Source organism: Polyangium jinanense (genome assembly GCF_028435365.1).
The window spans coordinates 170,858-228,528 of record NZ_JAGTJJ010000008.1; the positions used below are offsets into that span (position 1 = coordinate 170,858).

Consider the following 57,671-nt stretch of genomic DNA (forward strand, 5'->3'; position numbering starts at 1 on the left):
GGATGACGCCGATGACCTCGCCTTTGCGCGAGAGCAGTGGCATGCACAACATCGACTTCGTGCGATAGCCGATCTTCGCGTCGAACGATCGATCGAAGCCGTACGGCGATACCGCGGGCAGGTCGTAGACGTCGGCGATGTTGAGCGGTCGTTTGTGGAGCGCGACGTAACCCGACATCGATCGGGGGCTCACGGGCAGGGTGAACTCGCGCGCGTCGAAGGGCACGGAGTCGTTTTGCGAGAGCTTGAAGCGCAGGGTGCGGCGGAGCGGATCGGGGTCGTCGCCTTCGACGACGTAGATGCTGCCGGCGTCCGCGCCCGTGATGAAGCGGCTCTTCTCCAGGATGAGCGAGAGCAGCTTGTCGAGCTCGCGCTCGGTGGTGATGGCCTTGGCAATCTCGATGAGCTCGCCGAGCTCGTAACGATAGCGGTTCAGCCATTTGCCGCGCGCCTCGGCGCGGGCCTTCGACTCGAGCAGCTCGCAAACGTTGTGGATGGCGACGTAGAGCTCGTCGGAGCTCGGATCGGGGCTCACGAGCGCGCCGAGGCCGCGGTTCAAGGCGCCCGTGACGTCGCCGATGGCAGGGCTGCCGATGAGGACGAGCATGGCCTCGCCCGAAGCGAGCTTGTGCGCGAAGGGGCGGAGCACTTCGCGGCCGCGGTCCCAGAGCGAGCCCGGCGCGAGCACCGCGAAGAGCCGGTCGCTCCGCACCGTGACGAGCATAGGATGCGGTCGAACGACGGTGCGATCGGAGAGACGCGCATCCGACGTGAGGCGCGCCTCGATGATGTTCATCGTCGTGAGCGCGTCTCTGCCGTATCGCGCCGAGCTTCGGGCGACGTCACTTGCCCCGTCGATGAAAAAGCTCACGAGGCGGTCCCTTTTTCGCGCGGCTCGTCCGCGGGCTCCAGGTTCGTCGGGGTCGATTGCGCCGCGGCGGGTCCGTCGCGGCGATCTCGATCTCGATCACGGTCACGCTCTTTTTCCGCGCGCCTCGCAGCCACTTCCTGATCACGCTTCTCGTACGCGACGATGATGCGTTGTACGAGCGGATGGCGGACGACATCGACCTCGGTGAAGTGACAAATCGCGATGCCCTCGATCCCCGCGAGCAGCTCGCGCGCTTCTGCGAGGCCGCTTCGCGCGCCGTGCGGCAGATCGACCTGCGTGACGTCGCCCGTGACGACTGCGCGCGACGAGTAGCCGAGGCGGGTCAGGAACATGCGCATCTGATCACTCGTCGCGTTCTGCGCTTCGTCGAGGATGACGAAGGAATCGTTCAGCGTGCGGCCACGCATGAACGCGAGCGGCGCGACCTCGATCTGTCCGCGCGAGACGAGCCCCGAGGCTTTGTCGGCATCCATCATGTCGTGCAAAGCATCATAGAGCGGACGGAGGTACGGATTCACTTTCTCGGCGAGGTCGCCCGGCAGAAAGCCGAGCCGCTCGCCCGCTTCGACCGCCGGGCGCGTGAGGATGATGCGTTTCACGCGACGCTCGAGGAGCGCGTGCACGGCCATGGCCATGGCGAGGTACGTCTTGCCCGTGCCCGCCGGCCCGATGCCGAACGTCATGTCGTGCGTACGGATTGCCTGGATGTATCGCTTTTGCGCGATCGTCTTGGCGGTGACGGGCCTGCGCCGCGCGGTCACGAGCACGACGTCTTCGAAGAGCTCGCGCAGCGTGAGCGCGGGGTCCTCGCGGAGGGCTTGCACGGCGCGCACGTAATCCTGCGCGTCGAGCACGGCGCCGCTGCGCAGGAGCTGGGCTGCCTCGGCGAGGAATCGCTCGGCGAGCGCGACCGCGTCGGCGTCGCCGGCGAGGCGAATGATGTTGCCCCGCAGGCTCGCGTCGATGCCGAGTGTCCTCGCCACGGACTTCAGGTGTTCACTCGCCGGACCGGCGAGCGAGACGAGCGTCGTGTTGTCGAGCACCTCGACGTCTGCCGTGATCCGAATGGGCGTGCTGCTGGTCATGGTTCGTTCTGTCGCTTGCTCGTGTCGCCCTGGCCGCGCGTGGCTTGACCCTCTGCGCGTCGCATGCGAGCGTCGTGCCCGCCCGTCGGGCGCGAAGCCGGAAACATTCGCGAATGCTGCATACGAAAAGCGGGGACACGAAGCGCCTCGAAGGAGGCCTCCGCGGGAGCATAGCCAAGGCGGTGCTCTCCGGCGCGCTCGCGTGTGTTTTTTCTGTCCCGGCGGCGCTCGCGCAAGTGCCGCCTGCGCCTGGTCCCAAACCTGCGGCCACGGGGGAAGGAAAAACCCAGGCGAGACCGCCTGCGCCGAAGCCCATGGGGACCGTACCGCGGCCCTTCGAGCTGCGGAACGTGGTGATTCCGCCGCCCACGCCTGCCGGCCCGCCGCCGCCGCCGCCCGCCGGCAAAACGCCGCCGGTGGTCACGCCGCCGCCCGCGCCCGTGCAGCCGTTTCCGATCGAGGTCGACGTGCCTTCGCGCACGGAGCCGCGGATGGCGCTGGCCGGTTTTCAAGGCGGAATTTTTCTACGTGATCCCTCGGACGACATCCGTATGTATGTCCGGGGCCGTCTGCACCTCGATTTCCATTCCTTCCTCGGCGGCGGCGCGAGCGCGCTTCCAGCAAAGGACGGCGGCACGTTGCTCGCGCCCCGTTTTTTCGCTCGCCGCGCGCGTATCGAGCTCGCGGCCGATCTCTTCCGTCGATGGTTTGCCCTGGCCTCCGTGGATTTCGGCGGCCAGCCCATAACGAACCCGATGGGCGAGGCGCAGCCGGCGACGTTGCCGCCCGGACAAGCGCCACTCCAAGCGTGGACACGCTTCGCGCCGCCGCAGTCCGTAGGAGCGACGGCACAGCTCGCGAACGCGTACATCGACTACACGCTCCTGCGTCAGTTTCACGTGATGCTCGGGCAACACCAGGCGCCGTTTTCCCTGGAGAACCGCACGGGCAACGATCAGCACCCGTGGATGGAGCGCGTGCTGCCGATTCGATCGTTCGTCCAGCCGAACGGCAAGGAAATCGGCATGACGATCTGGGGCGATCTCAACGAAGCGCAAACCCTGAGCTACGAGCTCGGCGTCTTCGTCGGCGACGGACCGAATCGACCGCAGGTCGACCGTTACCCCGATTTCATCGGCCGCTTCGTTGTGCGCCCGTTCTCGCGGGGCACGCCGGCGACGAAGGAGGAGTTCGCGGAGAGGTCGAGCAGCCTGGCCGGACAACTCCTGCAACGCTTGCAGATCGGCGTGAGCATGCAGCGCGGCGCGCGTGATCCGGCGTTCGTCGCGTACGACTATCCCGCGATCACGACAGCGCAGGGGTTCGCATTGTGGGATCCGCGGTACCGCGATACACGTGGCAGGCTCGTGCGCGTCTTGCCGTCTGGCGCGCAAAACCGCATCGGCGGCGAGCTGCGCGCGCCGATCGGTCCGTTCGAGCTCCGCGCCGAAGCGTACTGGGTCGACAACGGGACCCGCGAGGCGATCGATGGTCTCGCGTTCGAACACACCGAGCGGCTCGGGAATGTCGAGGGCGTGGGCTGGTACGTGCATGCCTCGGCGTGGCCCGTCGGGGATGCGTACGTGAACGGCGAACCGGGTTTTTCCCGGCCACCCAGGCTCGATCTGTCGGCACCGGAGACCCAAAAGCGAAACGACGACCGGCGCGGGCTCGAGGTGATGGCGATCGCGGCGGGCGTGCAAGCGGCATACGACGGCGCCGCACGTGGAGGCGACTACGATACGGCGACGCCGGGCGCGCCGGGGCGGACGTCGAAGATCTCGGTCTTCCAGGTCGGGCTCGGCGCGACGTACTGGCACACGCGGTTCGTCCGGGTAACGGTGAACTGGCTCGCCTACCACACGCCGGGGAGCGGGACGGGGGAGAACCTCGCGCTCGTGCCGGGAAATTTACTCGAGGATGCGAAGAATCCCGCGCGATCCGCGACGTGGATGCACGAGCTCGGCGCGCGCGCGGCCGTGAACTTCTGAGCCGGCGACGTCACACAACATTTTTGGCCCAGCCACACGCCGCGCGTTAAGGCCCGAGGAGCCAATGCGTCAGTGGATCGCCATCGGTGCCGCCGTGGGGCTCGTGGCCGTCACGCTCCCCATGTTGCGCAAGCACGACGTGGAGCTCGCCGGTCTCCTCGCGAAAAGCAAAATCGAAACGAACGGAGGGCCCGTCGTCACGCGGGAGGTGACGCCACCCCCACTGACCGACATCGACCTGACCCGGATCGACGATCGCGGAAACGTCGCGATCGCGCCGGCCCACGGCAATCGCAAGGCCGAGCTTTCGGTGGTGCCGAAGTACCAGCGTGCGGCCGTGGCGCTTTTGCGCGGCGGGCACGTGCCCGAGGGCGCCGTCGTGATGACCGACATCAAGACGGGTCGGGTGCTCGCGTGGGCGAGCTACGTGGATCAAGGCGCGATGCACGACGTCGCGGCGGAGGCGACGGCGCCTTCGGCGAGCGTGTTCAAGATCGTGACGGCGACGGCGCTCGTGGAGCACGCCGGGCTCGGGCCCAACACGAAGCAGTGTTACTCGGGCGGCGAGCACGCGATCACCGCGAAAGACATGGTCGAGAACAAGAAGCGCGACAAGTGGTGCGCCACGCTCGCGCAGGCGATGGGCCGCAGCTTGAACACGGTGTTCGCGCGGCTCGCGGCCAAACACCTCGATCGCGGCGAGCTCGAAGGGACGGCGCAGAAGCTCGGCTGGGGGCAGGACATCCCGTTCGACGTGAAGCTCGCGCAAAGCACGATCACGCTGCCCGAGGACGACCTCGGCTTCGCCCGCACGGCCGCAGGCTTCTGGAACACGACGCTCTCGCCGTTCCAGGGCGTGAACCTGGCGACGACGATCGCGAACGGCGGCGAGATGGTGCGCCTGTCGATCGTGACGAGCGTGAAGGACGAGGAAGGCGAGATCTACAAGGGTCCGACCGCCCGCATGCCGCTGAAGCGCGTGATGAGCGAGCAGACGGCTCGAGCAATCACGTCGATGATGGAAGAGACGGTGGACTCGGGGACGAGTTACAAGTCGTTCCACGATCGCGCGGGTCGGTCCTATCTGCCGGACATCCGCATCGCGGGGAAGACGGGCACGCTGACGAAGCCGACGCCCGAGGGCCCGTTCTACACGTGGTGGGTGGGCTTCGCGCCCAGCGACAAACCCGAGGTCGCGCTGTCGGTGCTCGTGGCGAACGGCGCGAAGTGGCGCGTGAAAGCGACGCACGTGGCCTCCGACATGCTGCGCGTGTACTTCGCGGACAAGAACGCGCCGGGCGTGCGGAGCCCGTTCGATTCGGGGTCGGTGGCGCGGCGGGATTAGCCTCACCCCCAGCCCCTCTCCCTCGCGGGAGAGGGGAGAAGATCAGAATTCGGTGCGGGGGACGTCGCGCGGCTCGAAGCAGCCGCGGCAGCGCGCCTCGTAGCTCTCGGCGCCGCCGACGAGCACCGTCGTGGCCTTGGGGATGAGGCGCTGCGAGCGGCTCGCAGGGCCGCCGCAGACGGCGCAGACGGCGTGCACCTTCGTGACCTCCTCGGCGATGGCCATGAGTTCGGGCATCGGCGGGAAGGGGCGGCCGAGGTAGTCCTGGTCGAGGCCGGCCGCGATGACGCGCAGGCCGCGATTGGCGAGTTTGTCGCAGACCTCGATGATGCCTCGATCGAAGAACTGTGCCTCGTCGATAGCGACGACGTCGGTCTCGTCGAGCACGCGCTCCTCGATGCTCGCGCTCGTGCCGACGGCCACGGCCTCGACGCTCACGGCCTCGTGGCTGACGATGCGATGCGCGTCGTATCGATCGTCGATGCGAGGCTTGAACGCCTGGACACGCTGGCGAGCGAGGATCGCGCGCTTGATGCGCCGGATGAGCTCCTCGGTTTTTCCACTGAACATCGAGCCCGTGATGACCTCGACGGACCCTGTCGGACGAGCAGGTACCCCGCGCACGGGCGGAGACAGACCCCGGACGGCGGAAAGAGGCAAGGGGAAACGGCAGGCATCGAGTCGCGCCGCCCCCGGCCCGTTACGCAGGCGAGATCAGAAGGGCTCGGATCCCGGGGAATTTCGGAGGTTTGTAGGAGCCCGGTCGCTCGATGAAAACCCTCCGAACGAGGCGCATGCGTTGCGTCGATTCCGGATCTTTCATCGCGCGCGCTGGACGGACGCGTGGAAATCAGGCCCCGCCCTTGTGCAGCTTGTGCCCGTCTCGCGAGTGCATGCTAGGATGACTGCTGTGCAAGTTGTGCTCCGCAAGCTCGGCCGTGGCTCCCGCGCCGTCGTCGGTCGACTGGTACGTGCTCCGCGGAAAGGCTCCGTCGTCGTGATCGAGTTTTCCGACGGGATGCACGAATACGTGACGACGCCGGTCAAGCGGGTCCTCCGGCTCGCGGGGCGGGAAGTGTTCTACATCGAGACCGTGAACTCCCGGTATCGCCTCGAGGTCCGCGGCCGTGAGGTCGCCCTCGACGGAGCGGTCGGCGGGAGCTGACGAGCCCACCTCGATCCCTTCCCCAAATCCTTGCGGGCGGGCCCAGTCTTGGGCAGATTTGCCGCCCGTTTTTCGAACCGAACGACGAGGCTCACGCAGCACATGCTGTGAGAGGGCCCGACGAAGCATCCCCCGAGGAGTCACACGCGATGGGTTACCGTGATCGCCGCAACTCGATCAAGATGAGGCGCCGCAAGGCACAGGTGAAGAAGAAGGCGCGCGCCAAGGCACCGAAGGTCGAGCAGACCACGCAGGAGACCGCAGCGCCGAAGAAGTCGAAGAAGTCCGCGGCTGCGGCGCCGGCGGCTGCTAGCTGAACGACTCCCTCACCCCCATCCCCTCTCCCTTTCGGGAGAGGGGTGGATGAGCTTTACAAACCGTCCCTAGCGCTGCCGGTTTCGCCCTTGGGCGTGGCCGTGTCCGCGGGACGATCGAGGAGCGCCGTGTCGCCCGCGGCGCACTCCTCCGTGTCGACATGCCAGCCGCTCGCGTTGCGCCAGCGTTGGACGAGCTCGGTCGTGCGGAGCTCGGCCTCGTCGATGCGTTGCCACTCGACACGCACGCGCACCTCGGCTTCGTCGCGGTTTTTCATGCGCACGTCCGCAAGCTCGAGATCGACGACGCGCACGCGGTCGCCCCAGGAGGCGTGACGCTTCGCCCACGCGTCACGCGCCGAGAGCGCGACGTGTTCGCGCGCGATGTCCATGCGGCCGAAGCGCAGCGCCGTGTTGTGGTCGTACGCGGCGTCCATGAGCTTGTCCGTCGGCGTCTGCGGCATGACGCAGCCCGCAAAAGCGAGCGCGAGGAGGAGGGCGAGAGATCGGCGCACGTGCCGAAGAGACGCCTTGCACGAAGATCGGGGCAAGTTCTTGGCCTTTCTCGTCAGAACGCGCTCGAGGCGAGGAAGTACGCCTGGCCGCCGGGGATCGCCTTCGCGCTGAAGCCGTAGGCATAACCCACGCGAAGCTGCGTGTTGAGGTAGTAGCCGAGCGAGAGGCCAAGCCAGAGCTCGGCGCCGATCGACGTGTGGAGCTTGGGCGCGTCGATGAGCGCGCCGTTCGAGAGGAACGAGACGTCGTCCCGCGTGAGCTTGTCGAACGCGCCGCCGTAGTCGACGAAGAGGTTGCCGTCGAGGCGGCGGACGAAGAAGGGGAGCGTGGACAAACCCCAGTCGGGCTTGATGATCGGGAAGCGGTACTCGGCGTTCGTGAGGAGGTACGCGCGGCCCGCCGCGCTGCCGGGCGCGTAGCCGCGCAGGACGAAGGAGCCGTCGTAGATGCCCGTCGTGACCGTGTCGACGATGCTGACGTTGTCGAGGTCGTAGCCGCCGACGAAGAAGAAGCCGTCGCGCGGGTAGGTGCCCGCGGCGATGCCGCCCGCGACGCGCAAGGCGAGCGTGTGCAGGCCGCGCCAGGGCATGGGGATGTAGCCGGCCATGGAGGTCTCGGCCGTCTGGAGGGTGAAGTCGCTGCCGGTCGGCGGGCCCGCGTATTCGACGGCGAAGCGCATCGAGTAGCCGCGGATCGCGCCGGCCGCGTCGAGCGAGCCTTCGACGTTGGAGAAGGAGTAGGACGCGCGGACGGTGCCGATCGTGCCGCTGATGGGCAGGCGCGTGCGCGTGGCGTAAGGATCGGGCTGGGTTTGTCCGGGGAGCTCGGCGCGGAAGCCGGTGACCGAGTAGGCGAGGCTCAAGCTCTGATCGGTGAACTCGCCCGGCATGCGGTAGACGATGCTCGACGAGAGGCCGATGCCGCGCTCGTCGTAGGGGACGTCGCGGCCGTTGATGCGGTAGCCCTGGTAGCGCGGGGAGACGGCGTAGAAGAAGCGGAGATTGAGATCGACGGGGAGACGGCGGTAGGCGTAGTCGAGGTTCACGCGCGGCGCGGGCGCGGCGAAGTCGGCGATGAGCTCCGCCTGGAACTCGTGAAAGCCCGCGACGTCGGCGCCGAACGTGTTCAGCGTGAGCGCGTTCTGGCTGTAGTTGCCGGGGCCGAAGGAGACGCCGTAGTTGCGCGGCGCGAGCGTGGAGAGCGCCCGGTACGGGGTCTTCTGCATGAGGACGCGCTCGGGCTCGGGTGGAGGATCGGGGCGATCCGTGGGCGCCTGTGGCGCGTCGAGGAAACGCGCCGGGTCGAGCGGCATCGCGTAGAGGTCGTAGCCCTTCGAGGTGTAGCCGACGTAGACGAGTGTCTTGTCGTCGGGGCTTACCGCGGGCTGGAGCGCGCCTGTGCGGACGTTCGTGACTTGCTTGAGCGCGCGGCTTCCGACGTCGTAGGCGTAGATGTTCGGGATGCCGCTGCGATCCGAGGAGAAGTAGAGGGTCTTTCCGTCGCTCGACCAGGTGGGGTTCGCGTCGAGGGCGCGGTCGCGCGTGATGTTCTGGAACGAGCCGGTGGCGACGTCGACGATGCGGACGTCGCGGTAGCCGCCCGTGGTCCACGCGCTGTAGGCGATGGAGCGGCCGTCGGGCGAGAAGCGCGGCGTGTAGGCCTGCTCGAAGCGCGCGCTCGGGACGAGGTCGCGCCGGTTCTGGATGTGGCCCTCGGGGTCGAGGTCGGCGATCTCGAGGAACGTCGTGCCCTTCGTGTTGACGGTGAACGTGATGCGACGGCCGTCAGGACTGATGTCGGGCGCGCCGGCGCGTAGGCCGGTGGTGAGGCGATGGCGCGCGGCTTCGTCGCCACGTGGCGCCGTCTTGCCGTTCTCGACGCGGTAGAGGTCGTCGCGGCGGTAGACGATCTTGAAGGGGCCGTTGCTCTGGTGGAAGTGATCGCCGGCCGGCGAGAACGCCGAGGCCGAGGCGCCGCGGGTGCGGGCGACGAGCTTCGTGTCCTCCTCGAACGCGTCATGGCGGGCGTTGAAGCGCCCGCGGTAGATGCCCTCGCGGGCGTTGTAGTCGTCGCGGTAGTAGACGAGCTCGTCGGCGTCCGTGGCGCGAGCGTTTCGCGGGACGAACCTCGGGTAGAGGACGTTGCGGCCGTGGCGGGTGAGGCGCACGCCTTCGCGCAGGCCCCGCGCTTCGACGGCGCGTACCTGCGCGGCGTACTTGAGGCGGAGGTGATCCTTGAAGCCCTCGAAGAGCTCCTCGTACGTCCGGCCGGTGGCGCGGCGGATCGAGCGGTTGATGCCCCAGGGGATGACGTTCTGGCCGTAGTCCGCGGCGACGGCCGTCATCGTGTGGCCGCCGTAGACGTCGGTGACCCAGCCGAGGAAACGCGAGCCGTAGAGGTACCAGATGTTCCCCTGCGGCCAGCGCATCGAGGTCGACGACATCTGATCGAGCCGCGCGATGTTGTCGTCGAGCACGTCGGCGCGCAGGAACATGTCGAAGAGCGCGGAGCGCAGGCGGCCCGCGCTCGACTCGCGCGATTCGTACACCGTGGCGAGGCCCTCGATGATCCATCGCGGCTGCACCTGGTTCGGTGCGTACGACTTGCCGAGGATCGCGTTGGCGATCGCGGGCAGCCCCGAGATGTTGTCGAGGTGCAGGATGTGCGTGTGCTCGTGCGTGATGAGGTCGAGCAGCCAGTCGTCGTAGTCGCCGAGCGGCGAGAGGTCCTCGGGCGCGGTCGCGTAGAGGCGGACCGTGTTGAAGGGCAGCGCCGTGGCCGAGCCGTTCGCCGAGTCGACGTCGTCCGTCAGCACGATCTCGGTGATGCTGCGCGGGCGGTTTCCTAGCGCGACGGTGAGGCGCGCGTGGATGGCTTCCGAGACGCGCGCCACGCGCTCGGCGAGCGGCGTGAGCGTGGTCGGGTAGTGGACGCGGAAGTGCGCCGTCTCGATCGTTTGCCAATCGAGATCCGGGTCTCCGACGGCCTCGGCGGTGCGGGGCACGGCGAGGGCCAGCAAGAGCGCGGCGCCTACGAGGGCCGCGCGGCGTTTCGAAAAAGGCTTCACAGGTCGTCGTAGAACATCGGCTCGCGGTTCCGCGCGTAGCGGTAGACGAGCTGCCTGCCCTCGTTGCCGATCTGGGTGAGTCGCGCGCCGAAGCCGGGCTCGGAGGAGCCGCTCGCTTCGCGCGTCCATTGCACGACGCCCTTCGCGTAGAACTCGTAGTCGCCGGGGAGAAGAACGCGGAGCTGCACCTCGGCGCCGAGCTTCGGGATGCGGTAGGTCGAGACGAAGATGCCGCCGTGCTCGATGACGTCGTTGCCGGAGAGGCCCTTGTAGAAGTTCGAGGAGCTGTGCGTGCCGAGCTCGACGTCGACGGCGCGTGTGCCGGGCGGAGGCGCGTGCTCTTTGCTTCGCGCGGGCGCGGGCGCAGGCGTGGCCTTCGCGGGCGCGGGCGTGGGCTGCGGATCCCTGCGCGGCTCGGCCTTGGCAGGCGCGGGCGTGGGCGCGGGCTCCTTGGCCTTCGCGGGCGCGGGGGCCGGCGTGGGCGCGGGCGCGGGCTGCGGCGCAGGCGCGACGGGCTGCGGCGCGGGCGTGGCCTTCACCTCGACGACGGGCTGCGGCGCGAAGATCGGCGCGGGCGCAGGCTCGGGGGCGATCTGGAGGACCGGCGCGGGCTTGATGATCTCGACGGGCTCGGGCGCGGGAGCGGGTGCAGGCTTCGCTTGCGCCAACGGTTCGGGCGCGGGAACGGGTGCAAGTCTCGCCTCCGACACAACCGGTTGAAGCGCGGGAAGGGGTGCAGGCTTCGCTTGCGCCAACGGTTCGGGCGCGGGAACGGGTGCAGCCTTCGCTTGAGCGAACGGTTCGGGTGCGGGAAGGGGTGCAGCCTTCGCTTGAGCGAACGGTTCGGGCGCGGGAAGGGGTGCAGCCTTCGCTTGAGCGAACGGTTCGGGTGCGGGAACGGGTGCAGCCTTCGCTTCAGCGACCGGCTCGGGCGCGGGAGCGGGCGCGGGCTTCGGTTCCGCGACGGGTTGAGGCGCGGGCGCGCCCGTGCCCTTGTACTTCGCGAGCGCGTTCACCTTCGCGAGCGACGCGGCGACCGCTTCGAGCACCGTATCGACCGCGGGGTGATCGACGTCGAGCGCCTGCACGTCCGCGAGGACCTTGCGCACGTTCTTGAGGGCGACGTCGCGGCCGTCGAGTACAGCTCCGTTACTGCGCTCGATCTTGTGCAGGATGCCCATCGTCTTCGCGATGGGCTCGGCGGCTTCGAGGAGCTCGTCCGGCGCGTCGTCGGCACTCTGCAGGGCACCGAGCGCTTCGGCGAGGGATGCGCGCGCGGTCTTTGCGAGCTGAGCGGGTTCCACGGTCCTCCTCCAAGAAAGCGCGCCTGTCGCGGAGCGCGGCGTCAGCCTAGCAAAGGCTCCGGCGCAAGAAAGAGGCGGGCGAGGGCTTCCGCCGGGGCAGGCGCGCCGTCGATCTCACCGCGGACCAGGATCACCGCGCCGTCCCCCGTGCGAATCACGGCATGGCCCCCCTCGGCGTACCCCTCTCCAGGCTCCAGCGCTTCGGGAAAACGCGGCGCTTTGCGGGCCTCGAGCACGGTGACGAGCGTGCCCGCGATCTCGGTGAAGGCCCCGGGCGCAGGCGCGAGGGCGCGGATGTGCCGAAGGACGCGATCGGTGGGCCAGGTCCAGCGGATCGCGTGCTCGTCCTCGCCGAGGGCCGGCGCGTACGTGACGAGGTCTTCGTCTTGCGGGATCTCGGCGATCGTCTCGCCGCGGGAGAAGCGCATGCAGGTGCGGCGCAGGGCGCGGAGCGAGGGGCGATCGAGGGCGCGCGCGAGATCCCAGCCGGTCCAGCGCGGATCGATCGCGAGCTCTTCCTGTTCGAGGATCGCGCCCGTGTCGTACTCCTCGGCGATGCGATGCACGGACACGCCGGTCATCGCGTCGCCGCTCAAGATCGCCCACGTCGTCGGATCCGGGCCACGATGGCGCGGCAGGAGCGAGGGGTGCACGCCGATGCCGCCGAGCCGCGCGGCCTCGACGACGCGCATCGGCAGGCGCGTGGTCCAGAACCAGCTCACGACGAGATCGGGCGCGAGGCGCCTCACCCGATCAAGGAGCGCGGGATCGGTCACCTTGGGTCGGACGAGGACGCGCTCGCCGAACACGCGCCGCGCGCGACGCACGCCGAGCGCGTCCTTGCGGCAGACGGCGCAGAGCTCGATCGAGTGCCCGTCCTTCGCGAGCAGGAGCGCGGCGAGCGGCAGGCCAAAAAACGCGATGCGGAGCGGCATGGCCTCTCTCCCTTACCCCAAAAATTTTCCCGCTCCGTAGGGCCCTGGTAGCAATCGCGGCCATGGCGTCATCCCTGCGCCCTTCGTTTCACCCGGCCCTCAGACCCGGGCATCGGTTCGACCCGGCTGCAGCGAGGCGACCGATCCTGGTGTTCGAGGACGTGCACAAGGCCTACCGGGCCGACCAGCCCGTGCTGCGGGGGATGTCGCTCACGATCGAGCGGGGAGAGTTCGTCTTCATCACGGGGCCCTCGGGCTCGGGCAAGAGCACGCTCCTGCGCCTCGTGCATCGCACCGACCGCGTCGACGAGGGGCGGATCCTGTTCCTCGGCCGCGACGTGGGGCGCCTGCGCGAGGAGTCGATCCCGGCCTTGCGCCGGAACATCGGGTACGTGTTCCAGGACTTCAAGCTCGTGCCGAGCTGGACCGTGTTCGACAACGTCGCCGTGGCCCTCGAAGTCGTGGGCCTGCCGCCGCGGCTCGTGCGCAGCCGCGTGGGCGAGACGCTCGAACGCGTGGGGCTCGCGGGGCGCGGCGACGAGGAGGCCAAGCGGCTCTCGGGCGGCGAGCAGCAGAGGGTCGCGATCGCGCGGGCGATCGTGGGCGAGCCGGCGCTCATCCTCGCGGACGAGCCGACGGGCAACCTCGATCCGCAGCTCGCGATCGATATCCTCGGCCTGTTCGAGGACATCCACGAGACCGGGACCACGGTGCTCTTCGCGACGCACGATCGGACGCTGCTCGACGTGCGTCCGCGGCGCGTCGTGGTGCTCGACGCCGGCAAGGCGACGGACGCGCCGAACGGGCTCGACGTCGCCGGCGCGGACGCCCCGATGAATCTCGTGGCGTAGGGGGAGGAGTTTCGGATGGCGAGCGAACGGTACGGCGTGCGAGTGCCCATGAAGGCCTGGAGACCCGGGCGAGGGGACATGCGCGTGCACGTGCAGTCGATCTTCTCCCTCGCCGTCGCGTTCGTGTGCCTTGCGGCGTCGCTGCTCGTGGTGACGAACCTCTCGGCGGTGCGTGATCGCTGGTCGCGGGCCGGGCGCGCGACGGTGTACCTGCGCGACGGCGTGGCCGATCCCGAGGTGAACGAGCTCGTCCGCGCGCTCGAACGTACACCCGGCGTGAAGCGCGTGCGGCACGTGACGAGCGTGGAGGCGCGGCGCGAGATCGTGGTCGACGAGTCCGACGCGGCGCTCGCGTCGCTGCCGCCGGCCGCGTTTCCGGCCTCGCTCGAGCTCGGCTTCACGGACGACATCGGCGAGACCGATCTCCAGTCGATCGCGCTCAAGCTGCGGGCGCTGCCGGCGGTGGAGACGGTCGAGACGTATCAGCGCTGGACCGAGCGCCTCTCGTCGCTGCTCGGCGGCGGTGTGTCGGCGAGCGCGGCGCTCGCGGTGGTCGTGATGTGCGCGGTCTTCAGCGTGATCAGCTCGACCATGCGGCTCTTGCTGAGCCGAAGGCGCACCGAGGTCGAGGTCTTGAAGCTCGTCGGCGCGACGAACGAGTTCGTGCGGCGTCCCTTCGTGATCGAGGGCGCGATGCAAGGCGCGGCGGGCGCGGCGGCGGCGATCGCGCTGCTCGGCGGGTTGTTTTTCCTGGTGCGCGGGCGCTTCGATCACGAGCTCGCGAATCTGCTCGGGCTCTCGCCCTCGTTCTTGCCCTGGACCGTCTCGCTCGGGCTCGTGCTCCTCGGCGGCGCGCTCGGGGCGACGACGGCGCTCGTGAGCCTGCGCCGGATGGCTGCGATCTGACATGAGGCGCCGCACGTCGATCCTGCCGGTGTTGCTCCTCGCGCTCGTCTCGGGCGCGGCGCGAGGCGGCACGCCCGTGGAGTCGCTGCCCGTGCAGGCGCCGAGCGCGCTCTCGTCCGTCGCGGATTTCGAGCGACTCTTGAAGCGGATCGACGACGAGCAACGCGCCGTCGAGGTCGAGCTCGCGGGGATCGATCCGCACATCGAGACCTTGCGCAAGCGCATGCTGGCGCGCGGTCGGGCCTACTATCGCCACGTGCACGCGGGTCTCTTGCCCGTGGGGGAAGGGTTCGACGCGCTCGTCGATCACGCGGCGCGGGTCGAGCGGGTTCGTCGCGCCCTCGAGCGCGACATCGCCGATGAGAAGGCGCTACTCGAACGTCGCACCGAGCTCGAAGGTCGCATCCTGCGGCTCCGCGCCGAGCGCGCGCCGCTCGAGCTGCAGCGCGAGGCCATGATGCGGGCCAAGCGCGCGCTCGAAGCCGAAGACGAGCGCAGGGCGGCGTTCGCACGCGCCTTCGAATCGTCGTCACGCCCGGATTACGTGGCGATTTACGGCGCCGACAGCGGGCCTCGCGACGCGGACGCGCGCCTCGGGTTCGAGGCGCAGAAGGGTCGCCTGCTCTTCCCGGTCGCAGGGCGCGCCGAGGTGCGGCGCTCGTCGAAGCACGGCGTGAGCGGCGTCGAGCTCTTCACGCAGCCTGGCGCGGCCGTTCGCAGCGTCGCCGCGGGTCGCGTGGTGTTCGCGGATCGGTACGACAGTTACGCGCTCACGGTGATCGTCGATCACGGCGATCGTTACTACAGCGTGTACGCGAGCCTCGGCGGCACCGAGCTCCGCGCGGGTGATCCCGTGGCCGCGGGCGCGCGCGTCGGCACGGCGCCGACGGCAGGGCAGGGCGACACCGTGTACTTCGAGATCCGCCACGGCGCGACGCCGCTCGATCCCGGCCCCTGGCTCGGGCTCTAGCGCATCACGCGACCTCGGACGCGAGCGCGACGCCCCAGCGCGGCAGCGTCACCGTGAACGTCGAGCCCTCGCCCGGCTGGCTCTTCGCCGCGATCTTCCCGCCGTGCGCCTCCACGATCTGCTTCGCGATGAAGAGGCCGAGCCCGAGCCCTCCGTAGTGCTTGAGCGACACCGCGCGCTCGAACCGCTCGAAGATCCGCGCGCACGCCTCGGGCGCGATCCCCATCCCGTGATCCGTGACGGAGATCCGCGCCGCGTCACCGTCGTCCGTGATCACGACCTCGATGGGCCGGCCGCCCCCGTACTTCACCGCGTTCTCCAGCAGGTTCGAGAGAACCTGATCGATCCGCAACGGATCCCAGCGGCCGACGAGCGACGAACACGAACGCAGCTCGATCTTGGTGCCCGTCTCGTTCGACTCCGAAGCGAAGCGCTCGGTCACGTCGCGGGCGAGCGCGCAGAGGTCCACGGTTTCAGGCTCGATCGCGAGCTGACCGGCCGTGATGCGTGTGACGTCGAGCAGGCTCTCCACGAGCCGCGTGAGCCGGAAGATCTGCCGCGAGCAGCGCTCGACGCGTCCGGTGAGTTGATCGTTCAGGAGCCCCGCGCGCTTCAGTGTGCGTTCGAGCCCTTCGAGCTGGAGCTGCAGCGGCGTGAGCGGGGTTCGAAGCTCGTGCGAGGCGATCATGAAGAACTCGTCGCGCGCGCGGATCGCCTCCTGCGCCTCGCGGTAGAGGCGGGCGTTGTCGAGCGCGATGCCGAACCTGCGCCCGAGCTCCTGGGCCACGGCGAGGTCCGCCGGCGTGTACCGGCCTCGCGCCGCGCGACGCACGAGCTCGACCACGCCGAGCCTGCGTCCGCGCAGCTCGATCGGGACGCAGATGTACGAGATCGGCCCGAGCGAGCGCAAAAGCTCGGGGCTCGTCCCGAGCACGCGCGCCATGCAGGGGAGGTTCTCGATCACCTCGTGGAGGACCTTGCCGCCGCAGCGGAACGTGTAATCGGCGCCCTCGCGCCGCCCGATCGCGCGCGAGAGCTCCTTCGTGAGCTCTTCGTTCCCGATCTGGTTCGCGGCGGCGCAGACGACGAGGGCTCCCTGCTCGTTCGCGAGGTCCACCAAGCAGAGATCGCCGAGCAGCGGGATCGCGCGCTCGGTCGCCTTCTGCAGCGTGCCTTCGGTTTCGAGCGAGCTCGTGAGCAGGAGCGTTGTCTCGTCGAGGAACGCCTGGATCTCCTCGGCGCGCTTCTGCTCGGTGAGGTCTCGCATCACGGTGGCGAAGCCCCGCAGCTCGCCGTTCTCGTCGTGCACGGGCGAGAGCCGGAGCTCCGCGCGGAACTGCGAGCCGTCCTTGCGCACGAGAACGCCCTCGCCGAGGAAGTGGCCGTTGCGCTTGGCCCCGGCGAGCGCCTCCTCCGGGCTGCCCTGCTCGACGTCGCCCTCCGTGTAGAACGTCGACACGTGCGTGCCGAGGATCGCGCTCTGCTCGTGGCCCATGATCCGCGTCGCGCCGGCGTTCCAGCTCGCGACGCGCCCGTCGGGGTCGAGCATGAAGATCGCGTAGTCCTTCACGGACTCGACGAGCAGCCGGAAGCGCTTCTCGGCCTCCTCGGAGGCGCGCCGCCGCGCTTCCTCTTCGGCCAGCATCACCATCCGCGCGTGGAGCAGCCGATCCGTCTCGTGCTTGTAGAGCGCGATCTCGATCGCGCCGCGCAGCTCGCGCTCGTTGAACGGTTTGACCAGGTACCCGAAGGGACTCGTCGTCTTCGCGCGGACGATCGTCTCCTCGTCGGCGTACGCCGTGAGGTACACGATCGGGATGTCGAGCTCCGCGCGGATCCGTTCCGCGGCCTCTACCCCGTCCATCGACCCTTCGAGGCGGATGTCCATCAGGACGAGATCGGGTCTCCGCGCGAGCACTGTTTCGATCGCGCGCTCGCCGGACGCAGCCGTGCCCGAGACTTCGTATCCCAGGGATCGCAGCGTGTTTTCGAGGTCCGCGGCGACGATCCGCTGATCCTCGACGATGAAGATCTTCCGCTTCGCGTCGCTCATGATTGCGTCGGGCTCAGGGGGAAACGCACCACGAACTTCGTGCCGGAGTCTCGCTGGAGCTCGATCGTCCCGTGGATCTGCTCCGCCAGGATGCACACGAGCTTGAGGCCCAGCGTGCCGGCGTCGCGGAAGTCGACGTCGGGCGGAAAGCCGATTCCGTCGTCCTCGACCTCGAGGACCACCTCGTCCCCGCGCCGTTTGAGCCCGACCCGCACCGTTCCATTTCGACCGTCCGGGAACGCGTGCTTGATCGCGTTCGAAACGAGCTCGTTCACCACGAGCCCGCACGTGATCGCCGCGTCGACGCCGAGCGGTACGCCCTCGGCGTCGAGGGCGAGCGCGACGTGATCGGGGCTCACGCCGTACGTGTAGAGCAATCCCGCCGCGAGGCTCCGCAGGTACTCGGCGATCTCGACACGCGCGAGGTCCTTCGACTGGTAGAGCTTCTCGTGAAAAAGCGCGATCGATCGGACGCGCGTCTGGCTCTCCTTGAAGAGCTGCAGCGCGTGCGGGTCCGTGATCTGCCCCATCTGCAGGTTCAGCATGCTGGAGACGATCTGGAGGTTGTTCTTGACCCGATGGTGGATCTCCTTGAGCAAGACCTCCTTCTCCTGAAGCGAGGCGCGGAGCTTCTTCTCGACCATCTTGCGCTCGGTGATGTCGCGGATCGCGGCCGCGACGAGCAGGCCCTCTTCCGTTTCGATGGGGCTCAAACTAATTTCGACGGGGAACTCGGTGCCGTCCTTGCGACGGCCGTAGAGCTCGAGGCCGGAGCCCATGGGGCGTACGCGCGGGTCGGAGAAGAAGCTCGCGCGGTGCTGGATGTGCCGGTCGTGGATGCGATCGGGGACGAGGGCCTCGATGGGCTGGCCGAGGAGTTCGGCGCGCGGGAAGCCGAAGACACGCTCGGTTTGCGAGTTGCAGAGGAAGATCTTGCCCGCGGCGTTGACGATGACGATCGCGTCGGGCGCGGCTTCGAGGAAGCTCCGGAACTTCGCCTGCACGCGGTTGCGCTCGGTGACGTCGCGGATCGCCGCGGTGACGAGGATTCCGTCGCGCGTGCGGATCGGCGAGAGGCTGATCTCGACGGGGAACTCGGTGCCATCCTTGCGGCGCCCGTGCAGCTCGACGCCCGCGCCCATCGGTCTCGGGCGCGGCTCTTCGGCGTACTGCGTGCGGTGCTTGACGTGCTCGGACCGCAGGCGCTCGGGCACGAGGATGTCGATCGACTGACCGACGAGCTCGCCGCGCTCGTAGCCGAACATGCGTACGAGCTGGGTGTTGACGAGCATGATCGAGCCTGCGGCATCCACCATCACCATGGCGTCGGGCGCGGCCTCCAGGAGCTCGCGAAAGCCCTCCTGCGTGGCCGTCCTCGCCTCGTCTTCAGCCAATGCGCTGCCGTTCGCGCTCGGATGCACGAGTTGCACGGTTCCTGGTCTCCCCACCATGAACAGAAGGCCGTCGGGCTCGACCAGGGCACATCCGGCGGGCGAATACCGCTGGATTTCCGGCCCGGCCGTCGCTGATGTTTCGGCGCCGTACTACTTTGGATCCATAGCGTGACGAGCGCCAAACGCTACCGCGCAGCACGGAGGAGCCTGTCGGATTGCGGCTTTGGTGGCAGGCGATCGGAAATGTGAAAACGGGTCGTTCGCACGGCTCGTTCGCTCGCCCATGACGGACGCGAAGAGCTCCGCTAGAGAGCTTGGCTGATGGCCTTCACCCGCCGCCGCGCCCTCCTCGGCCTCGCCGCGTTCTCGATCGGCGCCTGTCGCAGCAAGCAGACGCCGCCGTCGCCGGTGGACGGACTTCGCTGGAAAGACCTCTCTTTCACGCCGGAAGAGGAGCGCGCCCTCGTCCTCGCCGCGCCGTCCACGCGGCCTCTGCCTGTGCTCGTCGCGCTGCATGGTCGTGGCGAATCGGGGCGTGGGCTCGAGGTCGGCGCGTTTGCGTGGCGGGATGATTACGGCCTCGATCGGATCGATCGAAGGCTTCTCGCGCCGCCGCTGACAGGTGTGGATCTCGAAGGGTTTGTCCGACCCGACCGGCTCGCGCAGATGAACGACTCGCTCGCAAAACACCCGTACGAGGGGCTCGTCGTCGCGTGCCCGTACACGCCCGTCGTCGCGGATCGATCCGAGAAAGGCGCCGCGCCCTTCGGCCGATTCGTGACCGACGTGCTCCTGCCGCGCGTGCGCGCCGAGGCGAAGGCGTCCTCGGATCGCGCGGCGACGGGCATCGACGGCGTCAGCATGGGCGGACGGCTTGCGCTCTTCGTCGGGTTCGCGCACCCGGAGATCTTCGGCGCGGTCGGTGCGCTCCAGCCGGCGTTGAAGCCCGAGGAGGCCCCGGTCTTCGCCAAGCTCGCGCGTGCGGCCATGGACCGGCAGCCGTTCGCGCTGAGGATCGTGTCGAGCGACGACGATCCGTTCCTGCCAGCCGTGCGGGCGCTCTCCGCGGCGCTCGCAGAGGAAAAGGTCCCGCATCAGCTCGTCGTGACGCCGGGGCCGCACGATTACGCCTGGAACCGAGGGCCCGGTGGGGCCGAGATGCTGCTCTGGCACGAGCGCGTCTTGCGCGGCTTGCCCGCCCCCTGAGCGCCGCCGCGCACAAAGCATGGTAAGGCGTCGGCGTGGTCGACCCTTCGGCGCGAGCAGCGAGAACGCCCGGCGGCACGGACACGCCGAGCGGCTACGAGAACACCCTCCGTCCGCTCGCGCTCGCCTTTGGCCGCAGGCGCGGCGACGCCCGGCGCTTCGGCGGCAAGGCCACGAGCCTCGGGCGCCTCGTCCGTGAAGGCCTGCCCGTTCCGCGCGGCTGGGTCCTTCCCGCCGATCACTTCGACGCACTCGCCGAGACCACGCTCCCGCGCGGCCACGACCTGCCCACGCTGATCAAGCTCGCCGGCAGCCGCACGGGCATCGATCGCGCCGCGCGCGCCCGCGATCGCATCCAGGCGGCCCCGCTCGCCGCGCCGCTGCAAGCTGCGATCGAAGCGCTCTGGGCGGACGTCGGCGAGAGCGCGCCGTGGGGTCTCGCCGTGCGTTCGAGCGCGACGTGCGAGGATGGCGAGGAGACGAGTTTTGCCGGGCTCGCGACCACGCTCCTCGGCGTGCGTGGGCCCGAGGGGCTCGCCGCGGCGATCAAGCAAGTGTGGGCGAGCGCGTTTTTGCCGCGCGCGATCGACTACCTCGCGCACCACGGCGTGCGTGACGTGGCCATGGCCGTGCTCGTGCAGGTGATGGCGCGCGCCGAGGCCGCGGGCGTCTTGTTCACCGCGCCGCCGCCGGGGCTCGCGGGCGAGCACTGGGGCGAGAACGAGCGGCTCGTCAACGTCACGCTGGGGCTCGGCGCGCCCGTCGTGGAGGGCGCGATGCCGACGGACTCGGTGCGCTTCGCGAAGGCGGGCGGCGTGGTCGCGACGGTCGTCGCCGAGAAGCGACGCGCGCTCGTCGTCGGCCCGCGTGGCATGGAGGAGGTCGCGATCCCCGAGGATCGCACGAGGCTACCCGCGCTCTCGCACGAGGCGATCGGGCAGCTCGGCGAGCTCGCGAGCCGGCTCGAACAAGGCGGCACCGGGCCCTTCGACGTGGAGTTCGCCGTCGAGCGGACGCCCGAGGGCAAGGATCAAGTGCTCCTCCTGCAGGTGCGTCCGATCGGCGGCGGAGGTTTTCCCGAGGGCGGCGATGCGCAGACGGTCTGGTCACGCGCGAACGTCGGCGAGGCTTTGCCCGGCGCGGCGACGCCGCTCACGTGGTCGATCGCGCGGAGCTTCAGCGAGAAGGGTTTCCGTGAAGCGTTCGCCGCGCTCGGCTGTCGTGTTCCGCGCGGCGCGCACCTCGTCACCAACGTGCACGGGCGCTTCTACCTGAACCTCACCGCGTTCATGCAAATCGCCGCGCAGGTTCCGCTGCTCTCGCCGCGTGCGCTTCTGCAAGCCTCCGGCGGCGCGGGCGAGGCCGCAATCGCGCTCCTCGAACGACAAACCGAGGACGTCTCGAAGCGCGGCTTCCTCGCGCGCCTGCCCGTCGTGGCCCCGCGCGTGCTCGCGAGCCAGGCGCGGCTCGAACGTGACGTCGCGAGTTACGAGGTCGAAGCCGAACGCGCGCGTCGCTCCCTCGCCGAGATGGACCTCGGCCTCCTGCCCGACGACGCGCTCGCCACCACGCTGCGCACCGCGAGCGCGCTGCTCGATCGCACGGGCACGTTGATGCTCTCGTGCGCCTCGGCCTCGCTCGCGAGCCACCTTGCGCTCGCGCGCCTGCTCGATCGTGTCGCCGCGCGCCGCTCGTCCGCGCGTGACGACGAAGACGCCGCGCTCGCGATGGATCCGCTCATGCCCCGGTCCCTCTCGACCGGCACGTCTCTCGCGCATGCCCTCGTCGGCGGTGTTCGCGAGCTCGAAAGCGCGGGCCCCGGCGTTGCCCTCGCCCGCATCGCCGTGCGCGCGCGCGAAGAACCCGAGGCCCGCGAATGCCTCCTCGCCGGAAAAGTTCGCGCCCTGAACGATCTTCCCGACGGTCCCACGCGCCGCGAGCTCGAATCGTTCCTCGACACCTTCGGCGACCGTGCCGTCCGCGAGGCCGAGCTCTCCACGCCGCGCTGGCGCGAGGATCCCACCGCGGTCCTCGCCATGCTCGTCGCTGCCCTCCGCGCGCCCGACAGCGACCCCGATCGCGCCCTCGCTCGTGCTCGCGCCCTCGCCGATCGCGAGATGGCCCAGCTCGAAACGCGCATCGGCCCGGCCGTGCTCTACGCCGTCCGCGCCCTCGTCACGCGCACGCAGCGCTTCACGCGTCTCCGCGAGCGCATGCGCATGTGGGTCACGCGTGTCCTCGGCATGCTCCGCACCATCGCGCTCGACGTCGATCGACGCCTCCGCCGCATCGACCCCACCTTGCCCACGGGCGCCGTCTTTTTCTGCACCTACGACGAGCTCATCCTCGCGCTCCGCAGCGGCCGCGCCGAGATCGGCCACGTCGCGCGCCTCCGCCGCGCCGAGCACCTGCGCGATGCCCAGCGCCCCGATCCTCCGCCCACCTTCATCGGCCGCCCGCCGCCCGTCCAGCTCCCGCCCGCGTTTGGCCGCCGCCTCGTCGGCCTGCCGGCGTCGAGCGGCGTCGTCGAGGGCCGCGCGCGTGTCCTCGCGCCCGGCACGAGCGGCCTCGACGCCGTCTGCGCCGGCGAGATCCTCGTCACGCGCACCACGGACGTTGGCCTCTCGCCGCTTTTCCTCGTCGCTGCTGCGGTCGTCACCGAGCTCGGCGGCCCGCTCTCGCATGCGGCGATCGTCGCGCGTGAGTACGGCGTTCCGGCCGTCGTCAACGTCCCGGGCGCCACCGTCGCGATTCGCACCGGCGATCGTGTCCGTGTCGACGGCGACCGCGGGACGATTGAAATCTTCGGCGACGATGTCAGGTCCAAGGACACGTGAAGAACCGCCGCCTCTTCCTCGCGCTCGGCCTCGGCGCTGCCCTCGGCGCTGCCGCTGCGCTTTCGCTCGCCGAGCCCTCCCGCGCGAAGGCGCCCGCCGCGCCCGAGCCTCCTCGGGGTGGTTTTCCCCCGGATCCGCCGGGCAATGCGTCGAAGAAGCAGTGGGTCTTCGACATCCAGGTCCAGGGCGGCAAGGCCTCGCTCCCGCGTGTTTCCTCGGTCCTCGTGAACACGCCGACGCCCACGGTGCGCATGATGGGCCGGTTCGCGGTCGAGTTCTGGGTCGGCAAGGAGCTGCTCGATCGGATCCGCTTCGACGTGCCGATGCTCGATCGCGACTCGAAGGATCGACGTCGCGGCCCCTTGCGCGGACCGGACTTCACGAACGTCTCCACGCGCCTCAAGGTGCGCATGGCCGATAGCCCCCGCGCTGCGTTCGTCGCGCTCGTCGACCGCGCCACGGGCGACGTGCAGCGCTTCGCCTGGCCGCCTGACGCCGAGGGCCGGCTCGCCCCGCTCGGCGCGTCGGCGGCGCCTGCGCAGGCCAAGGAGACGGCGTTCGACGCGGGTTCGCCGGGGGATTCCGGGGGTTTTGGGGATGCGGGACCGAGCGACGCGTCGGTGGACGGCCGGTAGGGTTTCTTTTCGGCAGAAGTTCCATGCCGTCCGGGGCTGAGGTAGGCTGCTCGGGCCATGGCAAGCCGTCTGCTCGTTGCCTCCCTCGTGATCTCTTCGCTCGCGCTCGCCGGAACGGCGCTCGGCCAGGGTGCGGCGCCTGCGAAACCCGACGCGGCCAAGCCTGCTGCCAAGCCCGCCGCGGGCGCGGCGGCTCCGACGGCCCCGACGGCGCCGGCAGGCCCGCTCAAGGATCCCCAGAACAAGATGGGGATCAGCCCCTACATGGAGGCGATCAAGAAGGGCGAGGACGCGTTCGTCGCGCGTGATTTCCCGAGCGCGGTGACGGCGTTCCAGGACGCGATCAAGGTCGACTCGACGAAGATGCTCGCCTTCTACCGGCTCGGCGAGGCGCAGCTCGCCTCGGGCAAACCCGAGGAGGCCGAGGCCGTGTGGAGCGCCGCGCTGAACAAGGACGGCCCTGCGGATCTCAAGTCGAAGGTGCTCTTCGTTCTGGCCGACCTGCGCGAGCGTCAACGCAAGCTCGACGTGGGCAAGGAGGCGTGGGCGAAGTACGCCCAGTTCCTCAAGGACCAGGCCGACGCGAAGGGATACGCGGGCACGCCCGAAGAGCGGCAGAAGGTCATCGACCGCCGCGTGAAGGACGAGAAGGACTACGCCGCCGTGAAGGAGCGCATCCAGAAGCGCCAGGCCGAGCGTGAAAAAGAGGCGGAAGAGAACGCCAAGAAGGACAAGCTCAACAAGTAACGACTCGTTGGAGCTCAAAACGAAAGGCCCGCCGGCGTGAAGCCAGCGGGCCTTCGTGTTTTGGTCCGCGTCGGGTCAGCGCTTGTGCGCGATCGGCACGGGGCCCGACTCGGTCCAGCGGTAAAACCCTTCGCCGGACTTCTTGCCGAGCCTGCCTGCGCGCACCATCTGCCGCAGGATCGCGGGCGGCCGGAACTGCTCGCCGATCTCGCGGTGCAGGTGCTCGAGGATCATGAGCCGCACGTCGAGGCCCACGAGATCCGTCAGCTTGAGCGGGCCCATCGGGTGCCGGTAGCCGAGCTCCATCGCCCGATCGATGTCCTCCGCCGAGGCCACGCCGCTCTCCAGCATGCGCATCGCCTCCGCGCCGATCACCACGCCGAGCCGGCTCGTCGCGAACCCGGGCATGTCGTTCACGACGATCGGCGTCTTGCCGATGCGCTTGGCGATCGCGAGGCTCGCCGCGACGACGGCCTCGTCCGTGCCGAGCCCCCGCACCACCTCGAGCAGCTCCATCACGGGCGGCGGGTTGAAGAAGTGCAGGCCGATCGTGCGCGCCGCGGCGGCCGTGCGCGTGCCGATCTCCGTGATCGACAGGCTCGACGTGTTCGTGCCGAGGATCGCGCGCTCCGGCGCGAGCGCCTTCACCTCGCGAAGAAGCCCGACCTTGAGGTCCATCTGCTCGGGCGCGGACTCGATCACGAGGTCCACGTCACGACACGCCTGCGCGAGATCCGACGTGGGCACGAGCGCGCCGATGAGCTCGCTGCGCGCCTCGTTCAGCATCTTGCCCTTCTGCACGAGCCGATCCGTCGCCTGCTTGATCGACTCGATCGCGCGCCCGATCCGCGCCGCATCCACGTCGTAGAGATGCGTCACGTACCCGGCCTGCGCCGTCACCTGCGCGATGCCCTGGCCCATCGTGCCCGCGCCGAGGACCACGACGCGACGCACGTCCGAAGCCTGGATCACCTCGCTCATCGCGGCACCGGCGGCGCGGGCTGCGGCTGCGGCGCGCCGCCCGGCTGCTGCTGCCGCGCGCGGAGCGCCTCGATCTGCTGCTGGATCTGCTTCGCCTGATCCGGCGTGAGCTGACGCAGGCCACCGGAGCCGAGCGGCGCCGGGGTCGGACGCGCCTGCGGGGCCGCAGGCGGCAAGCGCGCGGGCTGCGCTTGCGGCTGCAGCGCTTGCGGCTGCGGCGCGGCTTGCGGCGCGACCTGGGCGGGCGCGCTGTCGGTCTTCGGCTGGGCCTCGTCACCGCTGCCCGCGAGCAGCCACGCGGTGCCCGCGAAGAAGAAGAGCAAGAGCCCCACGATCGGGATCCACGTGGGCGTGCGCGGCTCGTCGGCCGGCAGCTCCTGCACCGGATCGTTGTCGAAGTGGTCGTGATCGTGGGAGGCGTGGTGGCCCGCGGCGTGATCTCCGTGGGCGTCGTGCGCTGCGCTCATGGTGGGGAGGGAATGCCCCACTTCCGGCCCGAAGTCCATGGGAAGCCCCCCGGCCGATGCGCGCTCCAGGGGGCCGGCCCTTTCACGGACCCCAGGGATTGAAGGGCACGTCCGTGACCGGGACCAGGCGAGAGGTGAAGAACACCCGCATCGTCCCGACCTCCGCGCGCGGACCCGTGAGCACGAACGGCACCTTCCGCGTCTCGCCCGCGAGCTTGAGCGTCAGCTCGCCGCGCACCGGGATGTTCTGATCCGCGCCCGACGCGCGGGCGATCTCGACCACGTAGCTGCCCGAAGGCGTGTTCACGAGCCCGAGCGCCTCGGTCCGTGTGCTCGTCACGTCCCGCGCGCTGAGGAGCGCCTTGCCAGGCGAGCCGAGCCACGAGGTGCGGCGGCCTTGCGCGTCGATGAGCCCGATGTCGAGGTCCACGCCACCCGTCCACTCGGCCGAGACCTGGATGTCGCCGGTGAGCACGGACGAGGGCGGGGGGCCGGGCAGCGCGAGGAGTTTGTCGATCGAGGCGCGCACCGACTCGCTCGCGTCGAGCTTGAGCAGGCTCGCGAGCTCCGTCATGCCGAGCGTGTTCGCGCAGCGCACCGCATCCGCGACGAGCTTCGCCTCGCCGGGTGCCATGTCCGCGAGCGCGATGCGGTGCTCGCAGGCGAGGGCGTGGTTGCCCGAGGCCTCGTGCATCTTCGCGAGCCGCGTCTGCGTGGCGCGATCGCCCGGACGAACGTCCGCGAGGCCGCCGAGGATCCGGATCGCGCGCTCCCGATCGCCCTGCCGCGCCGCGAGATCCGCGCGCGCCGTCAGCGCGTCCGGATCGAGCGCGTCGCGCCCGCTCCACTTCGCCGTGAGCTCTTGCGCCTCGCCGAGGCGCCCGGCCGTCGCGTAGAGCGCGAAGAGATCCACGGTCTTGTCGCGGCTGTCGGGCGTGCTCGCGAGCGCGCTCTCGGCAGCGAGGAGCTTCGAGGCGTTCTGCGAGGCGAGCGTGTTCAGCGCCTCGAACGATCCTTTGCGCTCAAAGATTCGACGCATCGGGACGAGGCGCTGCGTCCGGCCCAATCGCCCCCGGCCCGAGCCGAAGCCGTCGTCTCCCCGGCCGCTCCCGCCCCAGCCTTCGCCGCCGAGGGCCCTCGACGCGGGCTTCGGCGCCGGCGCCGCCGTTGCGGTCGCCGCGGGCGCGGCAGGCGGCGGGGGCGCCGCTGCGGCGTCGTCGTTGAACGCATCGAACGGGGCCTCGGCAGCAGGTGCGCTCGCCCCGCCCTTCTTCGACGTTTCAGCGCCCCGCGTGTCGAGCTCGCCAGAGCCCTCGGCCTCTTCCTTCGCCGGGTCGGCGGTCTTCTCCTCGCCCTCGGCGTCCGCGTTCGAGCTTTGCGCGAGCTCCTCGCCCGTGAACGTCGGCGCGACGCGCGTTCGTTCGAGGCCGAACGCGTTCATCATCGCCTCGCTCTCCAGCACGAGCAGCGAGGTGAAGCGGCTCGCGACTGCAAAGCGCTTCGACAGCTCGATCGCCGCGAGCTTGCTCGCCGCGCCGCCCGTGTTCTCGAGCTCCGCGATCTTCGCGGCGGCGTAGAGCCGCGGCACGAACGCGTTGCCCGCGCTCGACGTCGCGAGGATCTTGATCGGGTACGTCTGCTCGAACCGCTCGCTCGCGACGCGGCCGCGCAGCCGGATCGCCCCTTCGATCGCGTCGCCGCTCGACATGCGCGCCACGACGAACGTCTCGCCGCCGGCGCGGATCGGATCGAGCCGCCCGGGCGTGACCTGCGTGAGTCCCGACGGCAGCTCGATCTCCGGATCCCGCAGCGTCACGCCGTACGCCGCCGAGAGCACGTCGAGCGCCGCGGACGAGACCTTCTGCCCGGGCACGTACGGCACCACCACGCCGCCGCCGCCGCGCGCGAGCGCCGCGAGCGAGGTCAGATCCGCGTCGGCGCCCATGGCCACGGCCACGACCGAACCATCGCTGCCCGGCAGCGAGCTACGCACCGCGGCCTCGATGTGCGACGGACGCGTCGGGCCCACGGTCGGCGTGCCGTCGCCGAGGTAGACGATCCTGAGCTCCTTGCCGCCGAGCGCACCTGCCGCGCTCCGCGCCGCGCTCACGGCCGCGGCCATGTCGCTGCCGCCGTCCGGCTCGACGCTCCCGAGGAAGCGCTCCACCTCGCCTGCTGACGCTGCGCCCGGCGGGCTCGGCAAACCGCTGCGGCCGTCCTGCGTCATCGGCCGGCACACTGTGTCGCATGCGAGCAGCACGAACGAGTCGCGCCGATCCATCTCGCGCACGATCGTCGAGGCGAGCCGCGTCGCCCGCGCGAAACGCTCTCCCACCATCGACCGGCTCGTGTCCACGACGATCGCGTGCACGTGCTCCTTCGCCACCTGCCATCGCGGCAGCTTCGGCCGGAGCGCGATCGCCACGTACGGCGACGCATCGAACGCGATGGCGCGCGCCGCCGCGGCCGCGTCCTTCTCCTCCGTCGTCTTCGCCTTCGTCGCCGCCGGCCCGTCCTTCGGCTCCTCCGGCAGCGGTGCGCTCGCGGGCTCCATCCGGTACGCCCACGCCGTCGCCTCGCGATCCCGATCGGGGAGCGCGTACTCGACCGTCAGATCACCGGCCGGAATGAACCCCGTCGCGTTCATCGTGCGTCGCTCGGCCGACGCGTCGCCGCCCGAGGGCGAGAGCTCGTAGCCGCGCGTCTGCACGCCGAACTCCTTGTCGTGACCGAGCACCTGCAGGTCGAGGTCGAACGCGTCGATCTTCGTCGTCCCGCTCGGATCGTGCGCGAGCGGATAGGTGAAGCGCCGGACGCCAGCCGCCTGGTCCACGGTCTGCGTGTACGTCAGCACCACGCGACGCGAGCCACGCTTCGGGATCGGAAAAATTTTGAGCTCAAAACGACCGCCTCGCTGCCACTCGAGCAGCGCCGGATCGCGCCACGGCCCGGGCACCCAGATGATCTCCTCCCGCGGCTTCGGCGTCTTCGGCGCCGCGTTCTGGATGACGCCGCGCCAGATCGCCGCGCCCTTGTCGCGGTCGACGAACGCGCCCTCCATCATCTTGCCGTCCACCTCCAGCGCGAGTTTTTCGATCTGCGCGCCCGGTGGCAGCGGGAACCGGAAGATGCCTTCGAGCTCCTCGTCCGTGTCGTTCGTGAACGTCTCGTCGACCTCGGTCCGCGCCACGACGTCCACGATGCGCACCTTCACCGAGTGCTTCGCGAGCCGCACCGCGTGGTCCTTCTCCTTGGTTTGTCCCGGCTTACGCGCCCGGAGCTCCCCGAGACCGCGCAGCACCGGCGCGTCGAGCTCCTCCGGCGATCGATCGCTCCATTCGAGCGAGTCCGCGACGCTCGACGAGCTTGCCACGAGCGGCTCGCGGCCCTTCTCGATCGTTGCCTCCTCGCCCGCGCGCACGGCGACCGGCTTGCCCGACGCCGCCGAACGCACGAGGACCACGCCCCGCGCAACCTCGACGCTCGCGCGGCCCTTGCTGGCCGTCATGACGAGCTTCGTGCCGACCACCTCGACCTCGCCGTCATCGACGCTGATCTTCGCCGACGGCCCGTGCTTCAGGCTCGCCACGTCCGCGACGATCGTCCCAAAGGCGAGCTTCGCCTGACGCACCTTGCCGCCCTCGAGCGAGACCGACGAGCCTCGATCGATCGCGAGCTGCGAGCCATCCGCGAGCGACACGTACGCCCGCGTGCGCGCGTCCGTGCGCAGCGTCGTGTCGCTCTTCCACGCCCATCCCGGCTTGACCGGCTTGCACGCGCCGCTCGCATCACACGCTTCGAGCCCGCCTTCCTTGTCGGCGGACGCGCGCGAGATCGAGTCGATCTTCCCCGACCACGCGGCTTCGAACGTCAGCTCCTCCGGCCCTTGTTTTTGGCCTTTCAGGTAGAACCCGGCGGCGGCCGCCGCGGCCATCGCGCCGAGAAGCCCTGCGACGAACTTCGGGCGGCGAAAGAGCGAGACGACCTTGCCCCCCTCGCTCCCCTTCGTCGTCCGCGGCGGCGCCGTGCGCGCGGCTCCCATCGTCCCGCTTTTCGCCTCGGGCTCGCGCGAGCGCGACGTTTCACGCTCGGTGATCGCCTGCGCGGGCTGCGCCGCCTTGACCTCGTCGCTCACCGCCTCCGAAGGCTGCGTCGAACCGAGTCCGTTCTCCGAAACTTTGGACACCAACGTGTTCGTCCGCGCCGGCGGGGGCTCGGTCGCGACCTCCGTCTTCGCCGTCGCGATGTCCGTCACCCTCGGCTCGGAGACCCGATCCTCGGCAACCACGCTCTTCGCCGTGCGCGGCGCCGACACCGCGGCCTCGACGCTCTTCGGCGCCACGCCGGCCGGCGGCTTCAGGTTCTCCACGTCGAGCCGCGCGAGCACCTTCTCCGCAAAACCCGCGTCCACGCGAAAGTCTCCGCCCGCGTGCCCCACGAACTCCGCTGCGCGCTCCGCGTCGTACCGGAGGTCCCGGCACGCGTCGCAGTCGGCGATGTGCTCGAACAACTCCTTCGGCGCCGAACCATCCAGCACCTCGGCGATTCGCTCCTCGACCTCGCGGCAGAGCCCACCCACGTTCGTCTCGCTCGTGCTCATCGCTTCACTCCTCGCCGATCTCCGCCCGCATCTTCCCGAGCGCGCGGCTCACGCGTTTCCGCGCCGCCGCCTCGTCGATCCCGCACGCCTGGGCCACCTCTCGGAAGCTGAGCCCCGCGTCGTACCGAAGCACCAGGGCCTCCCGCTCGCTCGGCTTGAGCTTCGAGAGCGCCTCGCGCGCGCGTGACGCTCTCTCCTTCTCCAGCGCGAGCTCGCCCGCGTCCGCCCGTCCCGACGACGTGTCGTGCACCAGCCGGAGCCGCGCCTTCTGCCGCGCCTGCGTCTCGGAGAACCGACCGCAAATGCGACGCGCGATCCCGAACAGGAACGCTCTCACGCTTCCTTCCGCTCGGTACGTCGGGAACGCGTCGTACGCGGCCAGCAAGGTCTCTTGCACGAGCTCCTCGCTGTCCGCCTGCGAGCCCGTGAAGGCCATGCAAAGCCGACCGATCGGCGCTGCATAAACCCGGGCGCACCGCGCGAGCGCCTCGCGATGGTTGCCCGCCGCGAGGAGCTCCTCGATGTCGCGCGCCTCCTCGGCGTGCGATCGGCCTTCCTTCATCTCTGCACGTGCCAGACCCGGGGCCATGGTTGCCTCTTCGCCTGCCATGTTGCTCGGAGCTCCTCTTTTGTGACCGCGACCGAAGCGATCCCCCCAAATCCCCGTCCAACGACTTGCGTGGACCCGAGGCGCTCCGCCCCTCGCCGTGGTAGGATCGATCGAGATCGCCGGCCCCTGCCGGCGACCCGGCCGCCCACGGCGCGACCTTTGCAGCGCCCCCGTCCACGCTACATCATCGCGCGAGCGCCGATCTCGCCGACGAGCTTCGAGGAGCGCCTCCCATGACGAATTTCCCCGCCTCGCCCGAAAAGTCCCCCGCGTTCGGTCACACCTCCGGCGTGAAGAATCTTCAACGCTGGTCGATCGCGGGCAGCCTCGCCGTCCTCGCGCTCATGGCCCCGACCGCGGTCTTCGCCCAAGCGGCGCCCGCGGTCGCGCCGGCCGATGTCGCCGCCCCGCCGGTCGCACGGCCTCAGCCGAACGCGCCGCCCCGTCGCATCGCGCCGCCGCCGCAACTGCCCGCGCTGCAAGCCGCTCCGCCCGCCGCGATCCCTCCCGCGCCCGCCGCGGATCCCAACGCGCCCGCGGATCCCAACGCGAAGAAAGAACCCTCCGTCGAGGAGAAGGCGCTCCGCGGTGTCGTCGCGATCGAACGCGCCGGTCAGCCCCTTTCGCTCGGCGCTGCGCTCGCGGGGGATGGCCGCATCCTCGCCGCGCTCTCGCCGCTCGGCTCGGGTAACGACCTCGAAGCGCGCTTCGCCGACGGCTCCGTCGTTCGCGTCAAGCTCGGCCACCACGACCGCACCTGGGACCTCGCGCTCCTCGTCCCGCAGTCGGGCCGCTGGACCGAAGGGCTCGTCGCCTCCACGCGTGATCCGCTCCGCACCGACGCGACCATCCGCAGCTTCGCGATGGGCGCCAAGGGCAAACCTTCGGTCTCGCAGATGGTGATCCGCGGCCGGAAAAACCTCCTCGGCGCCGACGACGCCACGCTCGCGAACGCCTTCGAGCTCGGCTCGCGCATCTCGCCGCTCGACCTCGGCGCGCCGATCGTCGACGAGGACGGGCGCGTCGTCGCCCTGCTCGGCCGCGGCTGCTCCCCGAACGAGGGTCGCCCCTGCACCCCCGTCGCGTTCGGCATCCCGATCAACGCGATCCGCTCCTTCCTGCGCACGGTCCCGCCGACCGCGGTCCCGCCCGCGGCTTGGCTCGGCATCCAGGGTTCGTCCGAGGTCGGAACGTTCGCCAAGGGCGTCCGTGTGCAGAGCATCCACCCGGACAGCCCCGCGGCCGAGGCCAAGCTCAAGGGCGGCGATCCCTCCGTCAGCGACATGATCGTCGCCGTCGACGGCGTGCCCGTGACGAGCCCCGAGCAGCTCGCGGAGGTCATCCGGACGCACGCGGTCGGCGAGAAGGTGCCGCTCACGGTGTTTGGCCAGGGCAAGTATCGTCAGGTGACGGTCGCGCTTCGTCAGGCGCCCGATCCGCGCGCCGCACCCAAGGCGCCGCCTGCGCATCCGGCCGAGTTGCCGACGCTCGGCGATGCGCCTCCCCCCACGCAAGCCCGTCCCAGAGCGGACGTGCTCGACCGCAGGAGGTAAGATCGATCCCATCTGATCCCGTGGAAACGAACTCGCGACGACCCACTCGCGGGATCTCGTTGACACCCCGCCGAACGATCCCGACCATGACGAGCGCGGCTCTCGGCTACCCATCGGTACCGAGAAAAGGCGAGCCGCTCCGTCCCCCACATTCGGTGAACCGTGGCTCAACAGCTCCGCATCGAGGTTGCCGGCGAGACGAACGTCGGCCGCAAGCGTAATCACAACGAAGACAACTTCGCGATCATGGCGGAGTACGGCCTCTTCATCGTGGCCGACGGCATGGGTGGTCATGCATCGGGCGAGGTCGCCTCGAAGATGGCCGTCGACGCGATGCAAGAATTCTTCGCGCAGACGCAAGAGGATCCCGAGCGCACGTGGCCCTACAAGATGGACCGCACGAAGGGCTACGAGGAGAACCGCCTCATCACGGGCATCAAGCTCGCGAACCTGCGCATCTACGAAACCGCGCAGCGCGAGTCGAAGAAGCGCGGCATGGGGACGACGTTCGTCGGCATCTTCACGGCGAACGACGGCGTGTACATCGCGCACGTCGGTGACAGCCGCGTCTACCGGCATCGCGACGGCAAGCTCGAGTGCCTCACCGAGGACCACTCGTTGCTCAACGACTACATCAAGATGAAGCGCCTCACGCCCGAGGAGATCGCGAACTTCCCGCACAAGAACGTCATCGTGCGCGCGCTCGGGATGAAGGAGACCGTCAAGGTCGACACGCGCTTCGAGGTGCCCGCCGTCAACGACACCTACCTGCTCTGCTCCGACGGCCTCTCCGGCCCCGTGAGCGACCCCGAGATCGCCGACATCCTCTCGCGCCACGGCGACATCAAGACCGCGACCGCGAAGCTCATCGAGCGCGCCAACGAGAACGGCGGACCCGACAACGTCACGTGCGTCCTCGTCCGCTGGACGCTCTGATCCAAGGCGAACACCGACCCGCGTTCACGCGCCGCACCCACGGCGCGTGATGCGTTTTGTGCGCGCGACGCGCGCGGCGATCACTTGCCCGTCGAGAGCATGATCGCCGCGACGATGGCGAAGCCGATCAGCGCGAACAGAACGCCGCCGAGCAGGAAGGGCCACACACGGCGCGGCGCATGCTGCGGCGCGAGGTCGGTCGCGAGGGGCTGCATGCCGGTTTGCTGCGGCCACGGGGCCTGCTGCGCCGGCATGCTCATCGGTTGCTGCCCATAGGATCGCGAGGCCTCCGGGTACGTCGCGTTCGGCATCGGCGCGCCGTAGCTCGGCGACGCGGGCACGGGCGGTTGCACCGCGCCGTACGTGCCCGAGCTCGACAGACCCGGGTAACTGTTGGAGGTCGAACCATATCCCGAGGGGCTTGGCCGCGCCGCGCTCGATCCCGACGGTTGCGGCAGCGGCGGCCACTGCGGGGCCCCTCCGGTCTGGTTCGGCATGAGCCGCGCGATCGGCATCGCCAGCGTCGCGGCCGCGTCGTCGGTCGTGTTCTCCGCCTCGATCGGCGGAGGCTCGGCGCGACGGATGTGCGACTCCTGGCGCGTCACGTCGTAGGGAATCGTCCCGCGCGGCCCGCCGCTCAAGGACGCCGACGCATGCGAAGGCGTGCGCGACATCGACACCCCCGTCTGCGGCGCGGGCATCGTGTGTGCGGTCCCGAGCGTGTTCGGCTGCGCGTACGGCACGCCCGACGAACGCGGGCTCAGTTCGCGCCACGCGGCGAGCGCCTCCGTCGCTGTCTGGAACCGCTGGTCCGGATCACGCGCGAGCCCGCGTGCGACGAACGCTTCGAGCCGTGGATCGATGGGGCCATCCATCGCGTCGCCGATCCTGCGCGGCGGCGCCTTCGCCTTCATCTCCACCATCACGAGCACGTTCTTCGCGAGGTAGGGGAGCTGTCCCGTGAGCGACTGGTAGATCATCGTCGTGCACGCGTAGATGTCCGCGCGCTCGTCGACCATCTTTGCCTTGCCGATCTGCTCGGGCGGCATGAACGAGAACGTTCCGAGGCTCTGGCCCATCTCGGTGAGCGTCTCGCCCTCCAACTCCTTCGGCAGCTTCGAGATGCCGAAGTCGAGGATCTTTACCCGCGTGGAGCCATCCGGACGGCGTTCGAGGAAGACGTTCGAGGGCTTGAGGTCGCGGTGGATGATCTTCACGCGGTGCGCGTCCGCGAGGCCCATCCAGACCTGTTCGAGGATGAAGTAGAGCTCGTCGAAGTGGATCGGCCCGGTGCGCTTCAGCCGATCGATGAGGCTCTCGCCTTCGAGCAGCTCGAAGACGAGCACGATGCCGAAGTTCGCGTCCTCCTCGACGTCGAGGACCTGCGTGACGTAGTCGCTGTTGATCGAGCCCGCCGCGCGCGCCTCGCGCCGGAAGCGCTCGACGGCCGAGTGCTTCGCCTTCACGTCGGCGTGCAGCACCTTGATCGCCACCTGGCGCCCGGTGCGCGTGTTCTCCGCGGCGAACACCTCGCCCATCCCGCCGCGCCCGAGCGGGCGGATCACGCGGTAGCGATTCGCGATGATGGTGCCGGCTTCGATCTCCAAACGTGCGCCTCGTCCCTTCGGACTAGAACGTCCCGACGGCCATCATGCCGCCGCCCTGCGGTGTGGCCCATGGAGCGAAGGCAAACGACTCCTTCGGCGGCTCGGTCGGCTTCTTCTCGGGCCGCATGACGAAGAGGACCGTCGCCGCCACCGCGCCCGCCGCGGCCAAGCCGAAGCACACGTCCGCGACCGTGTTCAGCGTGACGACCTTCGAACGCATGTCCTCGAGGACCACGAGCTCCGATGCGGTGTTCGCCTTCCCGTTCGACGCGTCGAAGTCGGCTTTCGCGCCCGTCGCGAGCACGCCTCCGACCACCGCGCCCGCGATGCCCGCGGCGATCGCCGCGCCGCCCACGATGAACACCGTCATCGGCACGGGACGCGAGGGCTGCTCGGCGGGTTTGTCCTCGCCGCCGCTCTGGAAGTCCTTCTCGGTAAAACCCTCGGCCGTCACGGGTTTGCCCTTGTCGAACTCGAACTCGCGCTCGAACTTGCCGCCGTTCGGGATGTCGACCTTCCAGATCTGATCGGGCGCGCCGTCGACGCTGGCCTTGAACTCGTGCGAGCCGGGGTGGATGCCGATGCGCGTGTCCGTGAGGCCGATCGTGTAGCGGTTCGTGATCGGAAAGCCGCGCGCCGGCGTGCGCACGTCCGTGATCGTCACGCCCGGACGATCGGACTTCAGCGTCACCCACGCGACCACGGACCGCAGCGCCTTGAGGTCCGTCTCCATCTGCTGCTTGTCCGCGGGGTCGAGCTGATCGCCCTTCGCTTCGAGGAATTTGTCGAGCAGAGAGATCGCCTCGCCGTCGCGCTCGAGCTCCATCGCGCAGAGGCCCATGCCCTTGACCGCGTTCATCGAGCCCGAGAGCTCGTAGGCCTTCTTGAACTCGCGATACGCCTCCTCGCACTTGTGCCCGGAGGGATCGTTGTAGAAGGCCGCGCCCGCCTCCATGTGCTTCTTCGCTTCGACGAGCTTCGGATCCTCGGGCGCTGCGGGCTCGGCCGGGGGCTTCTTGCCGGCGCCTTTGCCCTGCGCGAGGGCCGGGCACGCAGCGGCGAGCATGGCGAGAGCCGTGATCGCGGAGAACGTACGCGTCAGCGCGGACCGCATGCCCCAAAGGGTACCGCGGGTCGTGCTGGATCGGAAAGAGAACCGCAGGGGTTCGGGGCGTAGCTCCGCTCGCGGAGCGAGAGCCCCGAGCGTCGAACGACGCGGTTCGAGGGGGGCGTCTTACTCCTCGTTGGAGCGGAGCTTGGCGAGCACGCTGAGGTCTTCGAGGGTCGAGGTGTCGCCGGTGGTCTCGCGCCCCGTGGCCACATCCTTCAAGAGGCGCCGCATGATCTTGCCGCTTCTCGTCTTCGGCAGCGCGTCGGCGAAGCGGACCTGATCGGGTCGGGCGAACTTGCCGATCTCTTGGCCGACGTGGTTCGCGAGCTTCGTCGCGAGCTCGGGACTCGCCGTAAATCCGGGGCGAAGCGACACGAAGACCACGAGCGCTTGGCCCTTGAGGTCGTCCGGCCGACCGACCGCGGCCGCCTCGGCGACGGCTGGGTGCGAGACGAGCGTGCTCTCGATCTCCGCGGTGCCGATGCGATGACCCGCAACGTTCAGGACATCGTCGATGCGGCCGACGACCCAGTAGTAGCCGTCCGCGTCGCGGCGCGCGCCATCGCCCGTGAAGTAACAGCCCTCGACATCGCTGAAGTACTGCTTGCGGAAGCGCTCGTCGTCGCCCCACACGGTGCGCAAGATCGAGGGCCACGGGCGCCGGAGGACGAGCATGCCGCCCTCGTTCGCCCCGACGCTCGTGCCGTCCTTGGTCACGACGTCCGGCACCACGCCGAACATGGGCAAACCCGTCGATCCGGGCTTCGCCGACGCGGCGCCGGGCAAGGTCGTCATGAGGATCGAGCCCGTCTCCGTTTGCCACCACGTGTCGACGATGGGGCAACGCTCGCCGCCGATGTTCTTGTGGTACCAGATCCACGCCTCGGGATTGATCGGCTCGCCGACGGAGCCGAGCAGGCGCAGGCTCGAAAGATCACTCTTCTTCGGCCAGTCGTCGCCCTGGCGCATGAAGGCGCGGATCGCGGTCGGCGCGGTGTAGAGGATGGTCACGCCGTGCCGCTCGATGAGGCGCCAGAAGCGGCCCCAGTCGGGGAAGTTCGGCGCGCCTTCGTAGAGCAGGCACGTCGCGCCGTTCGAGAGCGGGCCGTAGACGATGTAGCTGTGCCCGGTCACCCAACCGACGTCGGCCGTGCACCAGTAGACGTCGTCGTCACGCAGGTCGAAGACGTACTTCGTGGTGACGTGCGCGCCGACGAGATAACCCGCGGTCGTGTGCAGCACGCCCTTGGGTTTGCCCGTGGAGCCCGAGGTGTAGAGGATGAACAGCGGGTGCTCGGCGTCGACGATCGTGGCCTCGCGACGCGCGTGGCCGTTCGGATCGACGATCTCGTGCCACCACACGTCGCGTCCCTCGGTCATCTGCACGGGACACTTCTCGCTGCCGAGGTGACGCAGCACGACGGTCTTCTGCACGCTCGCCGATTGCGGCTGCGCGAGCGCCTTGTCGACGGTCGACTTCAGCTCGAGCACGTTGCCGCGCCGGTAGCCGCCGTCCTGCGTGATGACGACCTTCGCCTGGCTGTCGTGCACGCGGTCGCGGATCGCGTCCGCCGCGAAGCCGCCGAAGATCACGGTGTGCACCGCGCCGAGCCGCGCACACGCGAGCATCGCCACCACGACCTCGGGCACCATGCCCATGTAGATCGCCACGCGGTCGCCCTTCTCCACGCCGAGCTTCGCGAGCGCGTCGGCGAAGAGCACGGTGTCGCGGTAGAGCTGCGCGTACGTCAGCGTGCGCGTCTCGCCGTACTCGCCTTCCCAGATGATCGCCGCCTTGTTCCGCGTCGGCGTCGACATGTGCCGATCGAGGCAGCTCTCCGAGACGTTGAGCGTCGCGCCCTCGAACCACTTCGCGTGCGGGAGGTTCCACTCGACCGTCTGCGTCCACGGCGTGCGGAACACGAGGTCCTTCGCCTCGCGACGCCAGAACGTGTCCGGATCGTCGAGGCTCTCGCGGTAGAGCGCGTCGTAGGCCTCGCGCGATTTGATGCGCGCGCGCGCGGCAAACTCGGCCGGCGGATCGAACCTACGCGTCTCCTTCAGCAGGCTTTCGATGGCTTCCTTCGACATGGGCCCTCCCAAGGCGGACGCGGAGGATACCGCTCCGGAAGAACATCGTCACCAGCCGCCGAGACCGACGCGCGCTCCGAGGCCCAGGGTCACGCGGGGGTCGGCGAGCTCGACGTCGGCGGTGTCGGTCCCGCCGAGCAGGAGCGTCTGCTGCGCGGCGAGACCGACCAGGACGCCGCTCCAGTCGAGCTCGACGCCCGTGTCGAGGTTGATGAAGGCGACGCCCCCGGGGCTTTCGCCGCTGCCGAGCCAGTTGTACGCGAGGCCGCCGCCGATCGTGGCGACGAACCGCGCCTTCCTGCCGGGGCTCATGAGCCGCACGCCCCCGCCGAACCGCACGGAGTTCAGCCGGACCGTGCTGTCGCCGCTCTTCGTGGCGATGGGATTGTTCGCGTAGTCGAACAAAAACTCGAGCCCGATCGGCGTGGAGATCCGATAGCCGAGCCGCGCGCCGACCATGCCGCCCGCGCCCTCCTCGCCGAGCATCAGGAAGACGCCGCCCGTCGCGTTCGCATACGCGCCGCGGAGGGGCGGATCCGGCGGTTTTGCGATCTTGGGCGGAGGAGGCGGCGGGGCCGGGAGCGAGCGCGGCACGGCGATGGGTACGCCGCCGACGTCGGGACGAACCTCCTGCGCTTTGCCGGCCACGACGAGCACCTGGAACGCGTACTCGGGGCCGCCTTGCTTGTACATCTGCACGAGGTGCGTCCCCGGCTCGACGAGCCCGGCCCACTGGCCGAGCGCGAGCGGCACCTGATCGATCGCGATGGCCATCTCGGGGTCGTCCGTCTTCACGACGACCCAGCCCTTGTTCGGCACGAGCGCGAGCTTGACGACCTTGTCCTGGTCCTTGCTCGTGACCGTGACGATCTCCTCGGCGTCCTCGTAGCCTTCGGCGCGCGCGCCGATCCGGTGCCGCCCCGGTCCGAGCGGCAGGGGTTTGTCCGCGGTGCCGGGGGGCTGCGGCTCGTCGTCGACGAGCAGCACGGCGTGCGAGGGCGAGACCTCGACCTTCACGTATCCGATGAGCGCGCGCATCTCGGCGATCGCGCTCTCGGCGGCGGCCTTGTCCTCGGGCTCCATCGTGTCCGCGTGCTTGCGGAGCGCGAGCTCGAGGGCGGCGATGGCCTGCGGGTACTGGAAGAGGCTCTTGTGGGCGAGCGCGATGTTGACGAGGGGGCTCGCGCGCGGGCGCACGGCGTAGGCGGCCTGAAACTCCACGATGGCGGCGGCGAAGTTGCCGTCTCCGTAGAGCTTCACGCCGTTCGCCATGTGCTGCTTGTACGAGTCGGGAAGGGGCGCGCTCTCGGCCTTTGGGTCGCCGGCCGCGAGGGCGCCGTTCGCGACCGTGGCGAACGCGAGCGTGAGGGCGAGGGCCGCGCGGGGCCTGAATCGACCGAGGAGCGAGCTCATTCCACCTTCAGCTTGAGCTGCGGGGCGACGCCCTGGATCTTCATCGTCGCCGTCGGCTTGGCGCTCGCTTGCGGCGGCGTGATCTCCGGCTTGGCGTTCGCGGTCTTCGTGGTCTTCCTCGTCGAGGTCGACGTCGTTCGAGGCGCCTCGGAAGGCTCAGGCGCGGGCAGCTTCGTCTCGGCCGCCTCCGGCGCGGGCGCTTCTGCGGGGTTCGTTTCGTTTGTCTGCACGGGCTCGGGTGCCGGCTCGACGCGCGCTTCGCTCGCTGGGGTTGTCGGGGGAACGGGTGACGCAGGCGTGGCGGACGTCGGCGTGCTGCGGCTGTACATGACACCCACGCCGATCGCCAGCGCAGCGGCGAACGCGCCCAGACCGAGCCAGAGCGCGCGTGATCGCTCCTTGCCGCCGCTCGCGCCGCTGTTCGTCGACCAGCCCACGCGTGACGGTCCACCCGTGCCGACCTCCTCGGCGGGCCGCGTCGCCGACTCGTTCGTCTGGGCCGCGCGCGGCGTGTTTCGCGCAAGATCCGGCGACGAACGCGAGCCCGTATCGCCGACGCGGAGCGCGCGCGCCGGGAGCAGGCCACCCGAGGCGGCGCCGAGCGCGTCGAGCATCTCGCGCGCATTCGGAAAACGTTTGTCCCGGTTGCGCTTGAGTGCCTTCACGAGGAAACGCGCCACGGCTTCGGGCACTTCGGGGTTCCACGTGCGCACGTCGGGCACGGCCTTCGTGCAGATGTTCACGATGACCTGCTCGTACGATTGCCCCTCGTGCGGGGGCCTGCCCGTGAGGCACTCGTAGAGGATCGCGCCCACCGACCAGAGATCGGTGCGCTCGTCGATGTCGGGCAGCGCCTGCGATTGCTCGGGCGACATGTAAAACGGCGTGCCGAGCACCGTGCCTTGGCGCGTGATCGTCTTCTCGGGGACGCCGCCCGTGCGTCGCACCTTGGAGATGCCGAAGTCGAGGATCTTGACGAAGTCGGTCTGGTCGTCGCGTTCGGCGAGGAAGACGTTGTCGGGCTTGAGATCACGATGAACGATGCCGGCCTCGTGGGCGCGGCAGAGGCCGCGGAGGAGCTGCGCGATCACGTCGAGCGTGACGTCGAGGTCGAGTCGCCCGAGGCGCTTGATCCGGTGGCCTAGGTCCTCGCCGCGAAGCAGCTCCATCACGATGAAGGGCTGCCCGTCGTCGGTGACGCCCGAGTCGAAGATCGTGACGATGTGCGCGCTCTCGACCGCGCTCGCGGCCGCGGCCTCGCGCTGGAAGCGGGCCACGGCGTCAGCGTTTCGGGCGAGCTCGGGGTCGACGAACTTCATCGCGACGCGCTTGCCGATGCTCGTGTTCAGCGCCTCGTACACCGCGCCCATGCCGCCTCGGGCGATGAGGCGGGAGACCTTGTATTTGCCCACGTCACGGCCGACGAGCGAGCCGTCGCTCGTCGGGGCGTCGGGCAGCGGAGCGTCGGCAGCGGGCATGCGGGATCATCGAGGCCGGGTCGACCTCGTTCCCCCATGGACGAGCGAACGAGAGAAAACCTTCGGCCGATCGAACCGAGCTTATCACCGCTCCCCGGTGGCGTGCACGATCTCGAAGAAACGACGCGAGGGTATGGGGCAGAGCTCGGCTCGTCCGAGCGGAGCCCCATCGTCGATCAACGCGGCAGCGGCGGCAGGTCCGGCGGGGGGGCCTCGCCGAGCAGCGCGTCGAGCTCGCCGTCTTGATCGAGGGCCGCGATGTCCGTGAATCCGCCCACGGGGCGGTTGTTGATGAACACCTGCGGCACGGTTCGCTGGCGCGTGGTCTCCGAGAGCCAGCGGCGGAGGTCGGGCCGCGTGTCGACGTCGATCTCCTCGAAGCGCACTTTCTTCCCGGAAAGCAAGGCTTTCGCGCGGTGGCAGTAGGGGCACCAGGGGGTCGTGTAGATGGCGACGTCGGCGGGCATGATGCTGGACATTTCGGTCCTCGGAGCGAAAGGCGCAAGGGCGGGGATGTGCGCGAGAGCTCGGCGAAGCGCCAAGGGAGGGTCGGACGAGGTGAGGTGGCGCGAGGCGGAGCGCCAAGCACAGGGGAGCAGAGCCGAGCGGGTGCTCGGCGAAGCGCCACGGACGGCCCTCTCGCGCCGGGGTGGTGATTGGCGACGCGCCAAGCAGAGGTCGGGAGGGCCGGTAGCCGGGATGGCGAAGCGCCAAGGAGAGGTCGGAACAGGTCGAACGGTGCTTGGCGCAGCGCCAAGGAGGCGTCCGAGCGCTCCGGGGTGCGCTTGGCGCGGCGCCAAGGAAGAGCCCTCGGGCTCCCGGGTGCGCTTGGCGCGGCGCCCAAGGAGGAGCGAGGGGCTCCCGATGTTGCTTGGCGATGCGCCGAGCGCATGCTGCGGAGTACCGCAGCCGATGGCGTCCTTCCGTGACCCGACCTAGAAGCACGACGCGCCGTCCCTTGCGTGCGCTGCTCACCTAGTGAGAAAAAGGAGCCATGGCCGACACCGAGGGCACAATCCACCTCGAACGCTTCACGAACGACGCCCGGCAGATCGTCGCGGGCGCGCAAGCGCTCGCCGACGACCGGAAGCATGCCGAGGTCTCGCCTTTGCACCTGCTCGTGCGCTTGCTCGAACGGGATCGCGGCGTCCTCGAGGTCTTCCGGCGCGCCGGCGCCGACCCGAACGAGACGATGAACCTCGCGGAGGCGGCCCTCAGGCGTCAGCCGAAGTCGACGGGCGGCGTCGCGTACGTGGACGCCCGGCTGCTCGATCTGCTCGGGCGAGCCGAGCGTGAGGCGACGCGGGACAAGTCTCCGAACGTCGGCATCGAGCACCTCCTGCACGCGCTCGCGCAGGAGATTCGTGGGCCGGCGGGGGAGATCCTCTCGTCGTTCAGCATCGGTCCGGGCGCGTTCCGTCCGCACCTCGGCGCGCTCGCGGAGGGGGAAGCGAAGGCGCCGGCACAGCGGGATTCGGCCGCGGCGATCGTGACGAGCGCGGCGGGGAGTGCCGACGCGAACGGCTACACGCGGGACCTCGTGGCGGATGCGCGCAAAGACCTGTTCGATCCGGTGATCGGCCGCGACGGCGAGGCGCGGCGGCTCCTGCAGATCCTCGAGCGCCGGTTCAAGAACCATCCGCTCGTCGTAGGCGAGCCGGGCGTCGGCAAGTCCGCGCTGATCCGCGGGCTCGCCGATCGCATCGCGCGCGGTGACGTGCCGAGTAACCTCGCCGGCGCGCGCCTCTACGAGCTCGACACGGGCGCGCTCGTCGCGGGCGCAAAACTCCGCGGCGAGATCGAGCAGCGCCTCAAGGCCCTCGTCGACAAGCTCCGCAGCGTTCAGGACGCCGAGACGATCCTCGTCGTCGAGGACATCGACGCGCTCTTCGGCCAGGGCGTGCAGGGCTCGGGCGTCGGTGACCTCCTGAAGCCGCTGCTCGCGCGGAGCGAGATCCGCATCCTCGCGACGACCACGCCCGAGGGCATTCGCAAGCTGAACGAGCGGGATGCTTCGATCCTGCGGCGCTTCGCCGTGGTGAACATGGATCCGCCGTCGATCGATCAGGCGACCGAGATCCTGCGTGGCGTCGCCACGAAGTACGAGGCGCACCACCGCGTGCGCATCGGCGAGAGCGCGATCCTCTCGGCCGTGAGCCTCGCCAAGCGGTACCTCTCCGATCGCGCGTTGCCGGATACCGCGGTCGATCTCCTCGACGAGACGAGCGCGCGCAAGCGCGTCGAGGTCGATGGCGTGCCCGCGGAGGTCGACGCGTTGAGCCGCCGCGTGGATGCGCTCAAGGCGCAGATCGCGGCGCTCGCGGACGACGACGATCGGCTGAGCGTGCAAGCGCGGCAACGACTGGAGAAGGAGCTCGCCGAGGTCGAGCCGCGCGCGAAGGAGCTGCGCACGGCCATCGCGGCGCGCCGCGGTGTCGTCGCGGCGGTGCAGTCGATCCGCAAGGAGCTCGCGGCGGCGAACGAGGCGTTCGCGACGGCGCAACGCGAGAAGAACTACGCGCGGATCGGCGAGCTCGAGCACGTGACCTTGCCCGAGATCCGCCGCCGTCTGGAGACGGCCGAGCAGGCCGCGAAGCGCGAGGGCGCCGAGGCCGGCTCGAACATGGTCACGGAGAACGACGTGGCCGGCACGCTCGCCGAGTGGACGGGCATCCCGGTCGCGAAGATGCTCGAAGGCGAGTCGGAGAAGCTCCTCAAGATGGAAGAGCGCCTCGCGCGCCGCGTGGTCGGCCAGGACGAGGCCGTGCGCGCGATCGCCCGCGCCGTGCGCCGCGGCCGCGTGGGCCTGCGTGATCCGGGCAAGCCCATCGGCTCGTTCCTCTTCCTCGGCCCGAGCGGCGTCGGCAAGACCGAGCTCGCCAAGGCCCTCGCCGAGTTCTTGTTCGACGACGAGCAGGCGCTCACGCGGCTCGACATGAGCGAGTTCATGGAGCGGCACATGGCGCAGCGCCTCATCGGCGCGCCGCCCGGCTACGCTGACAGCGAGCAAGGTGGCTTCTTGACCGAGGCCGCGCGCCGCAGGCCCTACAGCGTCCTGCTTTTCGACGAGGTCGAGAAGGCGCACGCGGACGTGTTCAACCTGCTCCTCCAGATCCTCGACGACGGCCGCCTCACCGACGGTCGCGGCAGGACCGCGGACTTTTCCAACACGGTCGTGATCATGACCTCGAACATCGGTTCGAAGCGGATCCTGGAGACGGACGTGAAGCTTTTCGGCACCGAGGATGGGCGCGACGCGATCCGCGACGTGCTCTTCGAGGAGCTCAAGGCCTTCTTCCGGCCGGAGTTCTTGAACCGGATCGACGACATCGTCGTGTTCAAGGCCCTCAGCAAGCAGGACCTGCGCGGGGTCGTGGACATCCAGCTCCGGCGCCTCGAGCGGCTGCTCGCGGATCGCGAGATCAAGGTGCAGCTCGACGACGCCGCGAAGGACCTGCTCGTCGACATCGGCTACGAGCCCTCGCTCGGCGCGCGGCCGCTCAAGCGCGCCATCCTGAAAGAGCTGCAAAACCCGCTCGCCGAAGCGATCCTCGCGGGCGGCTACGGCCCCGGACAGATCGTGCACGTCCGCGCGGCCGACGGCTCGTTCACGTTCACGAAGGCCTGAGCGCGGCGCGTCGGCTGACGCGTCGCGTTGCCGGTTCCCGTCCTTGCTCGCTGCGAGGACGGCGGATCGGGACTCCGCGCAAACATTGACGCCGCCGTGACGACCGTAGATCCTGCGAGTGTAGGAGGCTCCGGCATGCCTGGCAGGAACGTATCGCGGCGGTTGTTCGTGGGAGTGGTGGGGGGCGGTGTGCTTGCCGCACCGGTGATCGCCTCCGCGCGCCCGGAGACCACGCCCGCTGCAAAAGACGCGGCGCACAGCGAAAAACCGCTCGATGCGCCGACGCGTGAGAACGTCGCCAAGCTGCTCGCCCCGCTCGCCGCGGGCGCGCGCCTCGCGCGATGGACGATCGTCCAGATCGATCCCGTCGTGAACGGGTGTGTGAGCATCAAGGTTCGGACGGACGATGGGCACACGTTCGACCTGGAATTGCTCGCGCGCGACCGCACCGCGCTCGCGCAGCGGCCGCCCGCAGAGACGGAACGGCACGCGATCTTCGTGGTGAACGGCGGCAATGGCTGGGCGCCCACGCAGGAGGAGCAGGGGCTCGCGGCCATGACGCTCGCGCAGATCGTCGCGAAGAACGAGCGCGAGGTGCGCCTGTCCGATCTGCTCACGCACGCCGAGCGCATCCACAAGCACGGCGACGCGCTCCTGGTTCCGGCGGAGGGACCGGGCTGACGGCATGGCGGCGGTCCTCTCCCTTGGTTTGACTTGCAACAATGCGTGCGTCTTCTGCGCGCAAGGGGAGAGGTCCGCCACCCGCGAGCGAGACGCCGAAGGGCTCGATCTCGCGAGGGGCCTGCGCATCGAGCCGGGCGACGTCGTGTTCGTGCAGGGTGGCGAGCCGACGCTCGCCGAGGATCTACCGGCGGTTGTCCGCGCACTCGACGAGCGCGGCGCGCGCCGCATCGTGGTGCAGACGAACGGCCGGCGGCTCGCGTACCGCGCCTATACGCGCGCGCTTCGCGAGGCGTCGAGCAAGCTCTCGCTCGACGTCTCGCTGCACGGCTCGACCGAGCCGATGCACGACTACCACACGCAGACGCCGGGCAGCTTCAAGCAGACCGCGCTCGGCGTACGGCATGCGCGGGCCGAGGGCATCGAGGTCGGGACGACCACGGTGATCACGCGGTCGAACTATCGTCACCTCGCGGAGATCGTGCAGCTTTCGCGTGCGCTCGGGGCGCGCGCGGCGCACCTCGCGAGGGCTTCACGGTTTGGCCGCGCGGCGCGCGCGGCGGATCGGATCGTCGCGCCGGAAGATCTCGTGCGGCCGCAGCTCACGCGCGCGCTCGCGGAGGCGGCGCGGCTCGGAATGGGCTGGCTCGCGGGCGAGAAGGCGAGCCACGCGGAGGTGCGCGAGCTCTTCGCGGGCCTCGGCGAGGTGGAGATCGCGGAGGCGGGGGGGCTGGGTTCGTCGCGGACGACCGGCGTCGAGATCGCGGCCTCCGACAAGAACTTCGTGGAAACGTCTCGGCTCGTCCGAGCGAAACCACCGAGCGTCAACCGGAGCATTGCTTGGGAGCGGTGAGTGACAATGGCGAGCAACGTCAAAGCCAGTGACGAGCAGCGGGGCAAGCAGGTGCGACGGATCGCCATCGCGGCGCTTCTGACCGTGATCGGCGCGGCGGCGGGTTCGTCCTGCGCCGAGGGCGGGAGCGTCACGTCCACGGGTGGCAACAGCACCGGCTCGAGCTCTGGCGGCAGGGGCGGCGAAGGCGGCGAAGGTGGCGCGGGCGGCGGCACGGGCGGCACGGGCGGCGTTGGTGGCATCGGCGGCACGGGTGGTACCGGTGGCATGGGTGGAGCCGGCGGCGGGGGCGGCGCGGGTGGAGCCGGCGGCGCGGGTGGCGGCCAGATGTGCGTGCCGCAGACCGAGGTCTGCGACGGCGTCGACAACAACTGCGACAACGTGGTCGACGAGGGCTGCGATTGCGTGACCGGCGTGAAGGAGGCCTGTTACACGGGCCCCGACGGCACGAAGGGCGTCGGCGCGTGCAAGGAAGGCGAGAGGACCTGCGACGCGTCCGGGAAGTGGGGCCTGTGCGAAGGGGAGGTCGTCCCGGCTCCGGCCGAGGCTTGCAACGGCTTCGACGACGACTGCGACGGCGAGGTCGACGAAGGGTGTACGTGCATCACGGGCGAGACGAAGGGCTGCTACACGGGCCCGATGGGCTCGGAGAACGTCGGCCTCTGCAAGCCCGGCACGCAAGCCTGCGACGCGAACGGCCAGTGGGGCCCGTGCCTGGGTGACACCACGCCGCAGCCCGAGCTGTGCAACGGCCTCGACGACAGTTGCGACGGCACGATCGACGAGGACAACCCGGGCGGCGGCGGCGCGTGCGTCGCGCCGGGCCTCGGCGAGTGCAAGAAGGGCACGCTGAACTGCATCAACGGCGCGGTGAAGTGCTCGCCCGCGCCCGTGCAGCCCGAGGCTTGCGACGGCCTCGACAACAACTGCGACGGCAACACCGACGAGGGCAACCCCGGCGGCGGCATGCAGTGCACGACGGGCTTCATGGGCCTGTGCAGCACGGGTTTGACCAAGTGCGATGGCGCGAACGGCGTGAAGTGCATGCCGAACGTCGTCCCCGGCCAGCTCTCCGAGGCGTGCAACAACCTCGACGACGACTGCGACGGCATGGTCGACGACGCCATCCCGCAGGTCGGCATGGCGTGCACGAAGCCCGGTCAGCTCGGCGTCTGCCAGTTCGGCACCTTCGAGTGCCCCGCCGGCGCGCCGCAGCTCCTCTGCAACGCGCCTCTGCCCGGCACGGTCCAGGAGACGTGCAACGGCAAGGACGACGACTGCAACGGCACGATCGACGATCCGGCTCTCGTGAACGGTTTGCCCTGCAGCACGGCGTTCCCCGGCGTGTGCGCGACGGGCACCACGGTCTGCGTGGGCGGAAGCTCCTCGTGCAACCCGCAGGTCTCGCCCGGATCGCAGACCGAGATCTGCGACAGCAAGGACAACAACTGCAACGGCACCGTCGACGAGATGCAGCCGAACCCGGCGTGCACCTCGCAAAACCCGAACGCGCAGTTCGTCTCGAGCTGGTCGTGCACCGGCGGCCAGTGCCAGATCGTGCAGTGCAACGTCGGCTACGCGAACATCGACGGCGCGCCGGGCAACGGCTGCGAGTGCGCGACCGATCAGTACGCGAACCAGTGCGTCAGCTCGGGCGCGGTCAGCGTGCCGAAGGGCGGCACGGTGAACATGATCGGCAAGGTCGAGACCTCGGTGGGCAGCGACTGGCTCACGTTCAACTTCGTCGCGCCCGCGGCGCTCGGCCAGCCGTACACGCCGAAGGTCCAGCTCGTGAACGACGCGGGTGGTCAGTACGGGATGGACGTGCTCCACGACTGCAACACCGTCGCGACCTGCAACGACGGCGGCACGGGAGCGGGGGCCACCGTTTGGGAGCTGAATTATCAGTACAACATGAACGGCAGTCCCACGGGCCCCTGGTCGGACAACAACCCGAAGGTCGTGTCTGTCAAGGTTCGCGTGTATCGCAAGAACGGTACGCCGCCGACGTGCGATCAGTATACCGTGACCGCCACGAACCCGTGAGGAGCGGCGGGACGCACCTTACGGTACGTCATCGGGAGCGAAGGGCGAATGAGCGACATGTCGTTTCACTTGGGTGAGGGCTCGGTTCGGATCGAGTTCGACGAGGGCCTGTACCCCAAGGATGCGATCTACGGAGCGGCGTACGTCTTCATCGATCGCTGCTGGGTGCACCTCGATCGTGCGGGAGATCGGCGCATCCAGGTGACGCTCAAGGCGAAGAAGCCGGGCGCTGACACGCAGACGTTCGCGGGTGAGTTCCAGAACGAGCTGCTCGGCCAGGCGTGGCGCCTCCGGATCGTCGAGGAGAACAAGAAGCTCGTCGAGTCGATCACGGCGCGCGCGTTCGGCGGCGCGGCGGGTCCGCCCGGGCTCGATGAGTTGCTCGCGATGGACATCGGCGAGGAGACGGCCTTCGAAGATCCGCTCGGCATCGCGATGAGCTGGGAGGAGAAGTACAAGAAGAAGGGCAAGGCCGAGGGCACGAAGGCCGAGGCCGAAGGCGCGGCCGAGAACGTGTCGGGGGGCGAGAAGGCGTCGTGATCGAGCTCAGGTTTCACGAGGAGCTCTACGACGGCTTCGCGATCGACGAGGCCGTGAAGACGTACGCTCCGTACGCGACGGCCGAGCTCTCGCGCGATGGCGGCGCGTACGTCGTGAAGGTGACGGCGAAGCCCGAGGCCACGAGCGAAGGCATCGACGAGCGCGTGCTCTCCGCGGAGCTCGCGAACTACGCGCTCGGTTTGACGATCGAGAAGGCGCGATCGGGAGGTGCGGCGTGACGAGCCTCTCGACGCTCTTCACCGAGCTCGGCCCCGCGGCGAAGTCTCCCTCGGGCCTCGTGCCGTTCCGGTTCCGCGAGGTGGGCGGAGATATTTTGCTCACCAACTTTCTCGGCGACTGGCTCTTCGTCACGAACGACGAGTTCCGCTCGCTCGCGCGCGGCGAGCTCGATCCCGCTTCGCCGCTCCACGACAAACTCGCGTCGAGAAACTTCCTTCGCGACGGCCTCGATCAGGCGAAGGCAGCCGAGCGCATCGCGTACAAGAAGCGGTTCCTCAACTGGGGGCCGAACCTGCACATCGCGGTCGTCACGCTCCGCTGCAACGAGACGTGCGTCTACTGCCACGCGAGCCGCGCGAACATGGACGCGGTCCATACCGACATGACGCCGGAGATCGGCGAGAAGGTCGTGGACCTGATGCTCCAGTCAACCTCGCCCTCGGTGACGCTGGAGTTCCAGGGCGGCGAGCCGCTCGCGAACTTCCCGGTGATGAAGCACGTCATCGAGTACGCCCTTGCGAGGAACCGCGCCTACGGCAAGGGGCTCGAGTTCACGATGGTCTCGAACCTGGCCATGATGGACGAGGAGAAGCTCGCCTTCCTCGTCGATCGCAAGGTTCAGATCTGCACGAGCATCGACGGCCCGGAGCACCTGCACACGAAGCAGCGCATCCTCGCCGGCGGCAACGCGCATCGCGAGGCCGTGAAGTGGATCGAGCGCATCAACAAGGCCTACATCGACATCGGCCTCGACCCGACGCTCTACCACGTCGAAGCGCTGCTCACGACGACGCGCGAGGCGCTCAAGTACCCGAAGGAGATCGTCGACACGTACGTCGGCCTCGGGTGTCGCGCGATCTTCCTCCGCCCCGTCGATCCCTTCGGCTTCGCGGGCAAGACCGCGCAGATCGTCGAGTACGACCGCGCCGCGTACCACAACTTCTACCGCACCGCGGTCGAGCACATCCTCGACCTCAACCGGCGCGGCGAGCAGGTCCTCGAGCGGTACGGCTCGATCTTCCTCACGAAGATCCTCGGCGACGACGACCCGAACTTCCTCGACATCCGCTCGCCGAGTGGCTCGGGGATCGGCGCCCTCGCCTACAACTACGACGGGAAGATCTTCTCGAGCGACGAAGGCCGGATGATGTACGAGACCGGCGATCCCGCGTTCCAGATCGGCGACGTGTTCACCTCGACGTATCGCTCGCTCATGAAACACGAGACGGTGCGCGCGCTCGTGCTTGCGTCGATCCGCGAGGCGCAGCCCGACTGCGTGAACTGCACGTACACGCCGTACTGTGGGGTGCAGCCCGAGCACAGCTACCGGACGCAGGGCACGATCTTCGGTAGGATGCGTGAGAGCACCTTGTGCGCCGTCCACAAGGGCATCCAGGATTTTCTCTTCGACAAACTGCGCGAGAACGACCCAAAGACGGTCGAGATCCTCCGGCGCTGGACCACGGTCCGGGCGCGAACGCACTTCATCCACGCGTCGTCGGCATCTTGAGGGCAAACGAATCGACGCGGGGCGCAACGGGACTTGGGATCAGGGAGGCCACGATGGCGAACAACGGAACAGGTGGGCTGCCGAGCTTCTCCCGCAAGCCGGGTGGCATGCTTTCCAAGACGGAGAGCGAGGTCGGCGCGAAGGCGAGCGAAGAGGCGGATCGCGCCGGCGTGATCGGCGACGACGCGGGTGGCGTGATCCCGGCGCAGCATTGCTCGCACGGGTCGCACGGCTCGCACGGCTCGCATGGCTCGCACGGCAGCCACGGGTCGCACGGCTCGCACGGCTCGCACGGCAGCCACGGGTCGCACGGCTCGCACGGCTCGCACGGCTCGCACGGCAGCTGGTAGACCGTCCCCCGGCGCGCCCACAGTCTCGGATACCTCTCGCCTGGCGGGCGAAACGGCCCCGTTCGTCCGCCTTGATCCCCTGTCCGCCCCTGTTTCCAGCCTGCCCGGACCGACCTCTTGCGGAGGCTCTGGATCCAAAGGGACGGAGGCGCATTTGATCAGCTTGCGGAACGGACGCGCGTCCGTATACTTCCGCTCCCTTGTTTCCCGGCGGAGTGCGTCGGTGAAGCAACTGTCGTAGGGCTCGAGGGCACGAACATGTACGCGGTCATCAAGACGGGCGGCAAGCAGTACAGGGTCAGCGAAGGCCAGGTGCTGCGCGTCGAGAAGCTGAGCGGCAACGCCGGCGACACGGTTACGTTCAACGAAGTCCTGCTCGTCGGCGGCGAGGCCACCAAGATCGGCCAGCCGCTCGTTGCGGGTGCAAAGGTCGAGGCGCAGATCAAGGCGCAGGATCGCGGCAAGAAGGTCGTGATCTTCAAGTTCCGGCGTCGGAAGAACTACCGCCGCAAGACCGGGCACCGGCAGCCGTACACCGAGCTCAAGATCACCGGCATCAGCGCCTAGGAGAAACCGGCATGGCTCATAAAAAAGGCGGCGGCTCGTCTCGGAACGGTCGCGATTCGAGCGCGCAAAAGCGCGGCGTGAAGGTGTACGCGGGGACCGCGGTCCCGGCGGGCAGCATCCTCGTGCGGCAGGTGGGTTCGTCGATCCACGCCGGCAAGAACGTCGGCACGGGCAAGGACTTCACGCTCTTCGCCCTCGTGGAGGGCGTCGTGAAGTACGAGTGGAAGTCGAACACGAAGAAGCAGGTCTCGGTCTATCCGGCCTGAATCTGCGTCGTTCGTGATCGAGACGAGCCGGGCGATACGACGGGAAAAACCCCGTCGATCGCCCGTCGTCCATTTGGGATCCAACGATCACGCGTGCTGAGCGGCGAGGACAAACCGCGGCGATGACGTACAAGCTCCTGGCCCTCGACCTCGACGGCACCCTGCTCCGTCACGACGGCTCCTTGAACGAGCGCGATCGCTGGGCGATCGAGCGCTTGCAGAGCGGCGGCGTGGCCGTGACGATCTGCACGGGCCGGCTCTACTCGGGCTCGCGCGAGGCCGCCGTGGCGGCGCGCATCCAGGGGCCGATCGCCTGCGTCGACGGGAGCCACATCGTCGACGCGCGTGACGATCGCGAGCACTACCACGCCTCGCTCGCAGGCAATCACGCCGTGCAGCTCCGGCGCGTGCTCGAGCGGCATGGCACGGCGAGCTTCGTGTTCGCGCACGACAGCATCGTGCACGACGCGGCGGGCGCGCCGTGGAGCAGCTACGTGCGCACGTGGTCGCCGCGGGTGACGGTCGTCGAGCGCGTCACGTCGCATCCGTACTGGGAGCATGAGCGAGGGCTGCTCGCGGTGGTGGCGATCGGCTCGAAGGAGAGCGTGCACGCGGCCGCGGAGGAGCTCGAAGGCGAGCTCGGAGGCGCGGCGTTCGTCATTCGGTTCGCGGTGACGCGCGGGGCCGACACACACGCGATGGTGGTGCGCGCGGCCGGGCCCACGAAGGGCACGGCGATCGCGTGGCTCGCGGACTATCACGGCTGCACGGTGGACGAGGTCGTCGCGGTGGGCGACTGGCTCAACGATGTGCCGATGTTCGAGGTCGCGGGGCGATCGTTCGCGATGGGCAGCGCGCCGCAGCTCGTCAAGGAGAGCGCGACCGAAGAGCTCTCCGCGTGGAGCGCGGAAGAGGCGGGCGTCGCCGAGGCGATCGAGCGGGCCTGGGGGACGTTATGACGAGCTCTTCGACGAGGGCACGCCGGAGATAGGCGCGCTCGGCACGCCCCTGTGCGAGGGGGGCGCGAAGCCGCGGTAGAAGAGCCGTTCGACCTCGCCGATGAGGTCGCGCATGCCGATGGGCTTGGCGAGAAACCCTTCGGCGCCGGCCTGCGCGGCCTCGGCGCGCGCGCCGCGTTTGCCCGAGATCACGAGGAAGCGACAGTCGTAGCCGCGTGCGCGCGCGGCCTCGATGAAGTCCGTGCCGCTCATCTCGGGCATGCGCTGGTCGACGACGACGACGTCGACGCGGTCGAGCCGCTCGAGGGCCGCCGCCGGGGACATCGTCTCGCGCACCTCACACCCCTCGGCTTCCAGGCACATCCCCAGGAGCCTCAAGATGTCGGGGTCGTCATCGACCACGAGCACGACGGGGGGACGCGGTCGCCACGTGCGCACGATCCGGAGATTACCCGGGTTTCTGCCTGCTTCCAAATGTGAAAGACGTGCGGCACGAAAATGCCGAGCGGACGGATCGTGCTCCGTTCGCGGCTGTGGATGCGAGATGTTCGGGGGGTTTGTCCGGGGGCTCGACGCGTGTTGCGGAGCCCCCGAACGCGGGGAGCGCGACGCTGTTACTTGCGCGGCTGGGAGGCGGCGGCGAGCTGCTGCTGCTGCTGCTGCAGGAACTGCGCGACGAGGCGCGAGCGCTCGATGGCGAACTGCTTGACTTCCTTGTTGGGCGAACCCGCGAGGGCGTTGAGCAGCTTCGTGACCTTCTCGATCTGGCGCGACTGGAAGAGGGCCTCGAAGTAGTTGTTCGCGATGCGCACGTCGCGGCTCATCTTCGCCTCGTGCGGCTGGAGGAGCCGGATGACGGCCTCGAGGTCGCCCTTCTGGCCGTAGAGCGCCGAGAGACAGAGGAGCGCGAGCGGATCGTCGGGCGCGATCTCGACGCCCTTCTTGGCGTAGGTGACGGCGCGATCACGCGTCGCATCGTCGTTCGCGAAGAAGCCCTGGAGCGCGATGTACGGCGCGGCGCTCTTCTTGTCGGCGGCCATCTTCTCGATCTCGGCGATCGCCTTGTCCTCGCCCTCGTGCTGCTTGAGGAACTGGTAGAGGTAGGCCCACGCGTCGATGCAGCCGATGCTGATGCCGATCGCCTTGTCGACGAACTCGCGCTCCTTCTCGACTTCCTTCTTCTGCTGGTAGACCTTCGCGAGGTGCAGCGAGGGGTAGGGGTTGTCCTTGAGGAGGTTCTGGGCGCCCTTCAGCGTGCCCTCGGCCTTGTCGAACTTCTCCTGCTGGAGCTGCGCGATGCCGAGCGCGAGCCAGTCGTCGCCCGTGCCGCCCTTCGCCACGACCTTCGAGAGCACCTGCTCGGCGCGCTGCAGGCGGTTGTACTTGAGGAGCTCCTGCGCGTAGATGCGCGCGCGGTTGAGGTCGTCGGGCTGCTCCTGCCAGTGCTTCTCCAGGCCGGAGAGCAGGTCTTCGAGGCCGATCGCGATCGGGCGACCCTGGTCGTCCTGCACCTGCACCGCGGGGCCGTTGAAGCCGAGCAGCTTCCACATCTGGTCGGGCGTCACGAGCGACGGGCCCTTGTCGAGCATGGCCTTGGTCTCGTCGTCGACCTTCGACAGGGGAATCACGATGAGAGCGTTGCCAGGCACTCCGTTGGGGAATGCGCTGACGGGCGCCATGATGGCCGCGCCGCCCGTGATCTGAAGTCCCGCCGCCACTCCACCCTGCTGTCCGTTCTGCGCCATGGTCGCTCCACCCGGGAAACGCGGAGCGCGCCTTGCGCCCGCGGTCGCCGCTCGACGGCGCTGTGGCGCGCATCGAACGGGAAGGAAAATGCCGTTGTTACGAGGGGCGGGCAGGCTAGCAGGATGCCCCCATCAGAGCAACGGCCGCCAAGGATCCGAGGCGTTTCGCTCACCTCGATACCGACAAGTCAGCCGCGGCGGAGTCGATACGAAAGGCCTGTCTGCCGCTCCTCGCGCCGCGTCTCGGAGAGCGCGAGGCTGAGCGCTCGCCCGTCCGTGACGAGCACGACGAGCCGCTTTCCGCGCGTGACGGCCGTGTAGAGCAGGTTCCGCGAGAGCATCACGAAATGCTGCGAGAGCAGCGTGATCACCACGGCCGGATACTCGCTGCCCTGGCTCTTGTGGATGCTCGTCGCGTAGGCGAGCACGAGCTCGTCGAGGTCGCTCTCTTCGTAGGCGACGTCCCGGCCGTCGAACGTGACCGTGAGCGTTCCGGCCTCGGCGTCGATCGCGCGGACGATGCCGACGTCGCCGTTGTAGACCTCGCGGTCGTAGTCGTTCTTGAGCTGCATGACCTTGTCGCCGAGGCGGAAGAGCTTGCCGCCTCGCGTGACCGAAGGACCGTCCGGGTTGAGCGTCCGCTGCAGCGTCTCGTTCAGCGTGATCGTGCCGACGGGGCCCTTGTTCATCGGCGAGAGGACCTGCACGTCGCGCACGGGATGCAGGCCGAAGCCACGCGGGATGCGCTCGGTGACGAGCTCGTGGATCGTGGCGGCGGCTTCCTCGGGGTTATTTCGTTGGAAGACAAAGAATTCGCCGCGCTTGTCGGTCGCGCCCTCGGGTTTTTCGCCGTCGTGGATGCGGTGCGCGTTCTGCACGATGAGGCTGCCCTCGGCCTGGCGGAAGATCTGCGAGAGGCGCACTGTCGGGATCGCGCCCGAGGCGATGACGTCGCGCAGGACCGCGCCAGGGCCGACGGACGGAAGCTGATCGACGTCGCCGACGAGCACGAGCCGGGCTCCATCGGAGACGGCCTGCGTGAGCGCGTCGCAGAGCGGCAGGTCGATCATCGAGGCCTCGTCCACGATGAGCACGTCGGCCTCGATCTCGCGGCCTTTCTTGCGGAGGAAGCCGCGCTCCTTCGGGTCGAACTCGAGCATGCGGTGGAGCGTGACGGCCTCGCGCCCCGTGGCCTCGCTCATGCGTTTGGCCGCGCGACCCGTGGGCGCGGCGAGGCGCACCGTGTGGCCCGCGAGGTCGAAGAGCGAGAGGATCGCCCGGACGATCGTGGTTTTTCCGACGCCGGGACCACCCGTGATGACGAGGATCTTGTTGCGGGCGGCTTGCTCGATCGCGTCGCGCTGCGCGGGCGCGAGGGCGACACGCGTGCGGGCCTCGAAGCTCTCGATCGCGGCTTGGGCCACGGCCTCCGGCGATTCGCCGCGGCGGCCCGAGAGAGGACGGCCGGGCGCGCGGAGGAGCGCGAGGAGGCGCGCGGCGAGGCGCGCTTCGGCTTCGTAGAGCGAGGATTCGTAGACGGCGACCTCGCCCGAGGGGAGCGTTTCGACACGCACGCGACCCGAGAGCGCGAGCACGTCGATGGCGCGATCGACGCCTTCCTCCTCGCGTTCGAGGATGAGCGTGGTGGCCGAGACGAGCGCGTTTCGCTCGGCATACACGTGCCCCTTGCCCGCGAGGTCGCTCAGCATCTGCATCACGCCGGCCTGCGCGCGCTCGGGTGCGTCCAGGGAAACTCCGATGGCACGCGCGATCTGGTCGGCCGTCTTGAACCCGACGCCCCACACGTCGAGCGCGAGTCGGTAGGGCGCGCGCTTGACGATCTCGATCGCGGAGGCGCCGAACCGCTTGTAGATGCGCGTCGCCAGCGCGACAGAGGCGCCGTGCTGCTGGAGGAAGATCATGATGTCGCGGATGACGCGCTGCGACGCCCAGGCCTTGGCCACGGCCTCGGCGCGTCGTGCGCCGAGCCCCGGCACCTCGCCGAGGCGCTCGGGCTCCTCGTCGAGCACACGCAGCGCATCCTCGCCGAACGTCTCGACGATCCGCTTGGCGAACACGGGCCCGACCCCTTGGACCATGCCCGAGCCGAGGTACTTTTCGAGGCCCTGCAAAGTCGAGGGCGCAATCTCGAGCAGCGTTTCGACGCGGAGCTGGTCGCCGTGGCGACCATCACGTTCGTAGCGGCCGGTGGCCCGGACGCGCGTGCCGGGGGCGACGGACTGGAAGCGGCCGACCCAGGGGAGAGGGGCCTCGTGGCCGTCGATCGCGACCTTCACGACCCGGAAGCCCGTCTGGTCGTTTTCGTACGTGACACGCACGACCTCGCCTTCGAGGGTCACGGTGCCGTCCTTCGAGGGAGCGGCCTTTTGCGCGGCGAAGAGCGTGTGCTGCGCGGGGCCTTGGGGCCCGGATCGCGGGCGTGACGCGGCCCCGGCCGGGCTTTTCGGGCCCGTCCCCCCGGCGAGCAGAGGCGTGCGTCCGCGGCGGTTCATGGGCGCGGGGCGAGGCTAGCGCGGTTTTCCCGCGGGGAGGGGCTTTGCTCGGCGAGTTTGTTGGGTAAGACTCGCCGCCCGATGAGCCTCGAGCACCGCCTCCACGACCGCTGCGCGTGCGGATCAGCGCTTTCGTCCTACGCCCACTCGTCCGCTTCCGCTGCTTCCGGGCGCCCGTTCGCGCTCGCCGGCGTGCAGCGCGTGTACGAACGGGCTCGGCCGTTTCAGGTCACGCACATCGCGCTCGACCTTCGCCTCGACGTGCCGAAGAAATCCGTCGCGGGCGAGGCGACGCTCGATGTCTCACGCATCGACGCGCGCGCGAAAGAACTCGCGCTCGACGCCGTCGGCTTCGACCTCCAAGCGGTCGAGCTGCGCGTGGGCGACGAGGGCAAGTTCGCCGCGGTGGAACACGTGTACGACGGGCAGACGCTCCGCGTGTCGGTCCCCGAAGCGGCCTCGCGCGTGACGGTGCGGGTGCGGTATTCGGCGACGCCGCGGCGCGGGCTCTACTTCCTCGCGCCGGACGAGCACGTGCGTGATCGGCCCGCGCAGGTCTGGTCGCAGTGCCAGGACGAGGACGCGCGGCACTTCTTTCCGTGCATCGACAAGCCGCACAACAAGCAGTCGACCTCGCTGCGCGTGACGGTGCCCGAGGGCTGGTTCGCGCTGTCGAACGGCACGCGCGAGAGCGACGAGGACGAGGAGCAACG

General features: G+C 69.4%; 47 protein-coding genes (2 of these 47 running past the window's edge). 25 read left to right on the forward strand and 22 right to left on the reverse strand.

The annotated features are described in order from the left end of the window. On the reverse strand, positions 1 to 871 hold the beginning of the coding sequence (locus tag KEG57_RS18770) for an HD family phosphohydrolase (protein WP_272458224.1). The gene continues 1,157 nt to the left of window position 1, outside the view; the window shows 871 of its 2,028 coding nt (coding positions 1–871); its start codon is at positions 869 to 871; its stop codon lies off the left edge, out of view. After that, positions 868 to 1,977 carry a PhoH family protein gene (locus KEG57_RS18775; RefSeq protein ID WP_272458225.1) on the reverse strand — a complete coding sequence of 370 codons (1,110 nt, stop codon included), beginning with the start codon at positions 1,975 to 1,977 and terminating at the stop codon, positions 868 to 870. Before KEG57_RS18775 ends, KEG57_RS18770 begins: the two co-directional genes overlap by 4 nt. A gap of 113 nt (positions 1,978 to 2,090) precedes the next feature. Here KEG57_RS18775 and KEG57_RS18780 point away from each other — a divergent pair, with 113 nt between their 5' ends. Beyond that, entirely contained in the window at positions 2,091 to 3,968 is a 1,878-nt protein-coding gene (locus tag KEG57_RS18780; protein ID WP_272458226.1) for a porin, read from the forward strand. Between the two features lie 64 nt (positions 3,969 to 4,032). After that, positions 4,033 to 5,313, forward strand: a complete 1,281-nt coding sequence (locus KEG57_RS18785) for a penicillin-binding transpeptidase domain-containing protein (RefSeq protein ID WP_272416937.1) — start codon at positions 4,033 to 4,035, stop codon at positions 5,311 to 5,313. Between the two features lie 42 nt (positions 5,314 to 5,355). On the opposite strand, the gene KEG57_RS18790 is transcribed toward KEG57_RS18785, so the two are convergent. Beyond that, positions 5,356 to 5,937 (reverse strand): thymidine kinase, encoded by a 582-nt coding sequence (locus tag KEG57_RS18790; RefSeq protein WP_308215611.1) that lies wholly within the window; start codon positions 5,935 to 5,937, stop codon positions 5,356 to 5,358. 286 nt (positions 5,938 to 6,223) lie between these two features. Here KEG57_RS18790 and KEG57_RS18795 point away from each other — a divergent pair, with 286 nt between their 5' ends. Then, the gene (locus tag KEG57_RS18795) at positions 6,224 to 6,478 is read left to right on the forward strand and encodes a hypothetical protein (RefSeq protein ID WP_136933470.1); all 255 of its coding nucleotides are present in this window, start codon (positions 6,224 to 6,226) and stop codon (positions 6,476 to 6,478) included. A gap of 149 nt (positions 6,479 to 6,627) precedes the next feature. Then, positions 6,628 to 6,795 (forward strand): hypothetical protein, encoded by a 168-nt coding sequence (locus tag KEG57_RS18800; protein ID WP_272416938.1) that lies wholly within the window; start codon positions 6,628 to 6,630, stop codon positions 6,793 to 6,795. 53 nt (positions 6,796 to 6,848) lie between these two features. Here the strand turns inward: KEG57_RS18800 and KEG57_RS18805 are convergent, their stop codons facing one another. The 4 genes from KEG57_RS18805 to KEG57_RS18820 are packed head-to-tail and all read right to left on the reverse strand — an operon-like array spanning position 6,849 to position 12,614. Further along, on the reverse strand, positions 6,849 to 7,307 hold the full coding sequence (locus tag KEG57_RS18805; RefSeq protein WP_272416939.1) for a hypothetical protein: 459 nt from the start codon (positions 7,305 to 7,307) through the stop codon (positions 6,849 to 6,851). Between the two features lie 53 nt (positions 7,308 to 7,360). Further along, the gene (locus KEG57_RS18810; RefSeq protein WP_272416940.1) at positions 7,361 to 10,375 is read right to left on the reverse strand and encodes a BamA/TamA family outer membrane protein; all 3,015 of its coding nucleotides are present in this window, start codon (positions 10,373 to 10,375) and stop codon (positions 7,361 to 7,363) included. After that, the gene (locus KEG57_RS18815; protein WP_272416941.1) at positions 10,372 to 11,679 is read right to left on the reverse strand and encodes a hypothetical protein; all 1,308 of its coding nucleotides are present in this window, start codon (positions 11,677 to 11,679) and stop codon (positions 10,372 to 10,374) included. The genes KEG57_RS18810 and KEG57_RS18815 overlap by 4 nt, the downstream gene beginning before the upstream one ends. A 41-nt stretch (positions 11,680 to 11,720) precedes the next feature. Further along, positions 11,721 to 12,614: a methionyl-tRNA formyltransferase gene (locus tag KEG57_RS18820; protein WP_272416942.1), complete on the reverse strand. Its 894-nt coding sequence runs from the start codon at positions 12,612 to 12,614 to the stop codon at positions 11,721 to 11,723. 62 nt (positions 12,615 to 12,676) lie between these two features. Between KEG57_RS18820 and ftsE the strand changes: the two genes are divergently transcribed. From ftsE to KEG57_RS18835, 3 genes are read left to right on the forward strand one after another with little or no spacing between them, the layout of a single operon-like run. Further along, the gene (ftsE, locus tag KEG57_RS18825) at positions 12,677 to 13,465 is read left to right on the forward strand and encodes a cell division ATP-binding protein FtsE (protein WP_272416943.1); all 789 of its coding nucleotides are present in this window, start codon (positions 12,677 to 12,679) and stop codon (positions 13,463 to 13,465) included. A 15-nt stretch (positions 13,466 to 13,480) separates the two neighbouring features. After that, the gene (locus tag KEG57_RS18830) at positions 13,481 to 14,371 is read left to right on the forward strand and encodes a cell division protein FtsX (RefSeq protein WP_272416944.1); all 891 of its coding nucleotides are present in this window, start codon (positions 13,481 to 13,483) and stop codon (positions 14,369 to 14,371) included. 1 nt (position 14,372) lies between these two features. Further along, positions 14,373 to 15,341 (forward strand): murein hydrolase activator EnvC family protein, encoded by a 969-nt coding sequence (locus KEG57_RS18835; RefSeq protein ID WP_272416945.1) that lies wholly within the window; start codon positions 14,373 to 14,375, stop codon positions 15,339 to 15,341. A 4-nt stretch (positions 15,342 to 15,345) separates the two neighbouring features. Here the strand turns inward: KEG57_RS18835 and KEG57_RS18840 are convergent, their stop codons facing one another. Both KEG57_RS18840 and KEG57_RS18845 read right to left on the reverse strand, forming a co-directional pair. After that, entirely contained in the window at positions 15,346 to 17,394 is a 2,049-nt protein-coding gene (locus tag KEG57_RS18840; RefSeq protein WP_272416946.1) for an ATP-binding protein, read from the reverse strand. Further along, positions 17,391 to 18,824, reverse strand: a complete 1,434-nt coding sequence (locus KEG57_RS18845) for a sensor histidine kinase (RefSeq protein ID WP_272416947.1) — start codon at positions 18,822 to 18,824, stop codon at positions 17,391 to 17,393. Before KEG57_RS18845 ends, KEG57_RS18840 begins: the two co-directional genes overlap by 4 nt. 285 nt (positions 18,825 to 19,109) lie before the next feature. On the opposite strand from KEG57_RS18845, the gene KEG57_RS18850 reads away from it, so the two are divergent. From KEG57_RS18850 to KEG57_RS18865, 4 genes are read left to right on the forward strand one after another with little or no spacing between them, the layout of a single operon-like run. Further along, a complete protein-coding gene (locus KEG57_RS18850; protein ID WP_272416948.1) occupies positions 19,110 to 19,994 on the forward strand; it encodes an alpha/beta hydrolase in 885 nt (294 codons plus the stop codon). A 35-nt stretch (positions 19,995 to 20,029) separates the two neighbouring features. Next, positions 20,030 to 22,831: a PEP/pyruvate-binding domain-containing protein gene (locus KEG57_RS55620; protein WP_272416949.1), complete on the forward strand. Its 2,802-nt coding sequence runs from the start codon at positions 20,030 to 20,032 to the stop codon at positions 22,829 to 22,831. Next, positions 22,828 to 23,466 carry a hypothetical protein gene (locus KEG57_RS18860; protein ID WP_272416950.1) on the forward strand — a complete coding sequence of 213 codons (639 nt, stop codon included), beginning with the start codon at positions 22,828 to 22,830 and terminating at the stop codon, positions 23,464 to 23,466. Before KEG57_RS55620 ends, KEG57_RS18860 begins: the two co-directional genes overlap by 4 nt. Before the next feature lie 57 nt (positions 23,467 to 23,523). Continuing rightward, positions 23,524 to 24,213, forward strand: coding sequence for a tetratricopeptide repeat protein (locus tag KEG57_RS18865; RefSeq protein WP_272416951.1), 690 nt, complete (start codon positions 23,524 to 23,526; stop codon positions 24,211 to 24,213). Positions 24,214 to 24,288: 75 nt separating this feature from the next. On the opposite strand, the gene KEG57_RS18870 is transcribed toward KEG57_RS18865, so the two are convergent. The 4 genes from KEG57_RS18870 to KEG57_RS18885 form a co-directional block, all read right to left on the reverse strand. Beyond that, a complete protein-coding gene (locus KEG57_RS18870) occupies positions 24,289 to 25,194 on the reverse strand; it encodes a 3-hydroxyacyl-CoA dehydrogenase family protein (RefSeq protein WP_272416952.1) in 906 nt (301 codons plus the stop codon). Continuing rightward, on the reverse strand, positions 25,191 to 25,661 hold the full coding sequence (locus tag KEG57_RS18875; protein ID WP_272416953.1) for a hypothetical protein: 471 nt from the start codon (positions 25,659 to 25,661) through the stop codon (positions 25,191 to 25,193). The genes KEG57_RS18870 and KEG57_RS18875 overlap by 4 nt, the downstream gene beginning before the upstream one ends. An 82-nt stretch (positions 25,662 to 25,743) precedes the next feature. Next, positions 25,744 to 30,261, reverse strand: a complete 4,518-nt coding sequence (locus tag KEG57_RS18880) for a VIT domain-containing protein (RefSeq protein ID WP_272416954.1) — start codon at positions 30,259 to 30,261, stop codon at positions 25,744 to 25,746. A gap of 4 nt (positions 30,262 to 30,265) precedes the next feature. After that, positions 30,266 to 30,850, reverse strand: coding sequence for an RNA polymerase sigma factor (locus KEG57_RS18885; protein WP_272416955.1), 585 nt, complete (start codon positions 30,848 to 30,850; stop codon positions 30,266 to 30,268). Between the two features lie 254 nt (positions 30,851 to 31,104). Between KEG57_RS18885 and KEG57_RS18890 the strand changes: the two genes are divergently transcribed. Beyond that, positions 31,105 to 32,424, forward strand: coding sequence for a S1C family serine protease (locus KEG57_RS18890; protein ID WP_272416956.1), 1,320 nt, complete (start codon positions 31,105 to 31,107; stop codon positions 32,422 to 32,424). A gap of 162 nt (positions 32,425 to 32,586) precedes the next feature. Further along, the gene (locus tag KEG57_RS18895; RefSeq protein WP_136933489.1) at positions 32,587 to 33,360 is read left to right on the forward strand and encodes a Stp1/IreP family PP2C-type Ser/Thr phosphatase; all 774 of its coding nucleotides are present in this window, start codon (positions 32,587 to 32,589) and stop codon (positions 33,358 to 33,360) included. 80 nt (positions 33,361 to 33,440) lie between these two features. On the opposite strand, the gene KEG57_RS18900 is transcribed toward KEG57_RS18895, so the two are convergent. The 6 genes from KEG57_RS18900 to grxC form a co-directional block, all read right to left on the reverse strand. Next, entirely contained in the window at positions 33,441 to 34,967 is a 1,527-nt protein-coding gene (locus KEG57_RS18900) for a serine/threonine protein kinase (RefSeq protein ID WP_272458227.1), read from the reverse strand. A 22-nt stretch (positions 34,968 to 34,989) separates the two neighbouring features. Further along, entirely contained in the window at positions 34,990 to 36,081 is a 1,092-nt protein-coding gene (locus KEG57_RS18905) for a hypothetical protein (RefSeq protein WP_272416958.1), read from the reverse strand. A 120-nt stretch (positions 36,082 to 36,201) separates the two neighbouring features. Further along, on the reverse strand, positions 36,202 to 38,169 hold the full coding sequence (acs, locus tag KEG57_RS18910; protein ID WP_272416959.1) for an acetate--CoA ligase: 1,968 nt from the start codon (positions 38,167 to 38,169) through the stop codon (positions 36,202 to 36,204). A gap of 48 nt (positions 38,170 to 38,217) precedes the next feature. Beyond that, entirely contained in the window at positions 38,218 to 39,582 is a 1,365-nt protein-coding gene (locus tag KEG57_RS18915) for a hypothetical protein (RefSeq protein WP_272458228.1), read from the reverse strand. Beyond that, positions 39,579 to 41,060, reverse strand: a complete 1,482-nt coding sequence (locus tag KEG57_RS18920; protein ID WP_272458229.1) for a serine/threonine-protein kinase — start codon at positions 41,058 to 41,060, stop codon at positions 39,579 to 39,581. Before KEG57_RS18920 ends, KEG57_RS18915 begins: the two co-directional genes overlap by 4 nt. Before the next feature lie 176 nt (positions 41,061 to 41,236). Then, positions 41,237 to 41,539: a glutaredoxin 3 gene (grxC, locus tag KEG57_RS18925; RefSeq protein ID WP_272416962.1), complete on the reverse strand. Its 303-nt coding sequence runs from the start codon at positions 41,537 to 41,539 to the stop codon at positions 41,237 to 41,239. Positions 41,540 to 42,054: 515 nt separating this feature from the next. Between grxC and KEG57_RS18930 the strand changes: the two genes are divergently transcribed. The 11 genes from KEG57_RS18930 (at position 42,055) to KEG57_RS18980 (ending at position 52,700) form a co-directional block, all read left to right on the forward strand. Next, positions 42,055 to 44,688: an ATP-dependent Clp protease ATP-binding subunit gene (locus tag KEG57_RS18930; RefSeq protein ID WP_272458230.1), complete on the forward strand. Its 2,634-nt coding sequence runs from the start codon at positions 42,055 to 42,057 to the stop codon at positions 44,686 to 44,688. A 135-nt stretch (positions 44,689 to 44,823) separates the two neighbouring features. Then, positions 44,824 to 45,369 (forward strand): hypothetical protein, encoded by a 546-nt coding sequence (locus KEG57_RS18935; RefSeq protein WP_272416964.1) that lies wholly within the window; start codon positions 44,824 to 44,826, stop codon positions 45,367 to 45,369. Positions 45,370 to 45,373: 4 nt separating this feature from the next. Further along, complete coding sequence (locus KEG57_RS18940) at positions 45,374 to 46,222, forward strand: radical SAM protein (protein WP_272458231.1); 849 nt, start codon at positions 45,374 to 45,376, stop codon at positions 46,220 to 46,222. A 6-nt stretch (positions 46,223 to 46,228) separates the two neighbouring features. Then, positions 46,229 to 48,268 (forward strand): MopE-related protein, encoded by a 2,040-nt coding sequence (locus tag KEG57_RS18945; RefSeq protein WP_272458232.1) that lies wholly within the window; start codon positions 46,229 to 46,231, stop codon positions 48,266 to 48,268. A 48-nt stretch (positions 48,269 to 48,316) separates the two neighbouring features. Then, a complete protein-coding gene (hxsD, locus tag KEG57_RS18950; RefSeq protein ID WP_272458233.1) occupies positions 48,317 to 48,808 on the forward strand; it encodes a His-Xaa-Ser system protein HxsD in 492 nt (163 codons plus the stop codon). Beyond that, positions 48,805 to 49,047, forward strand: a complete 243-nt coding sequence (locus tag KEG57_RS18955; protein ID WP_272416968.1) for an HxsD-like protein — start codon at positions 48,805 to 48,807, stop codon at positions 49,045 to 49,047. The genes hxsD and KEG57_RS18955 overlap by 4 nt, the downstream gene beginning before the upstream one ends. Then, positions 49,044 to 50,558 (forward strand): His-Xaa-Ser system radical SAM maturase HxsB, encoded by a 1,515-nt coding sequence (gene hxsB / locus KEG57_RS18960; RefSeq protein ID WP_272416969.1) that lies wholly within the window; start codon positions 49,044 to 49,046, stop codon positions 50,556 to 50,558. Before KEG57_RS18955 ends, hxsB begins: the two co-directional genes overlap by 4 nt. 53 nt (positions 50,559 to 50,611) lie before the next feature. Beyond that, positions 50,612 to 50,908 (forward strand): His-Xaa-Ser repeat protein HxsA4, encoded by a 297-nt coding sequence (gene hxsA4, locus KEG57_RS18965; protein ID WP_136933506.1) that lies wholly within the window; start codon positions 50,612 to 50,614, stop codon positions 50,906 to 50,908. A gap of 258 nt (positions 50,909 to 51,166) precedes the next feature. Next, positions 51,167 to 51,475: a 50S ribosomal protein L21 gene (rplU, locus tag KEG57_RS18970; RefSeq protein ID WP_272416970.1), complete on the forward strand. Its 309-nt coding sequence runs from the start codon at positions 51,167 to 51,169 to the stop codon at positions 51,473 to 51,475. 11 nt (positions 51,476 to 51,486) lie between these two features. Then, positions 51,487 to 51,741 (forward strand): 50S ribosomal protein L27, encoded by a 255-nt coding sequence (rpmA, locus tag KEG57_RS18975; protein WP_272416971.1) that lies wholly within the window; start codon positions 51,487 to 51,489, stop codon positions 51,739 to 51,741. Positions 51,742 to 51,863: 122 nt separating this feature from the next. Then, a complete protein-coding gene (locus KEG57_RS18980) occupies positions 51,864 to 52,700 on the forward strand; it encodes an HAD hydrolase family protein (RefSeq protein ID WP_272458234.1) in 837 nt (278 codons plus the stop codon). Here the strand turns inward: KEG57_RS18980 and KEG57_RS18985 are convergent. From KEG57_RS18985 to recD2, 3 genes are all read right to left on the reverse strand, one after another. Continuing rightward, on the reverse strand, positions 52,695 to 53,138 hold the full coding sequence (locus KEG57_RS18985; RefSeq protein ID WP_272416973.1) for a response regulator: 444 nt from the start codon (positions 53,136 to 53,138) through the stop codon (positions 52,695 to 52,697). The genes KEG57_RS18980 and KEG57_RS18985 overlap by 6 nt on opposite strands. 176 nt (positions 53,139 to 53,314) lie before the next feature. Further along, complete coding sequence (locus KEG57_RS18990; RefSeq protein ID WP_272458235.1) at positions 53,315 to 54,445, reverse strand: tetratricopeptide repeat protein; 1,131 nt, start codon at positions 54,443 to 54,445, stop codon at positions 53,315 to 53,317. A 188-nt stretch (positions 54,446 to 54,633) separates the two neighbouring features. Beyond that, positions 54,634 to 56,958, reverse strand: a complete 2,325-nt coding sequence (gene recD2 / locus KEG57_RS18995; protein ID WP_272458236.1) for an SF1B family DNA helicase RecD2 — start codon at positions 56,956 to 56,958, stop codon at positions 54,634 to 54,636. Positions 56,959 to 57,039: 81 nt separating this feature from the next. Here recD2 and KEG57_RS19000 point away from each other — a divergent pair, with 81 nt between their 5' ends. Continuing rightward, positions 57,040 to 57,671, forward strand: the start of a protein-coding gene (locus tag KEG57_RS19000) for a M1 family aminopeptidase (RefSeq protein ID WP_272458237.1). It continues 2,077 nt past the right edge of the window; 632 of the gene's 2,709 nt are visible here — the first part of the coding sequence; the start codon lies at positions 57,040 to 57,042; the stop codon falls past the right edge of the window.

Excerpts from the sequence above, each read along its gene's own strand:
- KEG57_RS18775 (WP_272458225.1), bottom strand. The coding sequence starts at position 1,977 with ATGACCAGCAGCACGCCCATTCGGATCACGGCAGACGTCGAGGTGCTC.
- KEG57_RS18780 (WP_272458226.1), top strand. The coding sequence starts at position 2,091 with ATGCTGCATACGAAAAGCGGGGACACGAAGCGCCTCGAAGGAGGCCTC.
- KEG57_RS18785 (WP_272416937.1), top strand. The coding sequence starts at position 4,033 with ATGCGTCAGTGGATCGCCATCGGTGCCGCCGTGGGGCTCGTGGCCGTC.
- KEG57_RS18800 (WP_272416938.1), top strand. The coding sequence starts at position 6,628 with ATGGGTTACCGTGATCGCCGCAACTCGATCAAGATGAGGCGCCGCAAG.
- KEG57_RS18820 (WP_272416942.1), bottom strand. The coding sequence starts at position 12,614 with ATGCCGCTCCGCATCGCGTTTTTTGGCCTGCCGCTCGCCGCGCTCCTG.
- ftsE (WP_272416943.1), top strand. The coding sequence starts at position 12,677 with ATGGCGTCATCCCTGCGCCCTTCGTTTCACCCGGCCCTCAGACCCGGG.
- KEG57_RS18830 (WP_272416944.1), top strand. The coding sequence starts at position 13,481 with ATGGCGAGCGAACGGTACGGCGTGCGAGTGCCCATGAAGGCCTGGAGA.
- KEG57_RS18835 (WP_272416945.1), top strand. The coding sequence starts at position 14,373 with ATGAGGCGCCGCACGTCGATCCTGCCGGTGTTGCTCCTCGCGCTCGTC.
- KEG57_RS18840 (WP_272416946.1), bottom strand. The coding sequence starts at position 17,394 with ATGAGCGACGCGAAGCGGAAGATCTTCATCGTCGAGGATCAGCGGATC.
- KEG57_RS18850 (WP_272416948.1), top strand. The coding sequence starts at position 19,110 with ATGGCCTTCACCCGCCGCCGCGCCCTCCTCGGCCTCGCCGCGTTCTCG.
- KEG57_RS18865 (WP_272416951.1), top strand. The coding sequence starts at position 23,524 with ATGGCAAGCCGTCTGCTCGTTGCCTCCCTCGTGATCTCTTCGCTCGCG.
- KEG57_RS18870 (WP_272416952.1), bottom strand. The coding sequence starts at position 25,194 with ATGAGCGAGGTGATCCAGGCTTCGGACGTGCGTCGCGTCGTGGTCCTC.
- KEG57_RS18875 (WP_272416953.1), bottom strand. The coding sequence starts at position 25,661 with ATGAGCGCAGCGCACGACGCCCACGGAGATCACGCCGCGGGCCACCAC.
- KEG57_RS18880 (WP_272416954.1), bottom strand. The coding sequence starts at position 30,261 with ATGAGCACGAGCGAGACGAACGTGGGTGGGCTCTGCCGCGAGGTCGAG.
- KEG57_RS18885 (WP_272416955.1), bottom strand. The coding sequence starts at position 30,850 with ATGGCCCCGGGTCTGGCACGTGCAGAGATGAAGGAAGGCCGATCGCAC.
- KEG57_RS18890 (WP_272416956.1), top strand. The coding sequence starts at position 31,105 with ATGACGAATTTCCCCGCCTCGCCCGAAAAGTCCCCCGCGTTCGGTCAC.
- KEG57_RS18905 (WP_272416958.1), bottom strand. The coding sequence starts at position 36,081 with ATGCGGTCCGCGCTGACGCGTACGTTCTCCGCGATCACGGCTCTCGCC.
- acs (WP_272416959.1), bottom strand. The coding sequence starts at position 38,169 with ATGTCGAAGGAAGCCATCGAAAGCCTGCTGAAGGAGACGCGTAGGTTC.
- KEG57_RS18915 (WP_272458228.1), bottom strand. The coding sequence starts at position 39,582 with ATGAGCTCGCTCCTCGGTCGATTCAGGCCCCGCGCGGCCCTCGCCCTC.
- KEG57_RS18920 (WP_272458229.1), bottom strand. The coding sequence starts at position 41,060 with ATGCCCGCTGCCGACGCTCCGCTGCCCGACGCCCCGACGAGCGACGGC.
- grxC (WP_272416962.1), bottom strand. The coding sequence starts at position 41,539 with ATGTCCAGCATCATGCCCGCCGACGTCGCCATCTACACGACCCCCTGG.
- KEG57_RS18930 (WP_272458230.1), top strand. The coding sequence starts at position 42,055 with ATGGCCGACACCGAGGGCACAATCCACCTCGAACGCTTCACGAACGAC.
- KEG57_RS18935 (WP_272416964.1), top strand. The coding sequence starts at position 44,824 with ATGCCTGGCAGGAACGTATCGCGGCGGTTGTTCGTGGGAGTGGTGGGG.
- KEG57_RS18940 (WP_272458231.1), top strand. The coding sequence starts at position 45,374 with ATGGCGGCGGTCCTCTCCCTTGGTTTGACTTGCAACAATGCGTGCGTC.
- KEG57_RS18945 (WP_272458232.1), top strand. The coding sequence starts at position 46,229 with ATGGCGAGCAACGTCAAAGCCAGTGACGAGCAGCGGGGCAAGCAGGTG.
- hxsD (WP_272458233.1), top strand. The coding sequence starts at position 48,317 with ATGAGCGACATGTCGTTTCACTTGGGTGAGGGCTCGGTTCGGATCGAG.
- hxsA4 (WP_136933506.1), top strand. The coding sequence starts at position 50,612 with ATGGCGAACAACGGAACAGGTGGGCTGCCGAGCTTCTCCCGCAAGCCG.
- rplU (WP_272416970.1), top strand. The coding sequence starts at position 51,167 with ATGTACGCGGTCATCAAGACGGGCGGCAAGCAGTACAGGGTCAGCGAA.
- rpmA (WP_272416971.1), top strand. The coding sequence starts at position 51,487 with ATGGCTCATAAAAAAGGCGGCGGCTCGTCTCGGAACGGTCGCGATTCG.
- KEG57_RS18980 (WP_272458234.1), top strand. The coding sequence starts at position 51,864 with ATGACGTACAAGCTCCTGGCCCTCGACCTCGACGGCACCCTGCTCCGT.
- KEG57_RS18990 (WP_272458235.1), bottom strand. The coding sequence starts at position 54,445 with ATGGCGCAGAACGGACAGCAGGGTGGAGTGGCGGCGGGACTTCAGATC.
- recD2 (WP_272458236.1), bottom strand. The coding sequence starts at position 56,958 with ATGAACCGCCGCGGACGCACGCCTCTGCTCGCCGGGGGGACGGGCCCG.